Raw genomic sequence first — 57,671 nt, 5'->3', positions numbered from 1 at the left:
CGTTACGAGGACTCCATTTTCATAGGTGAGGGAAATGGACAAGCCATCGATCTTCAGCTCACATACATAGCTAACCGAAGGAAATTCCTTACGAACACGCTGATCAAAGGCTTCTAATTCTTCACGCGAAAAAGCATCCTGCAAACTATAAAGGGGATACTGGTGCTGGTATTTGGTAAAGCCTTTTAAAACCACCCCACCTACACGGTGAGTTGGACTCTCTGGTAAGATCTCATCAGGATGAGCGGTTTCTAGTTCCACCAACTCCCGATATAATTGATCATATTCACTATCTGAAACAGATGGAGCGTCTTTTGTGTAATACTCGTAAGCATATCGATTGAGTAATTCCACTAATTCTTTCATTCTGGTTTTCATGTTCTTATTTTATCATAAAATCTTAATTTAGCCTTGAATTTACTGCATTCTTAGCATTAAAAAAAGGAGCCAAAACTCCCTTTTCTTATTTTGTAAAATCGATCCGTTTAGAAAGTTGATTGATCACAATCGCTCCAAAAATCAAGGATGCGAATTCACCCAATCCCATAGTCAACCAGTTATAGAAGAATGGTTGGCCTTGAAGGTAGTATAGTTCCAAGGCAATCGTAAACATGGAGATGGAAAAGAAAATCGCAAACAAGAAATGGTCCAAGCGAATAAGACCGTCAAACAAGAACTTGTTTTTGAATCGACCAAATAGAATGAGTCCAAGTCCTAAGAAGACAAAGGTTGAACCTCCACCGACAAAGACATCGATCCATCCAAAACTAAATAAGTTAGCAATCATACAACCAAGCGTCACCGCAATCAAGTACTTCTTATTGTAAAAAGCTAAGAAATTCATCATTTCCGAAACACGGAATTGATAGCCATAGTAGGCCATAGCGTTGAGAGGTGGGGTAATGGTCAATACGATATAAATCGCAGCAACAATGGCAATTTGTGCCATATCACGAGCAGTTAACTGTTTCATTTATTCTCCTTTAGCGGTTTTCCCGCGTGTAATATGCTTGGCGAAAGGATCTTAAGCACCAAGGGTTGAAGGTTTGATTTCTTCAACCTTTCAAGTATAGCATATTTTGAGCTTTTATGGTAGACTGAATTTATGAAAACACTAATTAAAAAATTTTTTGATAATGAGATTTTATCCTATCTCTTTTTTGGGGTTGCCACAACCATTGTTTCCGTCGGAACCCGCCTCTTCATCTATCAAGTGTCTCGTGATGAACGATTAGCGACCGCGATTGGAAACATTGCTGGGATCCTCTTTGCCTTTGCAACCAATGATACCATTGTCTTTAAACAAGAAAGAAAGGGCTGGTTTCAGCGCTTGATCCGATTTGCAATTGCGCGCTCTGGGACCTTTGTACTGGACATGGCCTTGACCGAGATTTTTGTCAAGCAGTTCCCAGGAATTATCGGTCAATTCGTCCACAATAACAAGAGCCAGATCAATCTGATCGAAACCCTCTTTGCACAAGTGGCCATTGTGGTCCTCAATTACGTCTTTAGTAAACTCTTTGTCTTTAAAAATAAAAACAAGGCTTGAAACGATTGTTTCAAGCCTTATTCTTTTAAACTTCTATACTTGCATGCTCTGCACTTAATTGATAGATGGTGCCTTCAACCCCAAAATAATCCTTAGCTAGATCTTTCAATTCCTGCATGGCTGTTTGTGCCCGTTTGGCCTCCTCCTCGTTGATGGCTTCAATGACCAAAATAGCGTCCTTGGTATCTTCAGTTAGCATGGTTCTTTGAGCCTCACGCCAATTCAAACAACGGCAAACGGCGCCTTCTTGGTCGTAGTAGATGATCTCCCCTTCCAAAGCTGGCGCATCTTCGTCAGCTCCTAATGGAAAGAAAGGTTCGCCTCCTTTCGCTTGACCTAGAGAGAGGCCACCCACCAATTTATCCATATCTTCTCCCCCACAAGGAAGGGCATAAGCCATCGACACGCTATTGTAAAGATCCACCAAAGGATTAATCGGATAGAATTCACGTCCCTGGTGAACCCGTTTTAAGAGTGCCTCGATGGAAGATCGGGCTCCTTTTTTTGTTTTAAACTTGCTAAAAGCTTGGCGCCACTCTTGAACGAACTCACTCTGGGTATAGTTTTCTTCATCAATAAATTCCCATGCTCTCTTAGTACCCTTGTCCAACAATTCTTTAAAATAAGGATCCTTGGCTTCATCTACTGTATTATCAATACCATACAAGGACATCACTGTAATTCTAGCTGTTGGAAATAAATCCCAAAATGCTTGATCGACTGTCACTTTCATTGCTTTACCTCACTATAATTTCTTTTTTGACCTTTTTTGACTCGCTCCCAATCCAAGGTGATATTCTCTCTAACTCGGATGAGATAATCCTCTAACTGTGCGACTTCTTCTTTGGAAAATCCTTTTAAGGCAGTTGTCTCAGAGTAAAGATGTTCCCCTAAAATGAAGGGGTAAATCTGCTTACCTTTTTCAGTTAATTCCCATTCCTTGATTTTATGGTTTTCACCCCTTGGACGCTGCTGAATCAGTCCTCGTTCTTCTAATTTTTTTACAGACCTTGCAACGGTGGATCGATCTACTTTCAAGACTTCAGAGAGTTCTTCCTGAATCATTCCAGGTTGCTCGGCAATTCGCACCAAGTAGAGGTATTGACCACGCGCCAGGTCCAAATCTCGAAATTCAATATTTGCTATAGAATCCAGTGCTCGCGCAATGATGCCAATCTCACGCAAAATACTCATCTCACTCCTCCTTTCCTATTGACAATAGCATAACACATTTTTATTGCAAATGCAATAAAAATAGGTAAGAAAAAAAGAGGCTGGGACAAAAGTCCTAGCCTCTCAATTATTTTTGGATTGTCGAGCAAGACGCAGTGGTTGAGTGGGCTCTACTACGCTGATTTCATCAGCTTTTACAGCCCTACTCAACTGTGCGGAGGTGGGACGACGAAATCGAATTCTAACGAATGACCGATTTCTGTCCCACTCTTCCTTATTCCGTTTTTTCTTTTTTTATCAAGCGTAACCGACGCTTTAATTTTTGTGAAACTTCTCTATGCCGAAAGTCCACTTCTTCTGATTTTAACTTAGAGACAATTTCTCCACTGCGCGTTTGGAACTTGGCTTCTCTGGCAAATTGGATACTGGCGTTTAAAATACAACCAATAATCATGATTTTTGCCACCAAGATGAACCAAAACATGATGACCGCTAGGACGACCGAACCGAAGAAACGAGCATCTAAAAAATGACTCACATAACGATCCACATATTTCCAAAAGATATTCAAGATCGCATACAGGACAGCAACAACGAAGGTCGCTCCTGGAAGAACATATCTAAATTTTGGAATTTTGACATTTGGAAGGGTGTAATAGAGCAAGACCAGACTAACAAAAAGCAAGAGATAGATGGTCGGCTCTGTCAAATTCAGTAAGCGCACATAAATCGTCCGATCAAATGAAAAGGTCTGATAGAGATAACGAACGATCATTTTCCCAAACATGGAAAGGATCAGCGAGAGTCCAAACAAACCCTGCAAGGCAAAACTGATCAGAAAGCTAAAGAGTCGCCCCCAGATAATACCACGCTCCTTTTCCACCCCATAACTCTTGTTATAGGCTTTTTGGAGGTAGGCAATGCTCTGAGAGAAGATCCACAAAGCAGAAATAATCGAGAAACTCAGTAAGCCTGTCGAAGGTTTGGTCAAGACACTCGAAATCATCTGTGCCACTATTCGATATAAGGAGGCTGGCAAGACTTTTTGTAAGCTCAAAAGAATCTGGGTAGGACGAATATGAAAGTAAGGCAGAATATTGGCTGCAATCAGCATCAAAGGGAAAATGGAGATCAGCAAATAATAGGCAACCGCAATGCTAGTGATATCAGACTCTGCACTCTGATAAAATCGCACGAAGCCTTTTATAAATGGCTGTCCCAGTATTTTTTGTAGGACCTTTTTCATTCGTCACCTCCCCATTTTACTAAAAAAGAGCAAAGAGCGAAACCAGACACTTGCCTTCAGCTCCATTCTTTCCTCTCTATTTTTTAGTATGTTCCTTCTTCACCTTGACTAGTCAAGATCACTGGACCATCTTTTGTAATCACAAATTGATGCTCGTATTGACAAGAAAGGCCACCGTCAAGGGTCTTATGGGCCCAACCAGTTTCCATATCTGTATCAATCTCCCAAGTACCGGTATTAATCATTGGCTCAATCGTCAAGACCATCCCTTCACGTAAGCGAAGACCGCGTCCAGCACGACCATAATGTGGGACCATTGGTTCTTCATGCATGGTAGGCCCGACACCGTGTCCGACCAAATCACGCACCACGCCATAGCCTTTGCTTTCTGCATACTCTTGAATCGCTGCACCAATATCTCCCAAGCGATTGCCAACGACCGCTTTCTCAATTCCCTTATAGAGACATTCTTTGGTCACGTCCATCAAATCTTGGACTTCTTGCGAAACATTTCCAACCGCATAAGCCCAGCAAGAGTCCGCCAAGCCACCACTATAAGACTCCGTGTATTTCTTGACTTGCGCTACATTATCAAAATCTAATTTCGATACATCCAAAACAGACTTATCAAGCGGTTCTGACAAGACCATGTCTACCTTGAGGAGATCACCATCTTTGAGAATGACATGACGTGGAAAAGCATGGGCTACCTCGTCATTCAAACCACAGCAAGTCGCATAAGGATAATCCATGAGACTGCCTTCTACACCGATCTGAAGCGGCAAGACATTGGCTTCTTTACAGCGACGACGGACATATTCTTCTACTTCCCATAGGTCAAGCCCTGGCTTGATCAAGTCACGTAATCCAATATGGATGCTGGCAAGGAAATCACCTGCACGATCCATGGCTTCAATTTCACGTTGTGATTTTAATGTAATCATTGTCTCCTCATTTCTTTTTGTTTAATTAATCTTAATTGTAATGGTTGCTTTCGCAACTAGCTGCAGATCTAAATACAAGCTAAAATCAACCAAGGCCGAACGTCTGGTTCGTCGAACTAGTTGTGGTTCAATGCGGATCACATCATCCACCTGCACAGCCTGTAAAAAATTGATGATCAACTGTTCGACAATCAAGCTACGCCCACTGTGTTGCATCATCTTGCGAATAACCTTCATCAGCACTTCGATCATGACCCCATTGGCCAAAACACCGCTTTTCTCCAGCATACTTGGCTCCACTGTGAATTGGTAATGGTCGTTCTCTGTTTGAATCTTTTGACCAATTTGCTCACTAAAGGTTGGTAAGCTCGAAAACTGCACCTTGCTAATCCGATCCATGACATCCCGACGCGTAATAACACCCAGCAAGGTCTGGTTATTACGAACAACAGGAATCATTTCATAATCTTCAGCGATCATCCGTTGGCTAATCGTCGCAATGCTGGTGGACAAATTAGTGGTAAAAATGGTCCGTGACATCACCTTATCAAGGGTCGTCTGAGGCGCCTTATCTCCAGCATCTCTCATGGTTACGACGCCCACTACCATCTGGTGCTGATTGACAACCGGAAAACGACTAAAGCGATTCTTTCGAACCAAATCTAAATAATCCCGGACCGTATCCGTCTCAGAAAGATAGCCGTACTCATGGAAGGGCCGATAGACCTGCTCGACTGTCAAGATATCCGTCTTGATCTGCATATTAGACAAGGCCTTATTGATCATAGTCGCGACGGTATAGGTATCGTGTGAAGTTCGGATGACTGGGATTTGTACCTGATTGGCCAGATCAATCACATCCTCACTCACTTCAAAGCCACCTGTCACTAAGACCGCATTGTCATGTTTAAGAGCCAATCGTTGGATGCTAGTACGGTCACCCACGATCAAAAGCCCACCTTCAGACACATAGTCTAGGACGTGCTTTTCCGTCATAGCACCGATGTAAAATTTATTAAATTCTTTTTCGAGACCTTCTTCACCAGCTAATATTTCTGAACCGGTGATTTCTAAAATTTCCCGATAGGTCAAATGCTCTAGTACAGCTTTTTGCGATTTGACACGGATGGTTCCGCTTCTAGGACGCGTTTCCACAATTCCTTGATTTTCAGCTTCTTTAATGGCACGATAGGCCGTCCCATCACTGACATTCAAAAAATTGGAGATACTGCGGACACTGACCCGTTTTCCAATCGGTAATTTTTCGAGATAGTCTAAAATCTCTTGGTGTTTACTCATAGAAGTCCCCTCTACCTAGGCGGAAATCATAATAATCGCGCATTTTACGCGTATAGCGGTCACTCCCTTTGAATTGACGAAAGAGACGAAAACCAGCCTTCAAAGCGACCTTTTGACTCCCTGCATTTTCAACATGGGTGACAATCTTAAGCTCCTTCAGTTGAAATTTCTCAAATGATAGATAGACCAACTCTTTGACCGCTTCTGTCATCAGACCCTTTCCCCAAAAATCTTTGCGCAAAAAGTAGCCTAACTCAGCCTCACCCTTGATTTCATCCAACTTTTCAAACTTGATCGAACCGATCATCTGATTGGTTTCCTGATCACAGATCGCCCAAACCCCCAAAGGATTTTTCATGAAATAGTTGGCTAGTACATATTGAGTTTCAGAAAGATCGGCTTGTGCAGGAAAGATAAATTGTAGGTTATCAGGATTCGAAGCAATCTTATAAAAATCTTCCGCATCCTCAAAGAGAAAAGGTCGTAAATACAACCTTTGTGTTTCAATTAGTGAATAGGCAGCTAAGTGCGTCCAAATATTCATTTCAAACTCCATTGTTCGTGTATCCAGCCGCCACTATCAGATCCCTAGTTCTGTCACTATTCCTCTACCAACTGGATGTCTGCTCCAAGTTGGGTCAATTTATGAATAATATCTGAATACCCGCGAAGGATGTATTCCACATTTGTAATTTCTGTTGTTCCAGAAGCCATGAGACCGGCGATCACTAAAGCCGCACCAGCTCGAAGATCCGTCGCTTTCACACTGGATCCTGTCAATTGATTTGGCCCTTCATAGATAATGTGGTCGTTTAAGGTCGAAATGGTGGCTCCCATTTTAGCCAATTCTGGCACATGGTTGACCCGTTTTTCATAAATCGTATCAACAATGCGCCCACGTCCTGCAGCCGTTAAGAGCAAAGGTGTGATCGGTTGTTGCAAATCAGTCGCAAAACCAGGATAAGGAGAGGTTTTGATCTGGATGGCCTTCAAGCCCGTCTGCTTTTCTACAAAGATACTATCTTCAGAAATGGTCATGCGCACACCCATTTCCTCTAACTTGGCAATATAGCTCTCCAAATGCTCATACAGGACATTATTGATCTGGATACCTTCTCCAATAGCAGCTGCAAGGGCAATATAGGTTCCAGCTTCGATGCGATCTGGAATCACCTGATGTCTAGTTCCATGCAATTGTGGAACACCATCAATGATTATGATATCCGTACCTGCTCCCCGAATATGGGCTCCCATGTTGTTTAGCAAGGTTACCACATCGATAATCTCAGGTTCCCGCGCAGCATTTTCGATCACTGTCCGACCTTCAGCCTTGACCGCTGCCAAAATCGTATTGATCGTTGCACCGACACTAACAGTATCCATGTAGATGTTTGCTCCTTGAAGAGGCTTGCCATCAGTCGCAAGTTTCATACTAGAGCCATCCATGGTCATAGCGGCTCCCATTGCTTCAAAGGCCTTCAAATGCAAATCGATCGGACGTGGTCCAAGGTCACACCCTCCAGGTAGTCCAACCGTTGCTTGACCATAGCGTCCTAATAAGCTGCCATAGAAATAATAGGAAGCTCGCAGACTGTTGATTTTTCCAAATGGCATGGGCATATTCTTCACCCCACGTGGATCAATGATCAAACTGTCTTCTTTGCGTTCAATCTTAGCCCCCATGATGGTCATGATTTCAATCAGACTCGCCACGTCGGAGATATCCGGTACCCCATCAAGGGTCACGATATCATCCGCCAGAATGGTCGCCGGAATCAAGGCTACTACACTATTTTTTGCACCACTAATGGTCACCTCTCCTTTTAGAGGGCGACCACCATTTATTACAATTTTTTTCATCTTAATAATTTATTAGCTCTTTCAAGTCTTTTTCCTTTTACTATCGTTTTTTGTAACGGAAATAAAAGGGACAACGTATTCAAAATACTGCATCTATTATACCACAGATCGACCTATTTTTCCATCTGTAGGAATTTTCAAAACGAAAAAAAGCTAGGATCAACTTGACCCTAACTTTTCCATTTCAACGAATTATTTTACAGCTTCTTTCAAGGCTTCTACCTTGTCCAAACGTTCCCATGGAAGGTCAATATCTGTCCGTCCCATATGGCCGTATGCTGCTGTTTGACGGTAGATTGGACGTTTAAGGTCCAACATTTGGATAATCCCTGCTGGACGAAGATCAAAGATCTCACGCGCTGCTTTTTCAAGCTTACTTTCAGCAACTGTTCCCGTACCAAAGGTATCAATACGAACAGAGACAGGTTGAGCAACCCCAATGGCATAAGCCAATTGCACTTCTGCTTTCTTAGCAAGCCCTGCTGCCACGATGTTTTTTGCAATATAGCGAGCTGCATAGGAAGCGGAACGGTCCACCTTCGTCGCATCCTTACCAGAGAAGGCACCACCACCGTGACGTGAATAACCACCATAAGTATCCACGATGATCTTACGACCTGTCAAACCGGAATCCCCTTGAGGCCCACCGATAACAAAGCGACCTGTTGGGTTGATGAAGAATTTGGTTTCCTCATCTAGATAAGAAGCTGGAATCACCTCTTTGATGACCTTGTTAATTACATCTTCATGGATTTGTTCATTGCTGACATCTGGATCGTGTTGAGTTGAAATAACCACCGTATCCACGCGCACTGGCTGGTCATTTTCATCGTACTCGACAGTGACCTGTGATTTGGCATCTGGACGAAGATAGCTGATTTCCCCAGACTTACGAAGTTCAGCCAAACGACGAACCAACTTGTGGCTGAGTGAAATCGGTAATGGCATGAGTTCTTCTGTTTCATCCACTGCAAAACCAAACATGAGACCTTGGTCTCCTGCTCCGATCAAATCAAGTGGATCTTGATCTGCGTTTCCACGAACTTCCAAGGCTTCATTAACCCCTTGGGCAATATCAGGAGATTGTTCCACCAAAGATGGGTGTACTCCTACAGTTTCAGCTGAGAATCCATATTCCGTATTAGTATAACCAATCTCTGCAATGGTATCACGAACCACACGGTTAATATCCACATAAGCAGTCGTTGAAATCTCACCAAAGACATGCACGGAACCAGTATAAACAGCTGTTTCGGCAGCTACGTGAGCTTCTGGATCTTGCTCTAAAATAGCATCTAAAATAGCATCTGAAATTTGGTCTGCAATCTTATCTGGATGCCCCTCAGATACTGATTCAGACGTGAAAAGTTTACGTTCTGACATAAAAATGTCCCCCCTTAAAAAATATTGTTATAGAGTTACAAAGTACTGATAGAAGATTTCTACCACCTTATCGGGACCATATAACACTTCATTATAACACATTACATATGATATGGAAAATGATTTTTCAAAAAGCCCATTAAATCAGCTTTTTCGGTCTATGCACTACCTAGTTAAACTGACTTAAACAGTCCTCAAAGTTCCTAAAAAGTTCACAAAAAATACCCCGTAGGGTATCTATCAATTGACGAGTTCAGCAGGCAAGATCTAGCACCCTCACACGGTGCTTTTTTTATCTTCAAAAATGATAGGCGTCCGCGTACCAATGGGTACTCGAAAACCTACCACCTACTTAAATGATAACAGTTCTTTAAAAATTTTCAACCCTATCTACTTTAATCAGTCTCCATTTTTAAATAATATACCTCCAATAAATACCAGGACTCCTAAAACCAAGGATAAAATATTTGGACCTGTCCAATAAGGATCTAGCGTACCTATGATGGAAACAATAAATAAGACGGCTGATGTATTTAAGAGACCCACATTTCCATTCCTCATAGCTATGAAAAGGATGAAAGTCGCAATCATAAAACAAATATAATGGATGGCACCAATATATAAGATCAGTAGATACATGGGGTTTCCTAAAAATAAAGGAAAAATCATAATACCAAGGTGGCAGACTGCTATTATAAGGGCGCTCCATAACCAAGACGAATGAAGAATAATCCTCTTTGGCGAATTTTCTTTATCATTGTTTGATTGTATATCAGCATTCAACTGATCGTTTACATCTATGTCTCCTTCTACTTGAGAGTCCGCCATCTCTGGTTTAGTGTCAATAGATGATAGATCTTGTACTTTCACCTTGGACTCCCAGCTAACTGCAACTTTCTCAAGTAAACTAAAAACACGACAAGCAATATAAATCGATAAGAGAAGATAAAAGAGACCGTAAAAGCTTATACGAGAGATGAAAGAGTATACTGCACCTATCACAACAAGAGAAGATAAAATGAGCAAGAGAGAAAATACTTTCTGAAGTTTCTCACTTGTACTTGTGATCATAACATTAATCAGAAGTAAAAACATTAACTCCATTACACTGTATCGAAGTGTAAAAGCGTAAATATCACTCGTTCTATCCATACCAATCAATATAAATAGTGGAGAAATATTTGTAGAGGCAACAAATAGTACTAAATAAGCTATCGATGATTTCCAACCATCTTTACTTTTCCAATTGTTTAAAAGCTCCCTCATTTCTACATTCTTTATAAGCAAGCAAATCCATATTAAACAAATGATATTTAGCACAAAGGAAATGTTCATCAGATTTGTTGGGGAGAAAGGTGGTAAAAAAAACATCAGTAGTTGGGTAATTGAGAGGAGAAGAGCAGCTATCAATCCTTCAACATTTAAACGCTGCTTCATGATTCTCCAAATTACCCAGCAAATAATCATTCCATTCCATATAGAAAAAATACTAGAGGTAGTGATCAGTGGTGTATTTCCATTTAAATTTTGGACATTATAGCTCTCTACTAGACTACTACCATAAGAAACAAGATAAAGAATTGCTTCAAGAATTAGCAGTATACCATACCATTTTTTTCTAGACATAGATTCTCCTCCGCTTTCTAAGAAAAGTATTTAACGATCCATTTATTTAAATTATAACACAATTTGTAACCGTTTTCTCAGTGCGTTATCAGTACTAAATAAATAAAAAAGATAGGATTGAACATCCTACCTGCTATCATCACTCTTCATTTTTTAACAATACAGTTCCAATCAATACCAGCACTCCTACCACAAACTGTGGTATATGATTAATCACCCAATCCGGATCACCCGCAGCAATAAATGAAAAAACATAAATAGCTGCTGCTATATAAAGAGTTGCTTTATTGCCATTCCAAAGCAGGATAGTTGCAATAACAAAACTAATCATATGGATTCACAAGAAGTCCAAAAAGCCACCAGCCCACGCTCCCATTGCAAAGAGACCTAATAAAAGTTAAACTGTATAAGCAATGGCGATTAACAGGGCAAAATAAAGTATTGCAGAAGTCCCAACTCTCTTTTCTGGCTTCATTTCATTGTTAGGAAGAAGACTTTCATCTGAAACGAATGCCTCTTTTTCTGTATCTACTTCCAGATTTTTCTGTTGATCTGTCATAACTTTCTCCTAACCTTTTTAGTTATTCTTTCAAATAATAGCGCTTAAAAATAGAGCGGATGAACTGATTTAACTATCTCTTTGATCGACCCGAATACTTTTTATTGAGTAGAGTTGACCATACCCATTTTTTGATTAAGAGCTTTTCTCTTCTTTAACCAGGAGTGTTCCGATTAAATCCAAAATACCTAAACATAAGGGAGCAATTCGAAATATTTCCCAGTCCGGATCAAAAGCCAAGATGATAGACAGCAGATAGAGTCCAACACTCGCATAGAGAAGGCTTTTATACCCCTTCTTCATCCCTAGTCGAATTAGAAAGGCCCCAATCGCAAGACTTAATAAGTTTGGACCAAGGAAAATCAAAACGACAAATCCCCAACCATCACCCCAAGGTGCAAAGTAAAAGAAAAACAATACAAGATAGATAATGGATAAGTAAAATGTCACTGAAAGAAGAATAGAATGTAAGCTATTTTCTTTTGGAGGATTCTGAACAGATACAGAATTGGGATAATCTTCACTTATCTTACGATGTTCTTTATTTTCCTCAAAATGTTTCTCTTGGTTTGTCATCACTTTCTCCTTCCTTTCTTATATTTTTATGTTTTTCCGTTAACACCATTATACTTGATTCCATTATTCTTTTCATGATAGCCATCTATTCAATGCTATCTCTTAAACATTAATTTGGACAGGTTTCCAATTAGATTGCTAACATATCGTGAAATGGACTAAAAGCCTTCCCTAAATAAAATCAGCCTCTGCAATAGCTCGTTTCACTTCTTCAATTGGTAAATTGACCAGTTCTACTTCTTTTTCACGGTAGAGGTATTCGGCATATTCATCAATTCGATACTGATGAATGTATACCACCCGCTTGCAACCAACTTGAAGCAATTGCTTGGTACAATTGAGACAAGGAAAATGTGTCACATAAGCTGTAAATCCTTTGGGAATCCCCCGTTCAGCTCCTTGCAAAATAGCATTGACTTCCGCATGAATCGTCCGGACACAGTGTCCCTCGACCATAAGACAGCCATCTTCTAGACAATGATCTGTCCCAGAAACGGATCCATTATAACCTGTTGCAATGACCTTATTATCCTTAACTAGTACAGCCCCAACCTTAGCTCGATTACAGGTCGCTCGATTCGAAATCAGTAAGGCCTGTGCTGCAAAATATTCATCCCATGCTAGTCGATTGTGTGTCACCTTTATATCCTCCATCTCTCCTCATATCGGTTACGATTATTTTCATTATAGCATGAAATCAGCAAGAAAAAAAGGGAGTGGGAAAGAACTCTGACTAGTAAAAAAGAGTTCGTTTTCCACCCCCGCACAGTTGATTAGGTCATCTTTAGAGCTTAAAAAGCGAATAAAGATACCAATCAACCACTGCGTCATACAGTTATTTCTATCATACATCAAAGGCTGGACAACTTTTGCCCAGCCTATTATAAACATTATTTACCAAGTTTTGCTTTAGCTGCATCTGCAAGAGCTGTGAAAGCTGCTGCATCGTTAACAGCCAAGTCAGCAAGCATTTTACGGTTAACTTCGATCTCAGCCAATTTCAAACCATGCATCAATTGTGAGTATGAAAGTCCGTTCAAACGAGCTGCCGCATTGATACGTGTGATCCACAATTTACGGAAGTCACGTTTCTTTTGACGACGGTCACGGTATGCATAGTAGTAAGAGTTCATTACTTGTTCTTTTGCAGTACGGAACAAGATATGTTTAGCTCCATAGTAACCTTTAGCTAATTTAAGAATACGTTTACGACGTTTGCGTGATACAACGCCACCTTTAACACGTGCCATTTATATTTCCTCCAATATTTCCTAGAATTCTTTACTTACGAATACGCGATTATTTCAAGCGAGTAAGCATTGCTTTGATACGTTTGAAATCTCCAGCATGCACCATAGATGCTTTACGAAGATGACGACGTTGTTTCTTAGTTTTTCCGTGGAAACGGTGAGAAGTGTAAGCACGGAAACGTTTAAGTCCACCAGAACCTGTACGTTTGAAACGTTTAGCTGATGCGCGGTGTGTTTTTTGTTTTGGCATGATATTTTCTCCTTTTTTTAACTTTCTGACAGATTATTTCTTGTCAGTTGCTGGCGCCAATTGCATGAACATTTGACGTCCATCCATCTTAGCTCGTTGTTCGATGATCGCCACATCTTGTGTCGCTTCAGCGAAGTCGGCTAAAACTTTAGCACCAATCTCTTTGTGGGTAATCATACGACCCTTAAAGCGAATGGATACCTTCACTTTATTTCCTTTTTCAAGGAATTTGCGAGCATTGCGAAGTTTTGTATCGAAATCACCCTTATCAATCACTGGGCTCAAACGAACTTCTTTCACGGTCACAACGCTTTGTTTTTTGCGTTGTTCTTTTTGCTTCTTCTGGTACTCAAATTTGAACTTACCGTAGTCCATAATTTTCGCAACAGGAGGTTTAGCTTGAGGTTGAATGAGAACCAAGTCAACATTAGCGTCGTCCGCAAGTGCTTGCGCTTCGCTAAGTGGTTTGATACCCAATTGCTCACCTTCAAGACCGATTAAGCGAACTTCACGTACACGAATTTCATCATTGATGAATAAGTCTTGCTTTGCTATGGTTTTCACCTCTTTTTTATTATTCGAGAAAAACAAAGAACGGACCTGCAAAACAGGCCCGAACTACATGATGTATTTCATTACTGAAACTTGATCCGTAGGGGCCAGGCAACTTGCGTCACAAGGCGAGAAGTTCTCACTTCTGCTTTTCTCAACTTTTATATGATATCAAGTTTTTTATTCTTTGTCAAGAAGTTTTTTTGCTTTTTCTTCAATAAATGCAACAACGTCTGCAATTCCAACACCCGTTGTGTCAAAATGAATCGCATCAGCTGCAGGTTTCAAAGGAGAAACGGCACGGTGGCTGTCCTTATAGTCCCGCTCAGCGATTTCTTTTTTCAACAATTCAAGATCCGCTGTGATGCCCTTTTCAACATTTTCCTTATAACGACGTTCTGCCCGCTCCTCAACAGAAGCGACCAAAAAGATCTTCAACTCTGCATGTGGAAGGACGACTGTCCCAATATCGCGTCCATCCATAACGATGCCCCCCTCTGCTGCAATTTCTTGCTGTAGAGTGACAAGTTTTTCACGGACTGGAGCAAGCGCTGCAACCCATGAAACATTGTTGGTCACTTGGTTATCGCGAATTGGGTGGGTAATATCCACGTCTGCTACAAAGACAAGCTGCTCTCCTTCTTCTGAACGACCGAAACTAATTGGATACTGATCTAAAAGGGCTAAGAGGTCATCAACCTGTTCAGCTGTCAGATTATTTTGCAAAGCTAGATATGTCGCTGCACGATACATAGCCCCCGTATCTAGATACGTATAGCCTAGATCCTTGGCAATGATCTTTGCAACTGTGGACTTTCCACTAGAAGCCGGTCCATCAATGGCAATTTGAATTTGTTTCATGCTGTCTTCAACTCCTACTGAATCTTAACGACATCACCAGGATTCGCATACCATGATCCTGTAGACATGTGAGATGGATTTAACTGTTCCAATTGGGCAATGGAAATACCAGCACGTGCAGCGATCGCTGCTTCCCCTTCACCTGCTTGAACAGTGATTGTGCCTTCTTCAGAGTTCTCATCTTTTGAACTATCGTCTTTAGCCGCTTGGTCAGTTTGTGCTGCAGGGGCTGATGATTTCTGTTCAACCTTAGTCTCTCCATTGTAGAAACCAGACATTTGTTTTGATTTATTGCTACCGCCTGTTGAAAGGAAAATCAACAAGCAGACCATCGCCACTACTACTACAAAGAAAATAATGGCTAAAATCGTCAATAGACGATCTGCCTTGATTCCGTTTAACTTACTTGTTCTTTTCAATGTTTCTTCTCCATCATCGTAAATATCTTCTTCCCATGGTTCTTTTGCCATGACTTCCTCCTTGTTTTTTCTCGTAAAAATCATTACAATAGAAGTATGAAAGTTACGTTAATTCCAGATCGTTGCATCGCTTGCGGTCTCTGTCAGACCTATTCTGAATTATTTGATTACCATGACAATGGCATCGTTAAATTTGCTGCTGAAGAGGACGACCTCCTTGAAAAGGAAGTCCCTGTCACAAACGATGTTCTCGAGGCTATTAAAGAATGCCCCACTCGTGCTCTCTTAAAAGATTAAGAGGGCTTTTTATTTGTTTGCATAATACATCTCGTAGTAATCCACATGGATGAAATTGTCCGTCAGGATTACTTCTCCCTTAAAATAAGGATTTAAGGCAAGTGCATTGATAAAGTATTTTTTCGGCCATTTACGCATACAGAATGTTCGACTGCGCGATCCATCATTAAATATGAGCTTGATCGATTTCTTATTTACTTCGACCTTTTCGATCGAGTCAATCTTCACCTTGATTGGAGTAAAAGGATTGGCTGTAATAATCCGCAAGATCCCATCCTCATAGATCGTGAAGTAACGATGGACCCCAATCGCGAGCAAGACCATAAATAAAAAGAACGAAAACAAAACTAGCGTTGGCACACTAGAGCTCTCATACATCAAGGCCAGTCCAATAAAGACCGGAATCACTGCAATGGACCAATAAGTCACAAGAATAGATAAGTCCGGTTGCCAATGATAATGGACCTTTCCAAATATCTTAATCATGAGCGTACCCCCATCTAATAGTTTAGCATAAAAAACAAAAAAAAGGGAGCCAGACAGCCAAAATCACAAAGATTTTTACCTGCTAGCACTCCTTTTAATTGGATTTGTTGGTTGGGACTTTAAAGAAGTCTTTAGAAAGGTAACCTTTCCCACTAATCAAGTCGTATTCAACCATTTTCAAATCCTCTGCAATTTCTTGTGCTTCTCCTTCCAAGGCCTTTTTATCGACACTTGCTTTTTTCAGTACTTCTGTCAACAAAGCATAGTAAGGCGAAACTTTTGAATTGGTCTGTTCAAAGACCATAGCAGAGAAATCACTTGAATTGACCAAAGGATAGTTCAATTTCGGTGCATCAAAATTACTCCAAATGAAGTAATCTGTCTGATACTGACTCTCCGGATTATTCTTAAAGGCCGACTCAGGATAGAGACCTGGTAAGTGATCCCCATAAAATACCACTGTAATCTTCTTATCTATTTTAGAAAGACTTTCCAGGAAGGATTGGGTGGCGGTGTCAGTTTGTGAAAGCAAGCGACTATAGAAAGTCAGTTTTGAATTTTCTTCATCACTAAAACCTTTACCTTTGGCATCCAAGGTTTCTGGGTTTGCTTCTAACCATGGGGTATGATTTTGCATGGTCATCACAGAAAAGAATTGTCCGGTTTTGTCGTTTAAATTGTCTAGCACAATATTATAGGTGGATTCATCACTCGGACTAATTCCTTCTTTTCTAACAGTTATCCCCTTAGTATTAATCGTGATAAAGTCGCTAAAATTCAGCCTTGAATATACAATGTCCCTAGAATAATTTGCTCCACCAGCTAAATGAATAGCTATTTTATTTTTGCTAGAATAAGTATTACTTATAGAAGGAACATCATGAATTTTAGGGAATACCTCTGTATACAATACCGAAACAGTTGGTGATATATTATAGAATGGCAAACTTGTTAAAGTTTGAAACTCCATATTTGCTGTTCCACCACCATAGCCATCTGAATGCATTTGACCACTCGTGTGGGTTTTCATAATGTTTTCAATATTTGGAATCGGGTTTTCCGTGAGCTCAACACCTTCAACCTTTCTAGGATCAGAAAAACTTTCGCTCAGAATATAGATAACCGTTTGATCGTTTAAGTAGTTACTTCTCTCCTTATTGATCTCATTCGACAAGTTGGTATATTTTTGAGCTATTTTCTCAAGACGTTCTTTGGAATAACCATCCGGTTTTGGAACAACCTCCGTCGTCAATTGATTCATCCAAACATAAGACAATCCTTTATAACGAGCATTGGTCGTATTCCCTAGCCAATTAATATCCTGGTAATTGTTCAGGGTACTTATAATTGGTACATTAGCCTTGATCTTCCCGTTTTCTTTATCACTGAATATCCCATTGACACTCTTAAAACATAAGAGCATCACTGCAATAGCTCCGATTTGTATTTTCCATGAAGAAATAATTCTTCCTTTAAAGAGGTACTTTTTCCCGACAATCAGTAGACAAACCAGAAAGACCACCAATAAAAAGATGTAAAATATTTGCCCTTTGTCCATAAAGCTCAAAAGCGTCATTGGTTTGGTCAACCAAGTTAAATCACTTGGTAAAACTGGCTCATTCCTCATGCCAAACTTGATGGAATTTGCAATGACAAAAGCTATAGATACAACGGAAATGAGACAGGTAGCAATCCAATATTGATTGATACAAAGGTAAACAAAGATAAGGATCGCTGTCAGAATGAGAATTTGAAATAAGATGGCATCTGGAATCGTGTAATGAACGCCTAAGAAGGGTTCTGTTCGACCTAAACTGAATTGGATAAAATAATTCAATACAATTGCAATAGTGGTACTAGAGAAGAACACTAAAGAGAAACTCGGTTTGTTCTTGACGAAATCTCGCTGCCCTTTTGTATACAAGAATCCAAGTAAGGAAATCAATGGAAATAGAATGTATAAGAATTCATTTGTTAACCAAAATTGCTGAGCTGAGTATTTGCCAATTTCAAAGGCTTTATACAAAAAATTATCTGTCCTATAAATAAGGGTCGAAAAATTTTTGTCTGTTACGATAAAGGTGATCAAGAGTTGCGACAAGACCAGATACTGATAGTTCTCGCCAATCTCTTCTCCTCCTTTTTTCCGACTCGGTAGCTTATCATAATGCTGTCTTAATAGAACCAAACCACCTGTCAGAGCAAACAGAAGGAAAATGACTAGGAAGGAGTCCGTTCTAAAGAATGGATTCTGATCAAAATTCCAAACCTTGTATTTCGGATTATTCAAATAAATTGTGATTTCCGTCAAATAAGAAAGGGTATTGTAGACCAAATAACTGACAATCAACTTTAATGGAAACCATTTTTTAAAATTAAATTGGGATAATATTGGAATTAACAATAGGAAACTAATTCCAAATAGAATTCCTAAAAAATTGACATATTGTAGGACAGTCCCCGTTGCTTTGTTATGTACTGCAAGATTGTTCTGAGCTAGGTAAAAATTAAAAAAAGAAAATAGAACGAAAGTAACCCCATAATACCACTGAGTTCTTGAGACTTTCGATAATGCTGAGAGGATAAATTCTTTAACATTAAACTCTTTTTTCCGTTTCATTATTTCACTTTCTTTATCATTCTTTTTAGTATATATTTCACAGCTCTTGCTGGTCCAATCACAATATACTTCAAGGCCCCTTTAATCCCTCCTATTTGATTAAAGTCCACAAAGGTATGCGGTTGGAGATCCTCACGATTGTTCAATTGCTTATTATCGATAAACGGTGTCAGAACATGTGGGTTTTGAGAGATCCTAAAGTCATATTTTTGATCCCAAGCAATATAGATCAACAAGCGTTCAATCGCATGAAGGATTGAATTCTGTGGTAGAGGTTCTGCTGGAACATCTGCTGCTGTCAAATTCAAGTCAAAGAGTGGTTTCAAAGCATCGTATTTAAACCAAACAAAAGTCCCATAACTCATAACGAAGGTATTGAGATTTTTGAAGTCAATCGTCTTGGTCGCTCCCATCCGTTCCCAGAGCTTGTTCATCTCTGGTGAAATGAGGGCTTCATTCCAGGCAACCACTATTCGATTGTAACGGAAGAAGGTTGGAATATCTGCGATAGTGATTCCGACTTTTGGATTAGCCTCCATATTGGCCAGGATTTGATCAGCCGGCTTGACCAACATCTCGATCAATTCTTTTCGCCAAGATTCACCCGCCCAGAAATCTGCTTCTTTGGATTTCTTGGTATGGAAATGGCCAACATAATCGTATTTTGAGAGTTGCTCTTTTAGGAGCAGCATTGGTAATACATCCCGTCCAATGTTTCCAGTCACCACAACCGTGGCATCTTGTGCTCGATGAGAAAGAATTTTCTCAATGGCCTGCTTCTTCTCTTCTACATCTGTCGTAATCCATAAGTCATAGGCAAAATGAAAAGCTTGGAAAGCATCTAGAAATTCTTCCAGGAGGTCCACATAAAAGACATGAAGATGAGCCGCAACTTTTTTACCGAACTCTCCAGCTAATTCCTGGTTTTTCAAGTACTTACGAGACAAGAGATAAGGATAGTCCGGACGATCGATCATAGACATGTGGTTGAGAATCAAGTCTAATGGGTAGTTCGATACACGCTCCAACTCATCAAAAATATAAGGCATAATTCCTTCATTGTTTGCAATGGTTTTTACTTTGATGAAAGGAACCTTATGATTGAGAATCGCTGTAGGATTATAGTAAGAAAAGTCTGGATAAAGCATCCCTGTGGTGTCTTCATGAATGGTATCAAAGACCGTCTTATAGTGAAAACCTGCATCCAAGAAGTTCGTTGTGACCTTGGTTTCGTAGTTATCGATCACATCCTGAACATTGGTAAAGTCTTGAACTCCCTGCCAAAATTCATGGAAAGTACTTGATTCAATAACCTGTTTTTTAAAGCTAAGATAATAACTCTGAATATGCTCGTTAAAATCCTTGTCTTTCCGGTAATTGGTCATTCCCCAGAAATCCACTTCATTATCCTGTTCGAACTGCTGATAAATTGGTTCTAGATCCCAAAGAGGTCCAAAGCAGGTATCATTCATGAGGGTAACCGAATCAAAATGAGCCAGTTGATCAAAGCCGACTGTCTTCATTCCATCCCGCCAAGCCGCAAAGTCAAAGCCACTATTTTGGCGCTCTAGAATATCGTCTACCAGATGCTGTGCTACTAAATTAGACTTCACATCTTCTGGTAGCTGACTATTGGAGATAAAGACCACCCGTGAATACAAGGGACGAATGTTTTCTAATTGGTAAAGTACATGCCCACTAATAAAATTAAACTTATTGTAGTGAACATATAAAAGTAAACGTTGCATATTATTTCCTTATTCTAAAGAATTTCAAGATCTTTGTTGGAATGGTCCAACGGCGAGAATGGATGATGGAATTGTATTCATGAGATAACTTTTTATAATTCTCATGTAAGTTGAATAGGTGTCTGCTAAATTCTTCGTCACTTTCTTTTTCATAGGAGAATTGAAATTGATTACCCGAACTATTCGAAAGATCAAACAGAATATGTGGATGGGTATTAAAGAAAACCAAAACATCCTCGAAATCAATTCCGTTTGAAGTTACAAGAGGAATTTCTCTTTGATCCTCCAATGCAATCAATGACAATTTTTTATAGGATCCCGGAAATTCCGAAAGTAATATTTTTAGACTCTTTTCCTTTTCAAGCTGGAAGATAATAGAGCCCCTATTTTCCATTCTCTCTTTTGTTATTTCATGGTAGGCTGAGTGGAGTCCATCGTGTGAAGCTGAAATCACTACTTGAGATTTACCAATCACTTCGAGATCACGATTATTGAATTTCATCCCCAAAAATCGAGCATACTTGGAAGATAGCTTTTGGTTACCAATTGGCGTTTCTACTTCAATGTTATCTTTAAAAACAGCACAAATGGTCTCGAGATTGTATTTCTTTCGAGCGAGTTCTTGATCCAGTAATTGTTTTTCTTTATAGCTATCAAAATTCTCAATCACTGTAGCCATTTGTTGACTTAGCAGATCGCTATCTCCTAGTGGATATAAATTCCCAGATTCTAAAAATTTACTTGAAGACAAATGACCTAAATTATCGGAAATGATTGCCGGAACTCCATTGAGGACTGATTCCACAAATACTAAAGAAAATGTTTCTAATTTAGCAGGCAAGACGAGGATATCTTTATCTGTCACCAAGGACCATGGATCCGAGTGAAAACCAACAAAAGTCACACGATCTAGATGATGCGTTTGAATATAGTCATCCATCAACTTTTTGTACTGCTCATCCCATCCTCCGATGAAGACCAGTTCGATCTCCTTCCGATTTAAGTGATTATAGGCTGCAAGTAACTCAAGCTGATTTTTTCGTTCGTTAATACCACTGATGGATACAAAACGAGAAATAGTAGAATTCTTAAGAGGACGCTCTTGAACTTCTGTATAGGGAATAAAGGGAATCAATTTGTCAGTCGTAAAATAATTCGTTAGAGTGTGGTACAATTCCCCTTCTACTACAAAAATTTTATCAGACAAATCATCAATTAAAGGAATCAGGTCCTTATAATAACCGAACTCGCCAAAAGGAAATTCATGAATAATATAAAAATGTCTGATCTTTTCACATGCAGCTGCAATGGCCCCCTGAAACACATTGACTGTATTCGAAATGACCAATTCGATCTGTTCATTCCGGATAATTTCTCTTACTTCCTCAATATTCTTTTGTTGAGAAGTTTGGATTTCTAACTCTGAAATGTTCAGCGTCTTAGATTCAGGCCACCACCACTGATTGGTTTTTAACTGAAATAATTTAATTCCAGTTGTATCCATATGACGGAGATAGTCTTTATCAATGTGTGGGGCATTATCCGGTATCACATTATAAACTTCGTGACCTTGCTGAACCAACAATTTCATTAGGTTCACAATTGATACTTCTGCTCCACTAAACATGGCTCCAACAGGAGATACAAATAAAATTTTCATAGCCTACACCAAAGAAATTATTCCCACTTACCTTGACGGATCAACAAACCAGTCGAAGAATCCAACTCCGAACGATTTGTTCGATCGACTACCCGATCTATTGAAAAGACTGGAGGGTTCGTTGTTGACAATATTGCTAAGTTTTCTTGATTTTCATCTCTTAAAAATGCTACTAGTCTTAACTTCACATGATTAAAGTACGGCAACTTACATTTATAAGTAATTTTTTTAGCACCGATACCGGATAATGGAATATCCATGGAATTATCGTTGTACAGTCCATTTCCAGTAGAAATATCAACAAATGAAAAGGCTATGTGAGGATTAACAGACTCATCTAATAGATTAAATGAAAACTCAATCACCACCTCATCATCAGGAGTTACTTTCTTAGGAGAAAGCAATCTAGCTGTAAAATCTTCAACTTCTGTTGTGACCAAGCCCTCATCTTCATCTCCATGATAATGTGAATTCGATTCCAAGTTGTCAAAACTATATTGATCAGAAACGTCAAAAGGATCACCAATGGCCTTCACCAAACCATTCTCAATCAAAACAGCCTTGTTACAATATTTCTTGACGGCTCCCATATCATGGGTAACGAGAATCGTGGTTTTCCCTGATTTCTTTCGTTCTTGGAAGTAATCGTTACACTTGCGTTGGAAGGCTTCATCTCCTACTGCGAGGACCTCGTCCAAAATCAAGATATCCCCTTGGGCCTTAATGGCAACCGAAAAGGCTAGACGAACCTGCATCCCTGATGAGTAGTTCTTGAGCTTTTGGTTCATGAATTCATGCAACTCAGCAAAGTCTACGATATCATCATACATGGCATCAATTTCAGCTGTCGAGAAGCCCAGCATAGCCCCGTTCATATAGACATTTTCTCGACCAGTCAGCTCTGGGTTAAAGCCCACTCCAAGCTCAATAAAGGACACCAGTTTCCCATCTATAGTGACGGTTCCTTTTTCTGGCACATAGATTTCAGAAATGATTTTTAAAAGAGTCGATTTTCCAGAACCATTTCTTCCGAGGATCCCGAAAAAGTCTCCTTTTTCTACTTCAAAAGAAATATCCTTAAGAACATGTTGTTCTTTGTATCCTTTGATTCCTTTGAAGCGATTGACCAGGGCAGTTCGAAGGCTATTGGTTGCCTCTGTTGGCAACTTAAAGTACTTGCTGACATGGTCTACTTTTACTGCAATTTGTTTATCTGTCATTAGAGAATCTCCGCAAATTTCTTAGCATGTTTGTTAAAGTAAGCAAAGCCAGCAACAAAAATAAGAATTGGCAAGACATAAGGAATCAGAACCAAGAACTTATTTTCCACCAAAAGCCAGACAGGGGTGTTGGCCTTATCAATCAAGAAATAACGCATGTCTTGAATAATTTGAGCCAAAGGATTCATCATGACCAACTTAGCAGCCCATGGATTGCGGTCTGCAATAAAGGTAATCGGATAGATAATTGGCGTCGCATATAGGCCTGCTTGCAGGAGTACTTCCCATACTTGACCTAAGTCACGGAAACGAACAAAAAATGTCGCTAAGATCAGTGCGCATCCTGTCGCCATCAAGAATAACTCAAAGAACAACGGAATGACCATCAAAGCTGTCCAAGAGAATGTCACCCCATTGAAGAATGAAAAAATCAAGACCACTACAAGGTTAATAACAAAGTTGATGGCTGCTCCTGAAATCGCAGACAAGACAATGATGTGTTTGGAGAAGTTCAATTTTCGCAACAAGTCGCCTCGACTAACAATCGACACCATCCCCATAGATGTTGCTTCTGAGAAGAAGCCCCAGATTACATTGGCCAACAAGAGGGCAACTGGGAAATGGGGCACATCTCCACCCAAGCGTAAGAATCGGATGAAGACAATATACATGATCGTAAAAGTCATCAGGGGCTTTAAAATCGACCAAAGATAACCGATTGCTGATCCCTGGTAGCGTAATTTAAAGTCTGTTTTGATTAACTCTCGTAATAAAATTCGATTTTTCTGACTAAAAACGTCAAACATTATTTTTTACCTCGATATGCAAACTTTGTCAGAATCAAGCTGGTAAACACAAAGGTGTGAAAGGCTCGGTTCTTCCGGTAACCATACTGACGAATCCGTCTCAGACGTTCTTTTAGTGGAACATCCATAATGGTGACAAAGTTTTCAATAATTTCTTTAGTTTGGGAACTGACAGGCAGATCCAATAGATTTTTTGCTTGTTCTTGACTAGACTCTATGAGATTCCAATACTTGGCAAACAGCACATGGGGTCGGATCCAATTTTTAACCCGTTTTCTGAGGGTTCGAGCACCCAGAACATTGCTACTGTGCTGACGGTACAATTCTGTTGGTTGATCGATATAGATGAGCTTCCCAAAGGCAGTTGCCAACAAGGCCAAATACCAATCATGCATAAGGAGCGCATGTTTTTCTTGACCTGTCCATAACTCCGCCAGAGCGTGGTTAATCATGGCAACTCCGCCAGTTACCGTATTTTCCGTCAACTCTTGAATCAGTTCGGTATTGGCATGATCAGACTGGGTGCGAATCATACTCTCATGCTGCACATTCAAGTTTTCATCGACCACTTTTAAATCTGTGTAGACCAGCAAAGGCACTTCTTGAGGATGCTTCTCGGCTTCTGCTACTTGAAGAGCAATCTTTTCAGGAAGCCAGACATCATCTTGGTCACTGAAGCAATAAAGATCAGCTTTTTCATATTTCAGAAGCGCATGGAAGCTCTTGATAACACCGAGATTTTCGATAGTTCCTTGGTTGATAAAGCGAATGCGCTCATCCTGGGCCACCAACTCTTGAATGATCTCCACCGTACCATCTGTCGATCCATCATCTCGGATCAAGAGTTGCCAGTCTTGATAGGTCTGGTCTTGGATACTTTTGACCTGCTCTTTTAGATACTGTTCACCATTATAGGTGGACAACAAGATATTTACTTTCATAATAAGAATAATTCCTCGTACTCACCTACAATTTTTTCCCAGGTAAAGTTTTGCTTCATATTAGCCTTGGCACGTTGCCCCCATTCAGATACATCTTCTAAGGGATCGACCTGGTTAATTAAATGTGCCAAATTCCCAGTTTCTTTAGTCCAATAGTGAGCCGTATCCTTTGCAACCGTTTGGTTAAAGGAGACTCCTAAAACTAAATTCAGATCCGTATGAGCGAGAGCCTCTAGGAGCCCAGGATTAGTTCCGCCCACTTCATGACCATGGATATAGGCAAAGGCTTCTTTACGGATATACTTCAACAGGTCTTGATCATAGACCGTTCCTACAAACTTAACACGAGGATCCTGATCAAATCCAGTTCGAGCTCGGAGCTCCTCAAAATAAGGATTGCCTTCCTGGTTACAAATGATCACCAAATCCCGTTTGGTGGAAGAGGCCATAAATTCACGAATGGCGGTCTCATAATTATTTTCTGGAACAAAGCGGCCCAAAATTAGGTAATAGTTTTTCTCCTGAGTCTGCCACTTGTGATAGAATTCTCGGACCTTATTATCCTGACTGCTTAGGCTGGTCGGAGATAGGTCCGTTCCGTAGGCAATATAGGTCGTCTTAGACCACGGGTAAGCTTTCTTAATATAGGACTCAATACCTGGGTTGTCTGAAATTACCAGGTCAGCATGGCGCGTCATGATCTTTTCAGAATACTTGAGATAGGCTTGGATCGGCTTGGCCCACTTGGCCCGCTTCCACTCCAGTCCATCTGGGTTGATATAGAATCGGCCACCCATTTTATGGATCTTACGCGCAAAGGGTGCCACAAAGGCTCCGATTGTATTGCCCAAGACGTAAAAAATTGGCTGTTCAATTCCTTGTTTCTTAATAAGCTTCAAGGCATAGTTGATGGCCATCATATCGTAGGCGATGACACGCGCAGGCCCAAGCTTAGGGGCTTTAATCGTAAAACAATCCACACCCTTGTAGTCAAAATGTTGATAAGCTTGATCATTAGAAAGGCAAGCAACATGGTACTGGATATCTGAAGACACTTGATGCGAAACCAATTGGTCCACAAAAGTCTCAAAACCGCCATATTGAGCCGGAAGCCCACGACTTCCGATAATAAAAACATGTTGCATAGAGTTCCCTTTCAAATCATTCACAGTCTATTCAATTATACCATTTTCTAGGCTTTTTGCCTAATCCAAACAGAAAAGCGACCCTTGAGGGCCGCTTCTATTTGTTCTTATTTCACTTCTTGTTTATAAAATTCTTTCAAAGCATCTTTCCAAGTTGGAATAACGAATCCTGTAGCCTTAGCCTTAGCCAAGCTCATCGTTGAGTTCAGTGGGCGTTTTGCCTTAGCTGGGAATTGGCTAGAATCCACTGGTTTCACTTCAACATCCGTATCTTTGAGGATTTCAACTGCAAAGTCATACCAAGTTGTATCTTCTTTCGCATCGTTAGACAAGTGGTAATAACCATACTCCTTACGGTTTTCAGCCAAATAAGTCATGAACTCTGCAAGAGTACGTGTCCAGGTTGGACGACCATGTTGGTCATTAACGACTGTAAGTGTTTTGTGAGTCTTCGCAAGGTTTTGCATGGTGAAGACAAAGTTCTTACCGTAGTTCCCAAATACCCAAGCTGTACGGATGATATAGAAGTTGGATACATGCTTCTCAACCAATTCTTCCCCCATACGTTTGGTACGACCGTACTCTGTTTGAGGATCTGGTTGATCGTCTACTTCCCATTCTTGTCCCACTGGTTTTTTCCCATCAAAAACGTAGTCGGTTGAGATATAAACTAAGGTTGCACCATGTTTTTCAGACGCTTTTGCTACATTTCCCGTACCAGTCACGTTGATCGCATAGTCCAACTCTTTACCTTCATCTTCAGCAGCATCAACAGCTGTGTAGGCAGCACAGTGGTAGACTAGGGTTGGTTTCACTTCTGCGAATACCTCGTCTACTTTTTCTGCATTTGTGATATCCATTTCAGCCACATCAACAGCTACATATTCTTCATTTCGTTCATCCAACAAATGGCGAAGTTCTGTTCCAAGTTGCCCATTTGCTCCTGTAATTAAAATCATGTTAAATTCCTTTCAAATGCTTTTTCCCTATCATTATAGCAAAAAAAGCAGAAGTTTTCTGCTTTTTAAGATGGGAATTGCTCCTTATTTTTTGAATACTTCTGCTTAAAAATAAAGAATACCAGTATCCAAGAGATCCACTCTATCATGAAACCAAGATACTGTATAAATGTCTTGTGATAAGAAATTTTGACATGTCCAGAATTTCGAATAGATAAATAAATTTTACCATCATTTAAAACTTTTTCTGAGACAGTTGGTTTCCGATCTTTTTTATTTTCTTTTAATTCTGATTCGGTAAAAGCACGATGTTTCAACACAGGTTGAGAACCTTCTGCTCCCTTAGAATATTCTGCGCGATATCCTTTGTACCATATCATTGGTATAGAAATAGTTGTTTCTTTTTTATCATCAGGAACCTCTATATCGAATTCTAAAAGATTGTATCTCTTTTTAATAGTTGATATTTTTACATCCTTAGCTGTTTGAAATTCTGTAAATTGTGGTAAGCGTATATCTTGGTTATTGATATCAAGATTATAATATTCATCACCTACAGGATCAATATATTTTGATTTGTCCCCTCTATATACTGATTTCAGTAATTTTTCATTCTTTTTATTATCATCCCGCATCTGTTTATAGTTTTTTGAGGATGTATCAAATTGAGGGACAACATGATTGAAATAGAAAGTTAAACTCAAGATGCATAAGACAATAGAGAAAAATCCATTTCTATTTGTAACAGCAAGAAAGAATAGGAACAAGAGGGGAATGAAAAACAATAGGCGCCCTGAATACTGCATACTCCCTAAAAAAGTGTATTTCAATACGGAATTCCAAGGCAGCAGACTCGTTGCAGAAAAATATAAGATCCAACAAGTCCAAAATATGGTTTTACTTAAACTCCCTAGACGGCGATAGAATAAGATTACCATCATACTCGCATAGAATAGACCATCTCGTACAAATTGATGGATCGGCCACTCTAATGGTGTGAAAGGTTTATAAAAACCATATCGATCTGCTTGAAATGGAAAAGGAACCAAAAAAGTATCTTTCACATTGACAGGAAAATTTCTCGCTGTCCATGTGAAGAAAAATTTTTGTGATGAAACCTGTTCCAGATATTGAAAAATGTACCCTGCTGATAAACATAAGGCAAACAAGATAGAAAATACAAAAGAGATAATCTTTTCAAGTGTGATCCTTTTATAATTTAAACATAAAAATACCGCAGAAAAAATTGCTAATATGATCGTTGATAAAATATGGGTTTGAATTAAAAGCGCTACTACAATCCCTAAATAGAGAGGGTTCTTTTTGTTTAAGTAGAGCACTCGATAAATAGAATAAATAAGAATTGGGACAAGTGGTACTACCATGGTCATTCCAAAACCAAATAAGGTGTAATAACAAGGAATGGTCAAGGCCACTACTATACCAGTCGCCTTATTTTTTACTATTTTTGAAACAACAATATAACTTGTTAGGCTTGTACCAAGAGTGATCAAAAATGCAAATATAGAATAAGCAAGATTTCCATCGTTGGTCATCATATAAATAATGGCTGACGGATAAAACTGCCAATTTCCATAAAACATAGGGGAAGCATATCCCGTACCGAATGCAAATAAAAAATTCAGATTGGGGAGTAAATCCCAATGCTCAATGGACTCTGCTAAGCCGACAATGCGGGATAAATGGAAGACATAGTCATATGAGCGACTTTGAAAATTGATCAGATTGAAGGATACAATTGTAAAAATGAGCGCATAGGAAGTTAGTAATAGGTAGACCAACTTATTGCTGATTTGGTTGAAAACATCTATAAGCCGGTCAATATAACTGCGGATCCCTTTTACCATATCCAACTGATTGATCTTATCGAGGAGCCGATCCACTCCCTCGTAAAATCTGTCTATCTTTTGCTTAGCAGCAAGACTCATACTTAGGATATTCTTCATTCTTCACTTTTCTCTTTGATAACATAGATTGGACGTTTCTTGGTTTCCATGAAGATCTTACCAATATATTTCCCTAAAATCCCGATGGTCAATAATTGGAACCCTCCCAGGAAAAGAATCACTGTCATAAGAGATGGCCAACCTGAAGTAGGATCCCCAAAGACCAAGGTGCGGATTACAATCAAAATCATCATGATAAAGGCCAAAATCCAAGATAACAGTCCACCAATAAAGGCAATGTTTAATGGGGCATCCGAGAAATTGACAATCCCTTCAATCGAGTACTTAAAGAGAGACCAAAAATTCCAAGACGTCTCTCCTGCCACACGCTCTACATTTTTATATTCGAGGTATTCTGTCTCAAATCCTACCCAAGCAAAAATTCCTTTTGAGAAACGATTGTACTCCGATAATTCCATGATAGCATCAACCATAGGACGGCGCATCAAACGGAAATCACGCGCCCCGTCCACCATTTCCACTTGGCTAATATGATTGATCAATTTATAAAACATCCGCGCAAAGAAAGAGCGGATCGGCGGTTCCCCATCACGGGTTACACGTCTCGTTCCGACACAGTCTAAATCCGGCTGTTCCTCCAACTTCTGCTTCATTTCGATCAATAACTCTGGTGGGTCCTGCAAATCTACATCCATGACCGTCACATATTGACCACTAGCACGCTCAAGTCCAGCATATAGTGCGGCCTCTTTTCCGAAATTTCGAGAAAAAGAAAGGTAGTGCACATTTGAATCTGTAACATGTAGCTTTCGAAGAATGGATAGCGTACCATCTGAAGAGCCATCATTTATAAAAATATATTCAAACTTTTCTCCCATTTTCATCCGAACACGTTCCATCTCTCGATAAAACAATGGAATTGATTCTTCTTCGTTAAAACATGGGACTACAACTGATATGGTCATCTCTTACTCCTTGAATTTTTCACTTTCTATTGTAACAAAAAACTAGGGTTTCCCCTAGTAATAACTTATTTTAGCCTTTAAATTAAACTGCAGCATATAAAACAGAGATGGTTTGTAGTAATGTTAGAGATAAAATAATGAGACTGCTTTGTACTACAAAATGATCAGAGAACTTTTGTTCATCTGGAACTCTTTGCTTAAATAAACTACAAATAACTGGTAGACAAAGAGCAACAACACCCAAATAATATCGGCCTTGAACTCCTAAAACTTCAAAATTTCCAACTGGTGTCCAGGTCAGATACAAGGTCAAAGAAATTAAACCAACAATTGCAAGAGAAACCAAACTTGCTCCTACTACTGATACTTTAGGAAGTTTGATTTTCCCAATATTTGAAAAAGTAATCAAAGTATAAAGAGCATAAATTGGAATAAGGACTTCTGACATCGATAAATCTAACCAACCAAAGGTGTAGAGTTGATTCAAATGACTGACTGATAATAGCATCTCCTTCAAAATCACTGGAAGATACCAATGAGGTTTCGAAATGATACTAATCACCTGAGACTTCACATCCGCTCCATCTAGTTTAAAGTTCTCAATTCGAACTTGCTGGGTAAGAACATACCAAAAAATCGTAAATAGAAAGACTGCAGCAATCAAAGCAAGAGAAATGAGATAGTAGTTTTTACATTGCGTTTTCTTTTTCGGTATAAATAGCAATAATCCCACAAGCAAGACATAAGGAAGCTTCATTGTTACAAGGATCACGCAAAGGAAAGCATAAAGCAATAAATCCTTAATTTTAACTACTTTTTCATCATCCGTTACATCCTTCAAAAACAATCCAATAATAATGTAGGTTAAACCTAAGGCTACACTATCTTGATTATAAGAAGCAGCTAGAACCAGATTCATTGGAAACATCGCTACCATTGTCATCAACTGCTTCGCTTTCCCACTATATTTAATAGCAATGAGAGCTAAAATACAGTAAGCAATGACATTGAAAATTCGACCAAGATAATAGGAGACTCCTACACTCAAGTTCAAAAATTTTCCAATCCCAAATCCAAGAGCCTGAGGGATATAACCAATAAACCAATATGAGTTGGTTGCCCTGTAATCTGTTTCTTTCCCAAACTTCACTTGTTTGCTCGTCTGCCCTTCTTCAAACAAAGAAGATTTGGTAAATGGTTTTTTAAAATTTTTATAAACATCAAAGTAATCTTCCGTAATATGGATGTTTTTATTGCCCATATTGACGTTGCCTTCCACAATATGAATCGTTCTTGAAAGGTGAACTTGTTCATCTGGCGTATTCAAAACGGGTGTAATAAAAGCAAAGGACAGACCACCAATGAGCATCGCAAGGAAGGTCCCAACATTCTTCTTCGGTAAAAGAAAAATGAAAAAAGCCAATACAACAAATAACGCTACACCGATTTTAGGAAAATCTACTAAGCGCTTTGTATAAATCACTGTAATACAAAAGGCCAAAACTGCGAAAGCTACTAAATACTTTTTATTTCGCTCATAACTATCAACAAAATATCTCATCAGTTTCTCCTACTTATTCGAATTTTGACTCTTCACATATTGTCTCATCAACAACTTGGCCATCCATTTAGGCCAAAAGAGTTCATACATGTATAGATCTTCTTTGCTACGCGTATTGTCTGCAATCGTTTTTGATGTTTCAGACTCTCCATGAATACGGTGGCACATGAGCTTGTCAGATACATAAGCAAAACGACCTTTATACTCGCTGATCTTATACCATGCATACCAATCCAAACTCACTCTCATTCCTTCATCAAAATAGAAATTCTTCAAATTTTCACGATTATAGGTGACAGCTGGACAACAAATCGGATTTCCAAAAGCCATCACACGGTTTCGCCAAAAGTGACTAGCAGGAAAAAGATTCATAGTTTTTAACATCAAGGTTTTGATCTTCAGATTTGTATTCGCAGGAATTTTATGGCCATCTTTTTCTTCAAAATAATCAGAATACCCAATCAACACATCTGGATGTTTCTCCATCTTATCCAAAACTTTCTCAGCATAGTCTGGCTCATAATAATCATCCTGATGGGCGATGGTAGCATACTTCGTCTCTACAAAAGACATAGCATTGTTCCAATCCTTACCAATCCCACCACCTTGCTTGGTGTAAAACGGAATAGCATAACGCTGACAAAGTTCTTTGATCGAATCCAGTGGTGTTGAACTGTAACAGATAATCTGTGATTGGAGAGTTTGATTCTTCAAGGATTGAATACAAGCTTCCAAGTATTCGCTCTCACCATAAGCACAAATCACCCACGTATGTTGTTGATTAATGAGCATAGTCCTTCCTTTCTATTTTTCTTGCAATAAAATAAGCAAGTAAACTTCCACTAAAATAAACAGACATCACGATGAAAAAGCTTAAAGACGCACCTAGAAGTCCCATTTTTTGTACCAAATCATTATTTGTCAATTTGGAAGCTATAAACATGAATAAATACACAGGCAATAGATACGTTTGTTTTCGAATAACCGTCATGATATCCCCAAAAACAATCCCAATAGAATACAGAATTCCAGAAAAAACAAGGATGGCTAGGGTAGTACTATGCTGGTTTAAAGGTAAACCAAAAACAAGACTTAATATCGGCGTCCCGATCAAATAAGCTAGCACAGTTAATACCAAGCCGACACCCAAAACAATGACAAACATCTTCGCAATGATGGCATCAAATTTTTTCAATTCTTTATTCTTCCATAAGATCGCTAATTGCGTTGTTAAGGGTCTAAGAATTAAAATAAAGAGACTCATAAAAAACACAGGCATAAACAAAATATTAAAGTCCCGTTGTGTCCCTGCAATAAAGTGTCCCAGTCTAATTTCAGAGTCAATCGCGATTCTAGGCTCATTGAAAATATAAGCTAGTAAAAATCCACTAATGAAGAGAGGAATACAATTCTTTAAAATAGTGATCGCATCAAATAGGTCTCTTTTGAGATTTTTTACTGAGAAATCAATTGTTTCAAATTCTTTTGATTTTACATAATCATAACAAAATACAAAGATAAAGTTTAAAACAACTAAGTAAAGCAATGATTGTGTTAATGACTTTGTAATAAGCAAAAATGCCAACAAAAGAATCGTGCTGAAAGAATACCGAATGGTCATTGATTTGCCAGCGATATCTAATCGTTCGTGACGTTGAAACAATCCTTGGAAAAGATCTGAAATTGCCTCACACATACGAAATAGAACGTATAAGCCAATAATCGCAATTTTTGAACTCTCATGTAGATCAATTCCTGAAACAAAAAGGTAAGGAAAAAAGATCGCCATCATGAGTAGGAGAGAGAGACATCTGGCAATACTGTAACTGGTAAAGGAGTGTCTAAAGAGAACATCTGTCCCTTGGTAGCTTCGAACTTGAAACATGCCTACTACTACTAGAATCGCAGCAATCCCATAGGCAAGACTAAAGGAATCTGCTTCCATTGGCGAGGTCATGCGTGTAACGATCAATGTAAATAGTACAGATGATCCAGCAAATGCCAAGTTCCCTAACAGATTCCAAAAATACACCTTCTCCGTTGAAACAGGTTGATTATTCTTCATGCTCTTTTACCTGTAATGCAATTTTCTGAGACAATTGTCGAATTTGAACGGATTGTTTTGAGGTAATCCGAGTCAAAGAGAAGTTTAAATAGACAAGTAAACAGAAGCCTAAGAAAAAGATTAGATTGCTTGGAACTTGAATTCCTAACATTTTTGACAACTGTCCAATCAAATTAGGAAACCAAATGACTGGCAACGAGAGTAAACAAAGAATAAGCCAAGAAATGACATTTCTCATTTCAACGACTTTCTTTGCAACTAGGCGTAGAATATAAACGATAAAAATAATTACAATAAGGGTTAACCAAATATTTAACATGTTATTTCTTATATCCTCCACCAATTCTAGCCAATAGCATTGCCATTGTCACTTTGATCATATAGTAAACAGACTTGCTTAATGTGATGGACGATTCTCCGTGTTCTCGTTCATTCATTAATACAGGCACTTCTGCAACGGAATAGCCTGAGGTTAAGAGGGACACAATCGTCTCTGGTTCTGGATAATCACTTGGATATTGTTTAGCAAATTCTTCAATCACCTTTCGATCAGCCACTCGCAATCCTGAGGTTGGATCTGTTACCTTTTGACCGGTTAAAATCTTAATTAATTTTTCAAAAAATGAAATTCCAATCCGTCGCGCGAAGGAGGATTGGAAACCTTGATTTTCAATGAAACGAGAGCCAATCACCATGTTCACATTCTTCTCTTGAAGGACTTGAAGCATCTTTCTGATAAATTCAGGATTATGCTGACCATCTCCATCCACTTGAACAGCATATTGATAGCCATTTTTAACTGCATATTGATAACCAGTCTGGACAGCACCACCAATTCCTAAATTAATCGGTAAATCGATAACGTTAAAGTTGTTATTGCGACAAATTTCAAGTGTATGATCTGTAGAACAATCATTGATAATGACATAATCAAATTCAGGTGTATGTTCTTCAATCATCTTGATTGTTTTTTCAATATTTCCACTCTCATTATAAGCAGGAATAATGATCAGTAATTCTGAATTTCTCAATCCTATTGTTTTCCCTTCTAAGCATATCACTTCATTATACAATAATCAGTGCATATTTTCTACTTTATACTGTCCCCTCCCCCTTTTCATGGTATAATAGAGTGAATCGATTACGGAAGGACACCTTATGTTAAAGCTGGGAATTATTGGTACGAGTTGGATTTCACATGAATTTATTACAGCTGCTCATCAGACAGGCCACTATCACTTGCATGCTGTGTATTCGAGAAAGATGAAGACAGCTCAAGAGTTTTGTGAGCCTTATGGGGCGGTCTCTTGCTACACGGATTTCATCGACTTCTTAGACAGTGAGCTGGATGTGATTTACATTGCTAGCCCCAATTCTCTTCATTTCGCTCAGGCCAAGCTTGCTATTCTGGCCAAGAAGCATGTCATCATTGAAAAACCGGCTGTGACCAAGCCTTCTGAATGGAAGGAACTGGTCAAGCTCGCTAAGGAGCACCAGGTCTATCTCTTTGAAGCTGCCAGAAATTACCAAGAAGCAGCCTTTCAAGTAGTTAAAGACTTCCTCTCTAATCAGGAAATACTGGGCGCCAACTTCACCTTTGCCAAATATTCTTCCAAATTGCCAGCCCTTCTTGCAGGTGAGATGCCCAATATTTTCTCAGATGTCTATGCAGGTGGAGCTTTGATGGATCTGGGTGTCTACTGCCTCTACTTGGCGATTGGCTTCTTTGGAGAACCGATCTCCAGTCACTACACCGCTCAGCAATTACCCAATTCGGTTGATCTCTATGGTCAAGGTGTCTTGATTTATCCAGAGTTTCAGGTTGCCATTCAGGCAGGGAAAAATATCACCAGCCATCTACCTGCTGAAATCTACACTAAGACCGGAACACTAACTCTCAATGCTGTAGCAGCCATCAACCAGGCCCGCTTCGTCAGCCATTCTGGGGAAGTCATCGACCTTCCGATCCAGCCCTACCCACACCAAATGCAAGAAGAGGCGGAAGCCTTTGCCCTTGCCATCGCTCATCAAAAGCCAGCTGCTTATCTTGAATGGTTACAAACAGCTGAGCAGGTCCATGAAACCCTCTACCAGATGCGTCAAAGCGCTGGAATACAATTTAAGGATGAAAAAGAATGAAAGAACAATTTCCACAAAGCTGGAAAGACCAGTTAGAAACACTCGGATTTGATACATTCACTAAAATTCAGGAACAGATCTTCTCCCCTATCTATGAAGGAGAAAATGTCCTCGGGATCAGTCCTACCGGTACTGGTAAGACACTCGCCTACCTCTTTCCGAGCTTGCTCAAACTCAAACCGAAGAAGGCCCAACAACTCTTGATTTTGGCTCCTAACACAGAGTTAGCAGGACAGATTTTTGATGTTACCAAACAATGGGCAGAGCCTCTCGGTCTCCAGACACAACTCTTCCTTTCAGGATCTAGTCAAAAACGGCAAATCGAACGCCTCAAAAAAGGACCCGAAATCCTGGTTGGGACGCCTGGTCGGATCTTTGAACTGATCAAGCTGAAAAAGATCAAAATGAAGAATGTGGAAACCATCATTTTAGATGAATTCGATCAATTACTGAGCGATTCTCAGTACCACTTCGTCGACAAGATCAGCCACTATGCTCCCCGCGACCACCAACATATCTACATGAGCGCCACAGCTAAGGTCGATCCAGACCAATTAGAGGAAAATACTCTTCGCATTACGGTTGATGGAGTTTCTTTGGACAATATCCAACATTTTTATATGCAAGTGGATAAGCGGGACAAGGTCGAATTGCTCCGCAAACTCGCCTACGTCGAAGATTTTCGTGGTCTGGCTTTTTTCAATAGCCTGTCTGATCTGGGTAGTGCTGAAGAAAAACTACAATACCGTGGTGTTGGGGCCGTATCGCTCGCAAGCGATGTCAATGTCAAATACCGCAAGGTCATCCTGGAACGCTTTAAAGACCATCAACTAACTCTCTTACTGGCCACCGATTTGGTCGCTCGTGGAATCGATATTGAACATCTTGAATGTGTGATTAACTACGATATCCCCCGTGACATAGAGACCTATACCCACCGTGTCGGTCGAACAGGTCGAATGGGGCGTGATGGCTATGTGATCACCTTTATCACCCACCCAGAAGAACTCAAATCCTTGAAAAAATACGCTTCTGTCCGTGAACTTGTTTTAAAAAATTCCGAACTATTTTTAAATGAATAAGAAAATCCTCTGCTAGTGAAAGAACTGCAGAGGATTTTTACGTTAATTTCCATTGTAATAGATGCGATGACTTTCAAGTTGGTAATCCAACAACTCATCCACCGTTACAAAGGTATAGCCTTGTGATTTGAGGTAGTCAAGGACGGTCGGTAGAGCGTCAATCGTGGTTTGATGGATATCATGCATGAGGATAATCGAACCCGGTTTGACTTCTTTTTTCACTTCATTGAGAATGGCCGTCGTATTATGTGTCTTCCAATCTAGACTATCCACATCCCACATGATGAAGGATTGGTCGACACCGTATTGGATGGCGTTATTGATGGCTCCATATGGAGGACGGGTAATCTTGGTTTGGACGCCTGTCGCTTTTTGAATTGCTTCTTGGGTATCCAAAATCTCTTTTTTAGCATTATCCAAGCTCAATTTTGGTAATTGAGGGTGATCCCAGGTATGGTTCCCGATTTGATGACCTTCTTTGCGGACTTGTTTAGCAATATCCGGATTCGCACTGACATTTTTTCCGACCATAAAGAAGGTAGCTTTGGCATTGTATTTCTTTAAGATAGCCAGCGCCTGAGGAGTCGTGGTTGGATCTGGTCCATCATCAAAGGTCAGAGCAATCATCTTACGGTGGCGTTCTTCTATATAGGATTCGTAAGAAGCTAGATCATCAGGAAGCAAGCGCTCTGTATCAATCACGTCATAGAATTTAGACAAAGGAACAGTGAAGGTATCATCTCCCTTAACCTTAGTTGGAAATGGAATGGTGAAATTTCCTTTTTCATATTGGAATTCCCATTGGCTCAAATCCAACTCTGAGAAGTGGGCAACCATTTGATCAATGCTTTCCTCGTCTAGCTGACGAAAGGCTAGATTTCCCCGTAATTCCTCCAAAAAGATCTGCTTGGCTCCATCTGGATCCGCAAAAACTTGGCTCAGGGTTAGAGGATTGTTCTCATCATCCAAGTAAAAGAGGGGCAACTTCACCGTCTCATCTTTGATGAATTTCCCTTTTTTGTACTGGTATTCAGCCCGTTTGATTTGGATAGGGTGATAACCAACAAAAGGCGCTTCTGCTTCTTCACTATGGTAGAAGGTCAAATGCTTTGGTTCTTTGGTTTTTTCATCGGATCCTAGACGCTGAAGGTCTTCTTGGATCTTCTCTTTAATAATCTCAACAGGCTGTCCATCCTTAGTAGGATAATAAGCCGTCACATAAGAAGTTCCTAAAATCCCTTCCTGAACTTGAACATCTTTCCCTTTTTCAGAGCTTTTCTCAAGTTGGGTAACCTTAGCAAACTGATCCTGATAGGCTTTTTGTTCACGAACCCTTTGAATCTTTTGATAGCCGATATACAAAAGACTCAATAAAAGGAGATTTGTAATGATTAATAAAATAGTTTTCGTGTGTTTGAATCTCATAACTTTATTATAGCAAATTTCTCTCGAAAAAACATTCCTTTTTTGTAAATGGTTTCATAAAAAAGAGGGCGACTGTCGTAGCCGACAGCGGCCCTTATTGTTAATCCCTCTTATTTTTCGCGAATGACTTCTACTTTATACCCATCCGGATCTACAACGAAATAGTAATTCGGTTGCGTCCCTGGAAGACCTTTTGGTTCTGTCACTTCATAGCCTTTAGCCTTGTGTTCCGCATTCAAACCTTCTAGATCAGGAGTACTCAAGGCAACGTGAGCATAGCCATCTCCGATGACATATGGACCATGATCATAATTGTAAGTCAATTCCAGCTCATAGTCATCTCCAGGCAAGGCCAAATAAACAATCGTGAACTTGTAGTCTGGAAAATCTTTCCGACGTTTTTCTTCAAAACCAAAAGCATCTTGGTAAAAAGCGATTGACTTTTCTAAGTTTTCCACACGAAGGCAAGTGTGCAACATTTTTGAACTCATAGGTTTTCCTCTTTTCTATTTTTAAAAGATTATGAACGATTTTTTTTACGACTTTCCGTCTTAATGGATAATTTCACTTCAAAGATGGTCCCTTTTGGTTTATTATCTTTGACTTGAATGGTCCCTTTAAAGGCTTCTACGATTTGCTTAGCGAGGGATAACCCCAAGCCAAATCCACCTTTTTGACGGGTTCTGGCCTTGTCGACCCGGTAAAAACGATCAAAGATCCGTTTCTTATCCTCATCTCGAATCCCTGGACCATTATCCAGCACTCTCAAAAGAAGATTTTTATCCTTCAATTGAACTTCAAACTGGATCTCACCATCTTCATCGGTATACTTCAAGGCATTGTCATAGAGAATGGTCATCAATTGCTTGAGGAGCGTTCTATCAGAACAAATGACTTTGTCCACCTGATTGTCTCCTCGGAAGATTTTGCCATTTTCTTCTGCAATGATCTCAAAATTCGAGAAGGTCTGATCGAAAAAGCTTGGTTCGATATCTTCCATCTCCGGCTTCAAGCCGTCATCTCTTCGAGCGATATTAAGAAGGTTGGTGGTCAAGAGCTTCATATTTCGAACTTCATCCAAACTGGATGCAATATTCTCACTCGATTCCATAATGGTCGCTTCAGGCTTTCTAAAAAGCGTTTCGAGGCGATTTTGCAGAACTGCTAAAGGCGTCCTCAACTCATGGGAAGCATTTTCCACGAAAGCCTTTTGCTTTTGCATACTCTCAAGAAGGGGCTTGACGCTGAGACGTGCTAAGAAGAGACTAGCGAATAAAGAGATTCCCCAGAAGCAGATCATGACAAGGGCAATTTGACTTTCGTGCTCTTCACTGGTCTGCTCTAGCTGACTGATATTGGTCATGACAACCGCATACTTGATATCACTATCACTTTCATCATCAGATAAACTCAACTCTGCCATATAGGCCCGGTAACTTTCTTTTTTCCCATAGCTATTTGTAATTTGAAGTTGGGAAACCTTGTTGAGGAGCTTTCGACCAAACGTCACGGTTTTGAAGTTTAAAAACCCATTACCGGTTGTCAAGTTTTCATATTTTTTATTGAGCAAAACAACAGTGGTATTGGATGTGACATCCCCTTTAGGTTCTGATTTATCATGATCTGGGATCATCATCTCATGATCATTATCATCTCCTTTGGTATTTGACTGTCGCTGGTCTCGATAAGCAATCGCTACAAGCGAGTAGGGATCCTGACTGAGAGTCTTGAGGTTTTCATCGACCGTTGTATAGAGACTCGAGCGCATGACCTGGATGATAATCAGGGTCATGGCTGAGAATATCAAAGTAAAGAGCCCAAAATATCGGATGAAGTAGGAAAAATCATCTTCCCCGACGGTTTTCTTAATTCTGGTTAGCATCTTTTAAGATATACCCCACACTGCGCAATGTTTGCAAGTTCTCAACGAAATCAGTACCTTTTAATTTCTTACGGATTTTTGAAACATAGACTTCAACCACTGAGATGGTTGTGTCACTATCAAAGCCCCAGAGACGATCGAAGATCTGGGTCTTTGGAAGGATGACATTTTGGTTTTGAAGGAAATAGACCAAAAGATCAAATTCCTTCCCAAGAAGTTCCACTTCTTTCCCATCCACATAAGTCGAATTGGTAGATAAATTGACCTTCAAATTGCCATAATTGAGGGTATTTTCATTGACCTTTCCTGAGCGCTTCAAGAGAGCTTGAATCCGCATCTTAAGCTCTTCTAGGTAGAAAGGCTTGGTGAGGTAATCGTCTGCCCCTAGCTCAAATCCGTGCCCTTTGTCATCCAGACTTTCTTTGGCTGTCATGATCAAAACAGGGGTTGTCACGCCTTTTTCACGCAATTCTTTCAATACATGGAAACCGTCTTTTTCAGGAAGCATGAGGTCCAGCAAAATCAAATCATAGATCCCACTTTCTGCTTCGTAGAGACCTTCTTCTCCGTCAAAGACCTGCATGACATCCGCAAAATCATCTAAAAAATCAAATACTGAATTTGACAAACCAAGGTCATCTTCGACCAATAGAATTTTAATCATCGTCGTATCCTCTTCTCTTTCGTGAGTGAGTCTTTCTAATCTATTCTTAACCATTATAACACGACTTGCCTTCATTTCCTATAGTTTAGAACCCGGTTTTATGATCAAATTCAGCCTGCCTGAGGGAGGCTAATTCTATGAGTTTGTCGTGTTTTCTTTGTTACTTTGACTATCACTCGTCTTGTTTTTATTTTTTGAATTCTTCTTATTGGACTTTTTAGAGGAACCCTGGTTCCCTTCTTGTCCGCCAGATTGGTTCATGTCATTATCTGGACCATTCCCTTGTGGGCCACCATTGCCTTCTTGTGGCATCTGACCAGGTCCGCTGCCTTGTGGGCCGCCTTGTCCTTGGCCACCACCTTGTGGACCACCGCCTTGAGGGCCGCCATCCTGTGGGCCACCATTTTGCTGGTTTCCTTGTGAAGCATGGCCATTTTGACTATTTTGTTGCTGATTAGATCCTTGGTTCTGACCCGTTTGGACCGGTTGAGAAAATTGTTGATTATTGGAAGATTGTGAGGCGATGACACCGACACCAAAGCCACTTCCAGCACCAACCAACAATCCACCAACGGCTGCCATGCCAATCCACCACTTAGGACTTCGTTTGAGGACAACCATTTTTTCTTTGGATTCTTGCGTTTCGACTACTTGTTTTGTTTCTTTTTGATTCATCTTTTTACCTTTTATCTTTTTGTACAAGTACTTTTCTTTTAAAATTTAAAGGGAGCTCGATCCTTTAGTAAGGCGATTATACTTTAGGAGTCTTAAGCCTGCCTAAATTTTTACTTAAAAAATCCTAAAACAAGCGTGGGCTATTGACAGGTTGAGCTCCTTATTGTAGAATAGTTACCATAGAATAAATACGAGGTTAACTGTTATGAAGAAAATCTTTCCCTTAGTTCTCATCTCCATTGGAGTGGCCATGATCTCCGTCCTATCTCAATTCACCATTCCATTTGGTCCGATTCCTTTGACCCTACAGACACTCATGATCGGGATCATCGGGACCATCTATAAACCCAGCCATGCCTTTGTCACAGTCTGCCTCTACCTGCTTTTAGGCTTCTTAGGTTTTCCAGTATTTGCCGGAGGTGCTGGTGGTGCTTCGCATTTCCTTGGTCCTACTGCTGGTTTCCTCCTCTTCTTCCCATTCCGAGCATGGATCACGTCTCTATTTACCAATGCTAAATCCAGCATTTTCACTATCTTTTTTGCCAATCTCCTCAGTAGTGCTCTCCTCTTTGTATCCGGAGCTATCGGCTTTATGCTGGTCACGCATACTGATCTCCAAAAAGCATTTGCTTTGGTCGTTGCTCCCTTTATCCTTGCCGACCTCATTAAACTAGTCATCATCACTATCACCAGCAAGGCGATTTTTGCCAGCCTCAAACACCACTGGTATTTCAAATAAGATACAAAGGGCTTAGAGGATATATTAAAAAAATCAACATCTGAACGCAGATGTTGATTTTTGTTGTAGGGATACATTTATAAATCTCTTCAATTAAACTACTTTTAAATGGATTACTGTTTCGAAGAAGAACCTTCTATCTCCCCTCCTTCCTTTATTTTTCCTTATAAAGAACTCTCAAGATCAGTAACTGTGTTAGCAAAATCCAGATGATCAGAATAGTGAAGTCAAAAAATGAGACGTGACCATGACTATAGACACAAGCTCGTAGGAGGTTGACAGAAGGGACAAATGGAAGAACATGATAGAGATGGTTTACCCAATCTGGAAGACGACTCGCTGGGTACATGATTGGAGAAAACATCAAACCAATCATGAGAATCAACTGAGACATCAGCGTGACAATATTGGGAGAAAAAGTATAAGCAATGGCAAATCCAAGACTGATCATCGTAAGACAGATCAGAAATAGGATGAAAACAGCCAGAACAGATACATTTAGGCGGACAGAAAAACGAAAATAGCCCAGTATAACAGAAATGAACACTCCAGGCAAAATAGCAATCATCCACATCCAAAGATCTGCTAAGGAAATCAGAATTCGAGGTATTGGAAGGGCTCGTACGTAGTCTACATGTCCTTCTGACTTCGCATTTGCTATAACAGGGGATGAGATAGTACAGCCAATAGAAATGATTCCTATCAGAACTGAACCAGAAGAGAGATAGTAGGCAGCTGTCGTATCAATCTCACCGATCACTAGTGGATAACCAAAAAGAAGTGAAATGGACAACAGAACCTGAGCTAGCGTAAAGAGTAGAAATAGATCTTTTTGACGAAGATAGTTCCAACGAAGTAAGTAAAAAAATTGAGTCATATCAGTTTGTCAACTCCTCTCTATAAAGATCTGAAATGGATACGTTTTTCTGAGCAAGTGACAGATTAAAAATATTCTTTCTATCCAATTCCTGTGTTATTTTTGGTAGCAGTCTCGTTAACTCCTTCTCTTCTATTTCAATCTGGCAAATCGAACCATTGATAATGGTATAATCTTGAAATAGAGCTAAGCTATCTGCATTCCTAAATTCAAAAGAGATTTGATACTGTTTTTGATAGGTTATTTGCTGAACTGGTCCTGATTTGATTAACTTCCCATGGTTAAATAATGCATAGTTGTCTGCATATTTTTCAACTTCCAACAAGTTATGTGTCACAATAATAATGGTATGCCCTTTATGCGCCAACTTCTGTAATAATTGCCACTGTTTTTCACGACGTATTGGATCGACATCGTTCGTCGGCTCATCAAGAAGAATGATGGTCGGAGATCCGATTAAAGCCATTGCAAAAGAGGTCAGACGCTTTAAACCACCTGAGAGATCCTTTCCTTGTTTTGCCCGATAGTCCTCAATTTCCAACTCGGTTAAGAGCTGATTCATTTCTTTTTGTAAATCTATGGTGTTTAACCCTCTCATTCTTCCAAGCATTTCTAAGTTTTGTTCCACCGTTAATTTTTCAAGTGGTGCATACTGTTGAGACATATAGCTCATCATTGAGCGAGCTTGTTTACGATTCTGTACAAAAGAAATGTCTCCATAGCTAACGTCTCCTTTATCAGGTTTGGTAAAACCAATCATTTGATTTAAGAGGGTGGACTTACCAGCACCATTGTGTCCTAAAAAAGCTGTAATTTTAGCGGCTTCTATTTCTAAGGAAATATGGTTATTAGCAAAATGTTGCTTATCAAATGATTTTGTCAAATCTCTAATAGTCAGTGTTGCAAATGTCTTCATCTCATCACTCAAGACTGAGAAGATTTTCCCAGCTTCCTTCATTTTTGATAAGATTATTGTATAATAAACATATGACTTTCCTTGGTTTACGTCATGATTTACCATTTTAGTGTCATAATTAGCCAACTCAATTTGATAAGGGGGACTTATGTTAAACGTCGTTATTTGTGATGACTCAACTAGAGATGCTAGTCAGTTAGAACAGTATTTACTTTCTTACGACAAGGTTCCTGTAGAAACAAAACTATATACAAATCCACAAAAAATGCTAGAACAGTTAACAAGGGATACACATTGTGTTTTTTTGGATATTGATATGCCACAAATTTCTGGAATTGACCTTGCACGTGAAATTCGTCAGTTCAATCCTTTTATCCCCATTATTTTTGTGACCAGCTATCGTGATTATATGGAACAAGTATTTGAAGTACAGACTTTTGATTACTTAGTAAAACCAATTGAACCTCAAAGGCTAAATAAGGTAGTAGACAGAATTTTACGTTATTTAGATTTAGGACAAACCATCTTTAACTTCTCATTTGGAAAACAAAGTTACTCTATTCCTTTAAGTGACATTACCTATTTTGAGAAAGATAAGCGTTCCGTTTTTATTTACACACTAGCAGATACCTATAAGTCCTTACTGAAAACTCAAGAAATTTTAGATAAACTACCTGATTATTTTATTCAAATTCATGCTTCTTATATTGTAAATCCCAAATATATCAAAGATTTTGATGCGAAAACAGTAACTATTTTGCTAAATGGAACCGAGGAACATTCACTTCCAATTAGTCGTAAGTTCCAGTCTTCTTTTAAAGAAAAATACTATAACTATCTCAGTGAAAGGAATTTCTAATGCTAATAGGATTGCGGATCATTAGTATCTTGTTTGACTTATTTCTAGCAAGTGTTTTATTTTATGGGCCAATATCCAAAAGTAAACATTCAAAAGAGACACTTTTAGTCCTTTGTTGTTGCTTTCTTTTTCATGTGGCTCTAGTGTTTCTATTTTTAGAAAGTCGCGTTTTTTTAGTCAGCAATCTCCTTCTTAGTATTTTAGAATCCTCTCTTGTAGGACTCTATTTTGGCTACTCCTTTCGTGATTCTTCCTTTTGGATATTCTTACAAACAAGCCTGACATTATTAGCCGGAGCTGTCCTCAATCAAGCTATCCAACTATTTCTTCCACTATCAAAAGTATCGAAAAATTTAGGAATGATTAGTGGTTACCTTGCCATCAGTTTTCTTTTTTCAACTGTGATCACTCTTGTTCTTCGACAGCTATTTCGAACACATCAAAAGTTAAGCATGGCAACATCTAGAAGAAATTGGCTTTATCAATTTATCGTGCCGATTTTATCGATTATTTTTGCCTTTACTGTATCTGCTATTCAAGGGCAAGTATTTGGACCAGATTATCTTTCTGTCATTTCACTCTTGTCTCTTATTGTATTGTCGTTTTCCTCGCTGTATTTTACCTTACATCTTTCTCAACAACAGCACGCTTATTATCAAAATAAATTAGATAAAGAACAACTTCAATTCCAATTAAGAGAAACACAGCAGTCTCAAGAAGAATACCAACGATTGCAAAGTCTTCGGCATGACTTAAAAAATAAACATTTAACCCTCTTGGCACTTCTAGAAGAAAATCCTGATGAGGCTAGAGAGTACCTTCAATCGTTAACCGATAGTATTTCAGGAAAACAAACCTTTTACTCCAAAAATCCAACGGTTAATTATTTACTGAATCAAAAACTGCACGATGTGGAAGATGAAATTGAATTGAATATTAACTGCTTTATCCCACAAGAACTATCTATTCAGCCAGATGTTCTAGCTGTTATTTTAGGAAATTGTTTGGATAATAGTATTTCAGCCTGTCTTCGATTGACTGATAAATCAGAGAGAACATTGTCTCTGAATATACGTTATTTTCAACAAAATCTATTTATTTCGATCAACAATACCTTTAATGAACAGGAACAAGAGACTCGTAAAACACGTCAAAGAGATGGTTGGGGCTTGCGAAACGTTGATGCCCTAGTACAAGAATACCAAGGAACTATCAAACGATTCAAAGAAAATGGCCATTATCGAACGGAGATCCTCTTACCAAGTCCAGTAAACTAATGATCCTTCTCCTTTGAGGTCTTATTCAGGTCATTTATAAAAAAGAGGCTGGGCAAAATCTGTCCAGCCTTTGATGTTAGATAGAAATAACAGTTTGACACATTGGTTGATTGCTCATAGCACTGCTTTGAGGTGACGCAAACAGTATTTCCTTTATCTGCAACCTCCAACACTCTTCCAGACTGTTGTATCTATGCGAGGGTGGAAAAATTGAAAAGAGAGGACTTCTTTCCCACTCCATTAGGATGTAGTTAAACTATCATTAACCAACCTAAATGATGCCCCAAAAATTAAAATAATATATTTTTTAAGTCTCAATCAAATATACACTGAAACTTTCCGCCGTTAGAAAAGTGCCTGAAACACAATTGTTTCAGGCACTCGGGAGTTTTGAGACCTTAGGCTCAAAACTAAGTCATGGAACTTCAAAGAAGTTCGCTGATGTCCGTCCTCACCTAAGGAAAGTTTCAAAGATGACGTTGTCTACATTCTAAGATGCTACAGAATGAATTCTGTAGCATCTTTTTTCAATCTATTTTGTCGCAAGGATAGCGGCTTCTACTGCTGCTTTCTCCCGCTCGATAAGATCAATACGAGCTGCAATTTCTTTAATTCCCATCTTGATATTACGGCTGATCGCCATATCATCCAATTGAGGCTCAAAGAAGGCCTTGTATTCATTCAACCGTTCACGGGTCTTGAAACAGTTAGCTGGGTAGATGACAAACTTATCAAAGCTCATATCACCACCGAGGGCTTTCTTGATCCAATCCCAGTTTTCACGCGCCCAAGTCCAGGTTCTACCTTGGGTAAAGTCATCATGCAAGAAGTTGTAATACCAGCTCATAGCCAAGTCCTGAGGTTTCACCACATCCTTGTTCTTCCACTCCTTCAATAGAGCTTCCAAAGTTTCCTTATCCTTGGTATAAGAAAGTGCAGCCGCCAACTGGCGTTTAAAGTTTCCATCAACTGTCTTAACATAAGTATCCAGGTATTGTTGGCTAAGCTCCTTGGTTTCCTGGTGCTTGATTTGGTTGACCAAGATTTGCAAACGGATGGCCGCTGGAAGTTTTTCCAAATCATCTGCATGCGCTTCAAAGATAGCGCTCGCTTGAGCTTTTGCAGCTTCATCATTGGCCTTGATCATATTAGCAATCATTAGTTGACGAACTTTTTCGTCTTCTTCTGTTTCACCAGGCTTAGCTTCTAGACCCAAGCGTTCAAAGTTGTAACGGTTCAGGCGTTTCAACAACTCATGGAAGGCCGCTTCTGTTTCAGTTCCTTCATCCACAAAGAGACTGATTCCAGCTAAGACGCTCGAAACAGCTGAAACAACCAAGTAGGAACTTTCTTCTGTCAAGTGTTCAATCACTGGCAAGAGGCTTGCATAAGAAATTTGACCACTTTCCGCTAAGAGACGGCGTTCTTGAACCACTTGTAGTTTCGAAGTGCTATCCAAGCTAGCAAGTTCAGCAAGGATGTCTTCCAACAATTCCCCACGGTAGTCACTGATATAATGAGCTGTATTTTCTGTATTGAAGCGAAGAGCTCCGCTGTTAGCTGCTTTCAAGGCACTGTAGTTTGGAATTTCTAAGACTTCAGTTTCCAAAGTATCTGGAATACCTGTCCAGTTGCTATTTAAAGGAACAACCCACTTGCGACCTTTTTCTTCTCTTTCTCCGATGAAGAACTGCTCTTGACGGATGATCAAGGTATCGTTCTCCACAGAAGCTGAGACAACAGGGTATCCTGGTTGCTCCAACCATGAATCCATAAAGGCTGCGACATCACGACCTGAAGCCTGCCCAAGAGCATCCCAAAGGTCACGACCGATGGTATTGCTGTATTGGTGTTTTTCAAAGTAGATCTTCAAGCCTTTACGGAAGGCGTCATCGCCTAACCAACGGCGAAGCATGTGCATGAGACGGCTACCCTTGGCGTAAACAATTGCTGGGTCAAAGAGGGTGTTGATCTCATCAGGGTGTTTGACTTCCACATGGACGGATTGAACGCCATCTGTAGCATCGCGTTTCAAGGCAGCAGGCACACCGGTTGTTTGGAAGTCTTCGAAGATATTCCAGCTTGGTTCGATAGCATCCAAGCTGACATATTCCATCATATTGGCGAAGCTTTCATTCAACCAGAGGTCATCCCACCATTTCATGGTCACCAGGTTTCCGAACCATTGGTGAGCCAACTCGTGAGCCACCACTAAGGCTACTGTTTGACGGCTTTGGGCAGTCGAATTCTCATCAACAAGAAGGTAGACTTCACGGTAGGTTACCAAGCCCCAGTTTTCCATCGCACCTGAAGAGAAGTCTGGAAGGGCGATATGAAGAGATTGAGGGATTGGATACTTCACGCCATAGTAGTCTTCGTAGAATTCAATAGCACGAACGGCAATATCTAAAGAGAAATCTAAGTTTTCTAATGGGTGAGCTTTTGTTGAATAGACTCCGACAAGGGTTCCATTCTTAGTCTTAGCTGTCACTCCTTGAAGATCTCCAGCTGCAAAGGCAAGGAGGTAAGAAGACATCCGTGGAGTCGTAGCAAATTTCCAAATTCCTGTTTCTTTGCGGTTTTCTACATCGATTTCAGGCATATTTGAAAGGGCAATTTCACCTTCTTCTTGGTCAAATTTCAAAGAAAGATCGAAAGTTGCTTTGGCTTCAGGCTCGTCCACACTTGGAAAAGCTTCACGAGCAAAATGGCTCTCAAACTGAGTAGAGAGGACTTCCTTCTTCACGCCATCAATGCTGTAGTAAGATGGGTAAATCCCAGTCATATTGTCTGTGATCTTACCAGAATAGGTCAGGGTAACTGTCACTTGACCTGTGCCTTCCAATTCAACATAAACTGCTTCATTGGCATCATCAACCGTAAATGGACGAGCTTGACCTGCTACTTCTACTGTTTCGATGGTCAAATCCTTTTGGTGAAGCGAGATACGAGTCTCTTTTGCTTCTCCGTTAATGGTCACTTTCCCTGAGAAAGTTTTACTAGAGCGGTTCAAATCCAAGAATAGATCGTAGTGCTCAGGTACAAATGTATCAATAAAATGTGCAACTGCTTGCATAATTTCCTCCTTTTTATTTTCCATGCTTTCCAATCAAAAGCCCTAATAAAACTATTTTATCACAAAGTCAAAATAAAAGAAAAGACAAGCATGAGAATGCCTGTCTGAGATCGGAAAGACGTCCTGATCTTACATTTCGATAATTTTACCTGTTTCAAAGTAAACTACCCATTCACAGATATTTTTTGCATAATCTCCGATGCGTTCCAAGAAGTTGATCACTTGGAAATAATCACGACCAGTCACGATGGACTCTGGATTTTTCCGAATTTCTTCTGTTGCTAATTCTTGGATGCTATCGAAGTAATGGTTGATGACTTCATCTCGTGAAGCAACTTCATAGGCCAAATCCACATCGCCTTTGAGGTAAACATCTAGTGTCGCTTCGACAAAATCTTTGACCTCACGGCCCATCTTGCTGATTTCTTCCTCAACAGATTGGATACGGACTTCCCCTTTCATGCGAATCGTTGCCTTGGCAATCGATACTGCGTGGTCCCCCATCCGCTCCAAGTCAGAGACTGCTTTTAAGACGGTCATCACGACACGAAGGTCTTGTGAAACGGGCTGTTGAAGGGCGATAATCTCAAAAGACTTACGCTCTAGCTTCACTTCGTATTCGTTGATCTCCGCATCATCTTCGATGACCTGACGGGCCAATTCACGGTCATGGGTCACGAAAGCACGAACCGTACGGTTGATCTGACTCAACACTTCATTTCCCATTGCATAAAACTGGTTATGCAACTTTTCTAAATCTTCTTCAAATTGAACTCGTAACATTTTATTTTCTTCCTATCCAAATTTACCAGAGACATAGTCTTCTGTTTCTTTCTTAGTTGGGTTCAAGAACATTTCATTGGTATCATTGTACTCAATCAAATCGCCATCCAAGAAAAAGGCAGTTTTATCGGAAATCCGACTCGCTTGTTGCATGGAGCGCGTCACCAAGAGCATGGTGTAACGGTCTTTTAGTCCATACAAGGTTTCTTCAATCTTCCCAGCTGAAATCGGGTCTAGCGCTGAAGTAGGCTCATCCAAAAGAATAATCTTTGGACTGGTCGCAAGAACCCGCGCCACACAGACCCGCTGCTGCTGACCACCGGAAAGCCCGATAGCTGAATCATGCAAGCGATCCTTGACTTCATCCCAGATGGACGCGCGTTTCAAAGAGGTTTCAACTGCTTCATCCAAGACAGCCTTGTCCTTGACACCATTAATCATCAATCCATAGGTCACATTATCATAAATGGACATTGGGAAAGGATTGGGCTGTTGGAAGACCATTCCGATTTCCTTACGCAATTCGACCGTATCGGTCCGTGGTCCGTAGATATTATGTCCATTGTAGAGGATGGTTCCTGTTGTGGTGACCTCATGGTTGAGGTCGCCCATGCGGTTAATGGCTTTTAAAAGGGTAGATTTCCCTGATCCTGAAGGACCAATCAAGGCTGTAATCTCCTTTGGAGCAAAGTCCAAGGAGACGCTATTTAGAGCCTTCTTTTTATTGTAATAAACCGACAAGTCCTTGACTTGCAAAATTGGTTCTGTCATTCTATTTTCCTTTTTGTTGTCATTTTACTTTATCCAAAGTGACCCGATACATAATCGTTAGTCGATTGCAATTTCGCATTTTGGAAAATATTCGAAGTCTTATCGTACTCGATGAGGTTTCCAAGGTAGAAGAAACCAGTATAATCACTAGCACGGGCTGCTTGTTGCATGCTGTGGGTCACGATGACAATGGTATAATCCTTCTTCAACTCAAGCATGGTTTCTTCTAATTGCGCTGTCGCGATCGGATCAAGCGCTGAAGCTGGCTCATCCATGAGTAAGATATCTGGCTTCACAGAGATGGCCCGTGCGATACAAAGTCGTTGCTGTTGGCCACCTGAAAGTGTCAGGGCTGATTTATGAAGATCATCCTTGACCTGATCCCATAGGGCTGCCTGCTTCAAAGAAGTTTCGACCAATTCGTCCAAAATCTTCTTGTCTTTCACCCCAGCGCGTTCATGCGGGAAGGTAATGTTTTTATAAATCGATTTGGCAAAAGGATTGGGCCGTTGGAAAACCATCCCAATGTGCTTGCGCATTTCATAAACATTGATATCTGGACGATTAACATCGATTCCTTCATACCAAATTTCACCCGTTACACGCGCAATATCAATGGTATCATTCATCCGGTTCAAACTACGGAGGTAGGTTGATTTCCCAGATCCTGAGGGACCGATCAAGGCTGTAATCTTATTCTTTTCAAACTGCATGTCAACGCCTTTAATGGACTCGTTCGTTCCATAATAGACATGCAAATCTTTGGTCGATAGGACCACCTTTTCTTCAGGAAAAGTAATGATGTGTCTCTCATCCCAATTGTATTTTGACATTTCTTCTCCTTTAAGCAGATGTTAGTTTTTTATGGAGGTAACTTCCGAGTTTGCGCGCTCCAAAGTTAAAGATCAAGATAAAGATCAAAAGAACTGCGGCAGAACCGGCTGAGACTTCGATCGAGTCTGGAATAGTTCCTTCACTGTTGACCTTCCAGATATGGACAGCCAAGGTTTCAGCCTGACGGAAGATCGAAATCGGACTGGTCACACTAAAGATATTCCAGTTTGACCAATCAAGGGCTGGAGCCGATTGACCTGCAGTATAGATCAAGGCAGCAGCTTCCCCAAAGATCCGTCCTGAGGCTAAGACGACCCCAGTGATAATACTTGGAAGAGCTTCTGGTACCACGACATGAATCACAGTTTCCCAGCGAGACAAGCCCAGTGCTAGACCTGCTTCGCGCTGTGTATGGTGAACGTGCTGCAAGCTATCTTCGATATTGCGGGTCATCTGTGGCAGGTTAAAGACGGTCAAGGCCAAGGCCCCTGAAATGATCGAAAATCCGTATTTGAACTGGACAACGAAGACCAGGTAACCAAAGAGACCTACAACGACAGATGGCAAAGAAGACAAGATCTCAATACAGGTACGAACCAAATTGGTCAAACGACCTTTTTTAGCGTACTCAGAGAGGTAAATCCCAGCTCCAAGAGAAAGTGGGAAGGAAATCACCAAGGTAATGACCAAGAGGAAGAAGGAATTATACAATTGAATTCCGATCCCTCCTCCTGCTTGGTAAGAAGAAGATTTCCCAGTCAAGAAGTGCCAAGATACATGGGGCAAGCCACGGACCAAGATATAAAGGATCAATGAGGCAAGAATCGCAACGATGATCCCTGAAATAGCATACAGCACTCCTGTGGCAATTTTATCCATTCGTTTAGCGTGCATAGTTCTTCTTACCTCTTTCTTTCGTAATCAGTTTAATCACACTGTTAAAGGCAAGACTCATGAGGAGCAATACCAAGGCAAGTGACCAAAGAACATTGTTATTGACCGTACCCATGACGGTATTTCCGATTCCCATGGTCAAAATAGAGGTGAGGGTGGAAGCTGGTGTTGTGAGCGAGGTTGGTACCACTGCTGAGTTTCCGACCACCATCTGGATCGCCAAGGCTTCCCCGAAGGCACGCGCCATACCAAAGACAACCGCTGTAAAGATTCCAGAGCGAGCTGCCTTGAGCGTGACATGCCAAATGGTTTGCCAGCGTGTCGCACCCATAGCCATACTAGCTTCCCGATAATGACGGGGCACAGCTCGGAGGCTATCGGTCGTCATAAAGGTAACAGTTGGCAGGATCATAACAAAGAGGACAAAGACCCCTGAGAGGATCCCAAAACCAGTCCCACCAAAGAGACTACGCGTAAATGGGACGACCACTTGAAGGCCAATAAATCCGTAAACAACTGAAGGAATCCCCACTAGGAGCTCAATCGCTGGTTGCAAGAAACGAGCTCCTTTAGGAGAGACTTCTGTCATGAAAACTGCTGCACCAATGGCAAACGGCGTTGCCAAGAGGGCAGAAAGCAAGGTTACAATAAAGGAACCTAGAATCATTGGCAGGGCTCCGAATTCCTTTGCAGCAGGATTCCAAGAGCTCCCAAATAGAAAACTAAAGATATTGACTTTATTGACAAAGAAAGTCGATAAACCTTTTTGGGCCACGAAAATCAAAATCATGGCAACGACGACAACAATCAAACTCATACATAGAAAGGTAATGGTTTTCCCAAATTTTTCTAGGCGGGAGTTTTTTGATTTCGTCAGCATTTTTTTTGCTACTTCGTTCATTTTTTACCTAATTCTTTTATTTTTTTGTCACATTCCCTTTTAAATCACGGGTGACTTTCATATCATTGATTGGGATATAGCCCATCTTACCAACAACCTTTTGCTGGATCTCTTCGGTCATCATGTAGTCAATGAATTTTTTAGACAACTCATTGGGTTTTCCTTTGGTATACATGTGTTCATAAGACCAGATTGGCCAGTTATTGTTGACAACATTGGCTTTGGTTGGTTGATAGCCATTAAGCTTCATGGTTTTGACACTGCTATCCAAGTAGGTAAAGGCCAGATAAGAGATGGCTCCTGGCGTTTGAGAAACGATGTTTTTCACCATTCCATTAGAGTCTTGCTCTTGGGCCTGCTTGGGTTGTTTGCCATCCATGATGATGGCATCAAAGACAGCACGGCTACCAGAACCAACCGCTCGGTTCACAATCGTGATTTCAAGATCTGGACCTCCCAATTGCTTCCAGTTAGTATATTCACCCGTAAAGATCTTTCGCAATTGCTCTGTTGTCAAATTGTCGATTGAGATATTTTTATTGGCAATGATGGCTGTCCCTGCTACGGCTACCTGATGGTCGACCAGACTAGAGGGATCGATCCCAGATTTTTCCTCCGCAAACAAGTCACTATTTCCGATATCTACAGCGCCTGATTGAACTTGTGAAAGTCCTGTACCAGAACCTCCTCCTTGTACATTTACAATCTTACCAGGATGTTCTTCAATGTAGCGATCTACTACTCCTTCAACCAAGGGTTGTAAGGCAGTCGATCCGACAGCAGTGATGGATTCTCCGCGATCGATCCAAGAAGCACAAGCAGATAAACTTCCTGCTAATGCGATCGTCGCTAGTCCTAGGATCAGCTTTTTAGACTTTTTCAAATCATGTCTCCTTGATATTTCACTATTTCACTTATGATTTTGACAAGTTTTTTTCAAAAAAACCTGTACTTCCACTATATCATAGAACGGGTTCTTTGCCCAGCATTTTACCTAAAACGAAGCCCCTTTGGATAGAAATTTTTTAGGGTCTGTCCGGTCACTTTGGCAAAGCCTAAACCATTGCCTTCAACCAGGACCTGGTACCATCCATTTGGATGCGTTTTCTTCAATTGAACCGTCTCTCCCGCAACATAATGAACAAAGTCCTCAGGCGTGATCGAAACGGTCTCTTTTACCTCACTCGGTTTCAGAGCAAGGCCCAAGGCAAAACTAGGTTCAAATCGATTTTTCTTGAAGGTCCCTAGGTGCAAGCCATTGCGGGCAATTTTTACTTTGCGCAAATCTGGTAAACCAAGTGGTACCAAATAGAGTTCGTCCCCAAAGGTTTCGAGGACTCCTTCCAGAGTAATCTTCAAGTGTTTCTTAGCAAACTCCTGCCACCATTTCTTTTGTTCCGCAGATAATTGGTCCTTTTTGGAAGGGATTTTGGCAGGTCGATTCTCTCCTAGATAACGGAACTTAGCAACAAATTGTCCCTCCCCTTTAAAGAGATGAGGATACATGCGCGCCGTTTCTGGATAGTCAATGCCTTCTGCCATACCATTGATCTTCTCGATCGTTTCCAATTCTAGATCAAAATTATCTAAGAGCCAGGATACGATCTCTTCATTTTCCTCAGGAGCCCAGGTACAGGTTGAATACACCAAGGAACCTCCTGGAACCAACATCTTGAGGGCATCCTCTAGAATCTCTCTTTGAAGGAGACTGCACTCTCGAGGGTAATCGACAGACCAATAGTCCATGGCATCTGGTTGCTTGCGGAACATCCCCTCACCTGAACACGGGGCGTCTAGTACAATCAGATCAAAAAAGCCTGAGAAAACTTTGGCCAGACGATCGGCAGACTCATTGGTTACCAGCACATTTCGCGCACCAAAGCGTTCGACATTCTCTACAAGAATTTTCGAGCGGCCCTTGTGGATCTCATTGGAGACCAAGAGTCCCTGATTGTCCAAATAAGACAAGAGTTGGGTGGTTTTTCCGCCAGGAGCTGCGGCCAAGTCTAAGACCTTCATCCCTGGCTTCGGCTGAGCGACTTGTGCCACCATCTGGGCTGCTGGTTCTTGCGAATAGACCAAACCCGTTGCGTGCTCAATGGATTTTCCTGAGACTTTTCCATAATGGCCCCAAGGGGTATTGGGAATCGGATCATCAAATGCTTTTTGAGCTTCTTTCAAGGGATTTGTCCGAAAGGCCGATACTGCTTCTTGCTCAAAGGTCGCAAAAAAAGCAGCAGCATCCTCACCTAGAAGATGCTGGTATTTTTCTTTAAAACCATTGGGAAAATTCATTTAACTTCTCCCTTTCTTAAGATAGGTTTGAATTTCTGTTAACTTCACTTTTGGAACCATCATAATGGGTTCCACTGTTTGGTAATTGGGTTTATCCCCATTTAGATTTAAAACGGTATAGCCCAACTGGTCCCCCATGATCGCAGCTGCAGCATAATCCCAGGGCCAGATGTAGCTAAAATAAGCTAGAATCCCACCTGAGAGAATTTTTGAAAAACTAATACCGGCACTACCGTAAACCCGAATGCCAAGAGAATCCATGCCAAGATCGGCCATGCCCCAGTCATTTTTCTCAAGCATGCCGACATTTGAAGCAATCAGAAAGTTTTCCAGAGGTTGGTCCACAAAGGGGGTCAGTTCAACCTCATTGCGATACACAGGGAATTCTCCACCCCCGTAAAAAAGGTGATCCCGCATCACATCGTAGATCAGGCCAAACTGACCAATTCCGTCTTCAAAATAGGCCACCATCACCGCAAAATCTTCCTTTTGGGTCACAAAATTATTGGTCCCATCAATAGGATCAATCACCCAAACGGATCCTTCTGAAATCGGTGAACGAAGGCCATCTTCCTCCGCAAAAATCCGATCATCTGGGTAGCGATGTGTGATTTTTTCAACCAAATCCTTTTGAACCTGTTGGTCCATCTGGGTGACTAAATCTGTCGGCCCAGTCTTTTTTGAGATCTTCAAGTCATCATGGAGATGAAGACGCAAGTAGTCTCCAGCCTCTAAAACGATTTGTTTGGCAAACTCTAATTTATTCTTCAAGAGAAAACCATCCTTCCTCTTTTTGCTTTGCAGCCTGGGTAGCACGATAGAGAGAATAACCGCTCACTTCTTCGAACTCCCGTCCAAGACGCTTTTCTTCTCCGATACTAGGTACGACCTTCTTAAAAGCGCGGTAGGCTTCCATGTATTCTTTGGCCTCTACCTTACTTTCATAGGCTTCTTCAACTTTATTGAAAAAAGAAAGCACTGAAGCAAGCTCTTCAGTGCTCCACGATAAGTCCAGTGGGTAACTATAATTTTTTTGCATTCGACATACTTCTTAGTTTATTTCTGCTCTTAGAGTGGCAGAGCGTAACTCTTGTTTGCGATAACTCCGTGGCAAGAAGGCCCGAATTTCATCTTCGTTAAAGCCAATCTGCATGCGTTTGTTATCTAAAATAATCGGTCTCCGCAAGAGACTTGGATTTTCCTCAATCAGACGGATCAAGGCTGAGATAGATAAATCTTCAACATCAACATCCAATTTTTGAAAAATTTTTGAACGAGTTGAAATAATGTCGTCTGTTCCGTTTTCGGTCAAGGCCAATATACTTGTCAACTCCTGTTTGCTCAAAGGACTTGTCATAATATTGTGTTCTTTAAATGGAACATCGTGCTTTTTTAACCAAGCCCGAGCTTTTCGACATGATGTACAACTCGGTGATAAAAATAATGTAATCATGTGGTTCACTTCTTTTTTTATATATAACTATCTGACTCTATTATACAAAAAAAATAGGTGCTTGAAAAGCGCTTTTTTGATTTCTAGACGATTTTTCTGAATTTCAGTGGAAAAAAGAAATCCCTTTCATTTTTCCCAAGAAGAGGCCCGAAAAAAGAGAGTGGGATAGAAATCGGTAATT

General features: G+C 40.2%; 61 protein-coding genes, 1 riboswitch and 1 other annotated feature (1 of these 63 running past the window's edge). Of the genes, 7 read left to right on the top strand and 54 right to left on the bottom strand.

What is annotated here, in order from left to right; genetic code table 11:
• Together ligA and HMPREF2918_RS08545 are read right to left on the bottom strand one after the other, a co-directional pair.
• Nucleotides 1–378 carry the beginning of an NAD-dependent DNA ligase LigA gene (gene ligA / locus HMPREF2918_RS08550; RefSeq protein WP_070595216.1) on the bottom strand. 1,581 nt of this gene lie to the left of the window's left edge, so 378 of the gene's 1,959 nt are visible here — the first part of the coding sequence; its start codon is at nt 376–378; the stop codon falls past the left edge of the window.
• A gap of 85 nt (nt 379–463) precedes the next feature.
• Complete coding sequence (locus HMPREF2918_RS08545; RefSeq protein WP_003006740.1) at nt 464–973, bottom strand: QueT transporter family protein; 510 nt, start codon at nt 971–973, stop codon at nt 464–466.
• Nucleotides 971–1,077: riboswitch (PreQ1 riboswitch) on the bottom strand. (Overlaps the previous gene by 3 nt.)
• Before the next feature lie 28 nt (nt 1,078–1,105).
• Between HMPREF2918_RS08545 and HMPREF2918_RS08540 the strand changes: the two genes are divergently transcribed.
• Nucleotides 1,106–1,549 (top strand): GtrA family protein, encoded by a 444-nt coding sequence (locus HMPREF2918_RS08540; protein WP_049513904.1) that lies wholly within the window; start codon nt 1,106–1,108, stop codon nt 1,547–1,549.
• 25 nt (nt 1,550–1,574) lie between these two features.
• On the opposite strand, the gene HMPREF2918_RS08535 is transcribed toward HMPREF2918_RS08540, so the two are convergent.
• The 18 genes from HMPREF2918_RS08535 to HMPREF2918_RS08450 form a co-directional block, all read right to left on the bottom strand.
• On the bottom strand, nt 1,575–2,282 hold the full coding sequence (locus tag HMPREF2918_RS08535) for a B3/B4 domain-containing protein (RefSeq protein WP_070595214.1): 708 nt from the start codon (nt 2,280–2,282) through the stop codon (nt 1,575–1,577).
• Entirely contained in the window at nt 2,279–2,743 is a 465-nt protein-coding gene (locus HMPREF2918_RS08530) for a MarR family winged helix-turn-helix transcriptional regulator (RefSeq protein ID WP_070595212.1), read from the bottom strand. The genes HMPREF2918_RS08535 and HMPREF2918_RS08530 overlap by 4 nt, the downstream gene beginning before the upstream one ends.
• 253 nt (nt 2,744–2,996) lie before the next feature.
• Nucleotides 2,997–3,968, bottom strand: coding sequence for a YihY/virulence factor BrkB family protein (locus HMPREF2918_RS08525; RefSeq protein WP_003006728.1), 972 nt, complete (start codon nt 3,966–3,968; stop codon nt 2,997–2,999).
• An 83-nt stretch (nt 3,969–4,051) separates the two neighbouring features.
• Entirely contained in the window at nt 4,052–4,912 is an 861-nt protein-coding gene (locus tag HMPREF2918_RS08520) for a methionyl aminopeptidase (RefSeq protein ID WP_070595210.1), read from the bottom strand.
• A 21-nt stretch (nt 4,913–4,933) separates the two neighbouring features.
• Nucleotides 4,934–6,211 carry a CBS-HotDog domain-containing transcription factor SpxR gene (gene spxR / locus HMPREF2918_RS08515; RefSeq protein ID WP_049515543.1) on the bottom strand — a complete coding sequence of 426 codons (1,278 nt, stop codon included), beginning with the start codon at nt 6,209–6,211 and terminating at the stop codon, nt 4,934–4,936.
• On the bottom strand, nt 6,204–6,755 hold the full coding sequence (locus tag HMPREF2918_RS08510) for a GNAT family N-acetyltransferase (protein ID WP_024055817.1): 552 nt from the start codon (nt 6,753–6,755) through the stop codon (nt 6,204–6,206). Before HMPREF2918_RS08510 ends, spxR begins: the two co-directional genes overlap by 8 nt.
• Nucleotides 6,756–6,811: 56 nt before the next feature.
• On the bottom strand, nt 6,812–8,071 hold the full coding sequence (locus tag HMPREF2918_RS08505) for a UDP-N-acetylglucosamine 1-carboxyvinyltransferase (RefSeq protein ID WP_049471988.1): 1,260 nt from the start codon (nt 8,069–8,071) through the stop codon (nt 6,812–6,814).
• Nucleotides 8,072–8,263: 192 nt separating this feature from the next.
• A complete protein-coding gene (gene metK, locus HMPREF2918_RS08500; RefSeq protein ID WP_049515546.1) occupies nt 8,264–9,454 on the bottom strand; it encodes a methionine adenosyltransferase in 1,191 nt (396 codons plus the stop codon).
• 399 nt (nt 9,455–9,853) lie between these two features.
• Nucleotides 9,854–11,080 (bottom strand): hypothetical protein, encoded by a 1,227-nt coding sequence (locus tag HMPREF2918_RS08495; RefSeq protein ID WP_049515548.1) that lies wholly within the window; start codon nt 11,078–11,080, stop codon nt 9,854–9,856.
• Between the two features lie 139 nt (nt 11,081–11,219).
• The gene (locus HMPREF2918_RS11710) at nt 11,220–11,411 is read right to left on the bottom strand and encodes a hypothetical protein (RefSeq protein WP_247913921.1); all 192 of its coding nucleotides are present in this window, start codon (nt 11,409–11,411) and stop codon (nt 11,220–11,222) included.
• A gap of 66 nt (nt 11,412–11,477) precedes the next feature.
• A complete protein-coding gene (locus HMPREF2918_RS11705) occupies nt 11,478–11,639 on the bottom strand; it encodes a hypothetical protein (RefSeq protein ID WP_239683631.1) in 162 nt (53 codons plus the stop codon).
• Nucleotides 11,640–11,774: 135 nt separating this feature from the next.
• Entirely contained in the window at nt 11,775–12,215 is a 441-nt protein-coding gene (locus tag HMPREF2918_RS08485; protein ID WP_049515551.1) for a hypothetical protein, read from the bottom strand.
• Between the two features lie 171 nt (nt 12,216–12,386).
• Nucleotides 12,387–12,854 carry a deoxycytidylate deaminase gene (locus HMPREF2918_RS08480; RefSeq protein ID WP_049490930.1) on the bottom strand — a complete coding sequence of 156 codons (468 nt, stop codon included), beginning with the start codon at nt 12,852–12,854 and terminating at the stop codon, nt 12,387–12,389.
• Nucleotides 12,855–13,105: 251 nt separating this feature from the next.
• Nucleotides 13,106–13,465 carry a 50S ribosomal protein L20 gene (gene rplT, locus HMPREF2918_RS08470; protein WP_000124830.1) on the bottom strand — a complete coding sequence of 120 codons (360 nt, stop codon included), beginning with the start codon at nt 13,463–13,465 and terminating at the stop codon, nt 13,106–13,108.
• A gap of 49 nt (nt 13,466–13,514) precedes the next feature.
• The gene (gene rpmI / locus HMPREF2918_RS08465) at nt 13,515–13,715 is read right to left on the bottom strand and encodes a 50S ribosomal protein L35 (RefSeq protein WP_003003453.1); all 201 of its coding nucleotides are present in this window, start codon (nt 13,713–13,715) and stop codon (nt 13,515–13,517) included.
• A gap of 33 nt (nt 13,716–13,748) precedes the next feature.
• A complete protein-coding gene (gene infC / locus HMPREF2918_RS08460; RefSeq protein WP_003003721.1) occupies nt 13,749–14,279 on the bottom strand; it encodes a translation initiation factor IF-3 in 531 nt (176 codons plus the stop codon).
• Nucleotides 14,280–14,295: 16 nt separating this feature from the next.
• Nucleotides 14,296–14,424: a sequence feature (ribosomal protein L20 leader region), on the bottom strand.
• 23 nt (nt 14,425–14,447) lie between these two features.
• Nucleotides 14,448–15,128: a (d)CMP kinase gene (gene cmk, locus HMPREF2918_RS08455; RefSeq protein WP_049482459.1), complete on the bottom strand. Its 681-nt coding sequence runs from the start codon at nt 15,126–15,128 to the stop codon at nt 14,448–14,450.
• A gap of 14 nt (nt 15,129–15,142) precedes the next feature.
• Nucleotides 15,143–15,598, bottom strand: a complete 456-nt coding sequence (locus tag HMPREF2918_RS08450; protein WP_003006692.1) for an SAG1386/EF1546 family surface-associated protein — start codon at nt 15,596–15,598, stop codon at nt 15,143–15,145.
• Between the two features lie 45 nt (nt 15,599–15,643).
• On the opposite strand from HMPREF2918_RS08450, the gene HMPREF2918_RS08445 reads away from it, so the two are divergent.
• Nucleotides 15,644–15,844 (top strand): ferredoxin, encoded by a 201-nt coding sequence (locus HMPREF2918_RS08445; protein ID WP_003003472.1) that lies wholly within the window; start codon nt 15,644–15,646, stop codon nt 15,842–15,844.
• A gap of 9 nt (nt 15,845–15,853) precedes the next feature.
• Here the strand turns inward: HMPREF2918_RS08445 and HMPREF2918_RS08440 are convergent, their stop codons facing one another.
• The 16 genes from HMPREF2918_RS08440 to HMPREF2918_RS08365 form a co-directional block, all read right to left on the bottom strand.
• Nucleotides 15,854–16,330, bottom strand: coding sequence for an EbsA family protein (locus HMPREF2918_RS08440; protein WP_023917814.1), 477 nt, complete (start codon nt 16,328–16,330; stop codon nt 15,854–15,856).
• 94 nt (nt 16,331–16,424) lie between these two features.
• Nucleotides 16,425–18,950: an LTA synthase family protein gene (locus tag HMPREF2918_RS08435; protein WP_070595208.1), complete on the bottom strand. Its 2,526-nt coding sequence runs from the start codon at nt 18,948–18,950 to the stop codon at nt 16,425–16,427.
• Complete coding sequence (locus HMPREF2918_RS08430) at nt 18,950–20,698, bottom strand: rhamnan synthesis F family protein (RefSeq protein ID WP_070595206.1); 1,749 nt, start codon at nt 20,696–20,698, stop codon at nt 18,950–18,952. Before HMPREF2918_RS08430 ends, HMPREF2918_RS08435 begins: the two co-directional genes overlap by 1 nt.
• 1 nt (nt 20,699) lies before the next feature.
• On the bottom strand, nt 20,700–22,358 hold the full coding sequence (locus HMPREF2918_RS08425) for a glycosyltransferase family 4 protein (protein WP_049490927.1): 1,659 nt from the start codon (nt 22,356–22,358) through the stop codon (nt 20,700–20,702).
• Nucleotides 22,359–22,375: 17 nt separating this feature from the next.
• A complete protein-coding gene (locus HMPREF2918_RS08420) occupies nt 22,376–23,578 on the bottom strand; it encodes an ABC transporter ATP-binding protein (RefSeq protein WP_049490926.1) in 1,203 nt (400 codons plus the stop codon).
• Entirely contained in the window at nt 23,578–24,384 is an 807-nt protein-coding gene (locus HMPREF2918_RS08415; RefSeq protein ID WP_003003247.1) for an ABC transporter permease, read from the bottom strand. Before HMPREF2918_RS08415 ends, HMPREF2918_RS08420 begins: the two co-directional genes overlap by 1 nt.
• Complete coding sequence (locus HMPREF2918_RS08410) at nt 24,384–25,325, bottom strand: glycosyltransferase family 2 protein (RefSeq protein ID WP_049490925.1); 942 nt, start codon at nt 25,323–25,325, stop codon at nt 24,384–24,386. Before HMPREF2918_RS08410 ends, HMPREF2918_RS08415 begins: the two co-directional genes overlap by 1 nt.
• Nucleotides 25,322–26,470 (bottom strand): beta 1-4 rhamnosyltransferase Cps2T, encoded by a 1,149-nt coding sequence (gene cps2T, locus HMPREF2918_RS08405; protein WP_049490924.1) that lies wholly within the window; start codon nt 26,468–26,470, stop codon nt 25,322–25,324. The genes HMPREF2918_RS08410 and cps2T overlap by 4 nt, the downstream gene beginning before the upstream one ends.
• Before the next feature lie 107 nt (nt 26,471–26,577).
• Nucleotides 26,578–27,429, bottom strand: a complete 852-nt coding sequence (gene rfbD, locus HMPREF2918_RS08400; protein WP_049490923.1) for a dTDP-4-dehydrorhamnose reductase — start codon at nt 27,427–27,429, stop codon at nt 26,578–26,580.
• 65 nt (nt 27,430–27,494) lie between these two features.
• Nucleotides 27,495–29,378 (bottom strand): hypothetical protein, encoded by a 1,884-nt coding sequence (locus HMPREF2918_RS08395; RefSeq protein ID WP_141751596.1) that lies wholly within the window; start codon nt 29,376–29,378, stop codon nt 27,495–27,497.
• 14 nt (nt 29,379–29,392) lie between these two features.
• Nucleotides 29,393–30,322: a glycosyltransferase family 2 protein gene (locus tag HMPREF2918_RS08390; protein WP_049490921.1), complete on the bottom strand. Its 930-nt coding sequence runs from the start codon at nt 30,320–30,322 to the stop codon at nt 29,393–29,395.
• An 82-nt stretch (nt 30,323–30,404) separates the two neighbouring features.
• Nucleotides 30,405–31,883 carry a DUF2142 domain-containing protein gene (locus HMPREF2918_RS08385; RefSeq protein WP_049490920.1) on the bottom strand — a complete coding sequence of 493 codons (1,479 nt, stop codon included), beginning with the start codon at nt 31,881–31,883 and terminating at the stop codon, nt 30,405–30,407.
• 9 nt (nt 31,884–31,892) lie between these two features.
• Nucleotides 31,893–32,669: a glycosyltransferase family 2 protein gene (locus HMPREF2918_RS08380; RefSeq protein ID WP_141751597.1), complete on the bottom strand. Its 777-nt coding sequence runs from the start codon at nt 32,667–32,669 to the stop codon at nt 31,893–31,895.
• A complete protein-coding gene (locus HMPREF2918_RS08375) occupies nt 32,665–33,948 on the bottom strand; it encodes a lipopolysaccharide biosynthesis protein (RefSeq protein WP_049490918.1) in 1,284 nt (427 codons plus the stop codon). The genes HMPREF2918_RS08380 and HMPREF2918_RS08375 overlap by 5 nt, the downstream gene beginning before the upstream one ends.
• Nucleotides 33,938–34,267 (bottom strand): DUF2304 domain-containing protein, encoded by a 330-nt coding sequence (locus HMPREF2918_RS08370; RefSeq protein ID WP_049490917.1) that lies wholly within the window; start codon nt 34,265–34,267, stop codon nt 33,938–33,940. The genes HMPREF2918_RS08375 and HMPREF2918_RS08370 overlap by 11 nt, the downstream gene beginning before the upstream one ends.
• Nucleotide 34,268: 1 nt before the next feature.
• Nucleotides 34,269–34,979, bottom strand: a complete 711-nt coding sequence (locus HMPREF2918_RS08365; protein WP_049490916.1) for a glycosyltransferase family 2 protein — start codon at nt 34,977–34,979, stop codon at nt 34,269–34,271.
• A 127-nt stretch (nt 34,980–35,106) separates the two neighbouring features.
• Between HMPREF2918_RS08365 and HMPREF2918_RS08360 the strand changes: the two genes are divergently transcribed.
• Together HMPREF2918_RS08360 and HMPREF2918_RS08355 are read left to right on the top strand one after the other, a co-directional pair.
• Entirely contained in the window at nt 35,107–36,087 is a 981-nt protein-coding gene (locus HMPREF2918_RS08360) for a Gfo/Idh/MocA family protein (RefSeq protein ID WP_049490915.1), read from the top strand.
• Complete coding sequence (locus tag HMPREF2918_RS08355; RefSeq protein ID WP_049490914.1) at nt 36,084–37,169, top strand: DEAD/DEAH box helicase; 1,086 nt, start codon at nt 36,084–36,086, stop codon at nt 37,167–37,169. Before HMPREF2918_RS08360 ends, HMPREF2918_RS08355 begins: the two co-directional genes overlap by 4 nt.
• Nucleotides 37,170–37,211: 42 nt before the next feature.
• Here the strand turns inward: HMPREF2918_RS08355 and HMPREF2918_RS08350 are convergent, their stop codons facing one another.
• From HMPREF2918_RS08350 to HMPREF2918_RS08330, 5 genes are all read right to left on the bottom strand, one after another.
• Nucleotides 37,212–38,594, bottom strand: a complete 1,383-nt coding sequence (locus HMPREF2918_RS08350; RefSeq protein WP_049490913.1) for a polysaccharide deacetylase family protein — start codon at nt 38,592–38,594, stop codon at nt 37,212–37,214.
• A gap of 110 nt (nt 38,595–38,704) precedes the next feature.
• A complete protein-coding gene (locus HMPREF2918_RS08345; protein WP_003006623.1) occupies nt 38,705–39,085 on the bottom strand; it encodes a lactoylglutathione lyase in 381 nt (126 codons plus the stop codon).
• 29 nt (nt 39,086–39,114) lie between these two features.
• Nucleotides 39,115–40,476: a sensor histidine kinase gene (locus HMPREF2918_RS08340; protein ID WP_070595204.1), complete on the bottom strand. Its 1,362-nt coding sequence runs from the start codon at nt 40,474–40,476 to the stop codon at nt 39,115–39,117.
• Nucleotides 40,460–41,140, bottom strand: coding sequence for a response regulator transcription factor (locus HMPREF2918_RS08335; protein WP_021152983.1), 681 nt, complete (start codon nt 41,138–41,140; stop codon nt 40,460–40,462). Before HMPREF2918_RS08335 ends, HMPREF2918_RS08340 begins: the two co-directional genes overlap by 17 nt.
• 135 nt (nt 41,141–41,275) lie before the next feature.
• A complete protein-coding gene (locus tag HMPREF2918_RS08330; protein ID WP_070595202.1) occupies nt 41,276–41,815 on the bottom strand; it encodes a hypothetical protein in 540 nt (179 codons plus the stop codon).
• Between the two features lie 205 nt (nt 41,816–42,020).
• Here HMPREF2918_RS08330 and HMPREF2918_RS08325 point away from each other — a divergent pair, with 205 nt between their 5' ends.
• Complete coding sequence (locus HMPREF2918_RS08325) at nt 42,021–42,554, top strand: biotin transporter BioY (RefSeq protein WP_014713140.1); 534 nt, start codon at nt 42,021–42,023, stop codon at nt 42,552–42,554.
• Nucleotides 42,555–42,708: 154 nt separating this feature from the next.
• Here HMPREF2918_RS08325 and HMPREF2918_RS08320 read toward each other — a convergent pair whose 3' ends face one another.
• Together HMPREF2918_RS08320 and HMPREF2918_RS08315 are read right to left on the bottom strand one after the other, a co-directional pair.
• Nucleotides 42,709–43,431: an ABC transporter permease gene (locus HMPREF2918_RS08320; protein WP_070595201.1), complete on the bottom strand. Its 723-nt coding sequence runs from the start codon at nt 43,429–43,431 to the stop codon at nt 42,709–42,711.
• 1 nt (nt 43,432) lies between these two features.
• Nucleotides 43,433–44,389 carry an ABC transporter ATP-binding protein gene (locus tag HMPREF2918_RS08315; protein WP_070595199.1) on the bottom strand — a complete coding sequence of 319 codons (957 nt, stop codon included), beginning with the start codon at nt 44,387–44,389 and terminating at the stop codon, nt 43,433–43,435.
• 106 nt (nt 44,390–44,495) lie between these two features.
• Between HMPREF2918_RS08315 and HMPREF2918_RS08310 the strand changes: the two genes are divergently transcribed.
• Both HMPREF2918_RS08310 and HMPREF2918_RS08305 read left to right on the top strand, forming a co-directional pair.
• Nucleotides 44,496–45,206, top strand: a complete 711-nt coding sequence (locus tag HMPREF2918_RS08310; protein WP_070586064.1) for a LytR/AlgR family response regulator transcription factor — start codon at nt 44,496–44,498, stop codon at nt 45,204–45,206.
• Nucleotides 45,206–46,483: a sensor histidine kinase gene (locus HMPREF2918_RS08305; RefSeq protein WP_070595197.1), complete on the top strand. Its 1,278-nt coding sequence runs from the start codon at nt 45,206–45,208 to the stop codon at nt 46,481–46,483. Before HMPREF2918_RS08310 ends, HMPREF2918_RS08305 begins: the two co-directional genes overlap by 1 nt.
• 532 nt (nt 46,484–47,015) lie before the next feature.
• On the opposite strand, the gene HMPREF2918_RS08300 is transcribed toward HMPREF2918_RS08305, so the two are convergent.
• From HMPREF2918_RS08300 to HMPREF2918_RS08250, 11 genes are all read right to left on the bottom strand, one after another.
• Nucleotides 47,016–49,559 carry a M1 family metallopeptidase gene (locus HMPREF2918_RS08300; protein ID WP_070595195.1) on the bottom strand — a complete coding sequence of 848 codons (2,544 nt, stop codon included), beginning with the start codon at nt 49,557–49,559 and terminating at the stop codon, nt 47,016–47,018.
• A 129-nt stretch (nt 49,560–49,688) separates the two neighbouring features.
• Nucleotides 49,689–50,342, bottom strand: coding sequence for a phosphate signaling complex protein PhoU (gene phoU, locus HMPREF2918_RS08295; RefSeq protein ID WP_003006603.1), 654 nt, complete (start codon nt 50,340–50,342; stop codon nt 49,689–49,691).
• 12 nt (nt 50,343–50,354) lie between these two features.
• The gene (gene pstB / locus HMPREF2918_RS08290; protein ID WP_070595193.1) at nt 50,355–51,113 is read right to left on the bottom strand and encodes a phosphate ABC transporter ATP-binding protein PstB; all 759 of its coding nucleotides are present in this window, start codon (nt 51,111–51,113) and stop codon (nt 50,355–50,357) included.
• A 29-nt stretch (nt 51,114–51,142) separates the two neighbouring features.
• Nucleotides 51,143–51,946 carry a phosphate ABC transporter ATP-binding protein PstB gene (gene pstB / locus HMPREF2918_RS08285; protein WP_003006600.1) on the bottom strand — a complete coding sequence of 268 codons (804 nt, stop codon included), beginning with the start codon at nt 51,944–51,946 and terminating at the stop codon, nt 51,143–51,145.
• A gap of 10 nt (nt 51,947–51,956) precedes the next feature.
• Nucleotides 51,957–52,841 (bottom strand): phosphate ABC transporter permease PstA, encoded by an 885-nt coding sequence (gene pstA / locus HMPREF2918_RS08280; RefSeq protein WP_003006597.1) that lies wholly within the window; start codon nt 52,839–52,841, stop codon nt 51,957–51,959.
• Complete coding sequence (gene pstC / locus HMPREF2918_RS08275) at nt 52,831–53,742, bottom strand: phosphate ABC transporter permease subunit PstC (protein WP_014713132.1); 912 nt, start codon at nt 53,740–53,742, stop codon at nt 52,831–52,833. The genes pstA and pstC overlap by 11 nt, the downstream gene beginning before the upstream one ends.
• A 16-nt stretch (nt 53,743–53,758) precedes the next feature.
• On the bottom strand, nt 53,759–54,625 hold the full coding sequence (locus HMPREF2918_RS08270) for a phosphate ABC transporter substrate-binding protein PstS family protein (protein WP_070595191.1): 867 nt from the start codon (nt 54,623–54,625) through the stop codon (nt 53,759–53,761).
• Between the two features lie 107 nt (nt 54,626–54,732).
• Nucleotides 54,733–56,037: an RsmF rRNA methyltransferase first C-terminal domain-containing protein gene (locus tag HMPREF2918_RS08265; protein ID WP_070595189.1), complete on the bottom strand. Its 1,305-nt coding sequence runs from the start codon at nt 56,035–56,037 to the stop codon at nt 54,733–54,735.
• Entirely contained in the window at nt 56,038–56,808 is a 771-nt protein-coding gene (locus HMPREF2918_RS08260; RefSeq protein ID WP_070595187.1) for an inositol monophosphatase family protein, read from the bottom strand.
• Entirely contained in the window at nt 56,798–57,076 is a 279-nt protein-coding gene (locus tag HMPREF2918_RS08255; protein WP_003003480.1) for a UPF0223 family protein, read from the bottom strand. The genes HMPREF2918_RS08260 and HMPREF2918_RS08255 overlap by 11 nt, the downstream gene beginning before the upstream one ends.
• A 12-nt stretch (nt 57,077–57,088) precedes the next feature.
• Complete coding sequence (locus HMPREF2918_RS08250) at nt 57,089–57,490, bottom strand: Spx/MgsR family RNA polymerase-binding regulatory protein (protein ID WP_021152971.1); 402 nt, start codon at nt 57,488–57,490, stop codon at nt 57,089–57,091.
• Between the last annotated feature and the right edge of the window lie 181 nt (nt 57,491–57,671).

It is taken from the genome of Streptococcus sp. HMSC065C01, assembly GCF_001813525.1.
GTDB lineage: Bacteria > Bacillota > Bacilli > Lactobacillales > Streptococcaceae > Streptococcus > Streptococcus parasanguinis_V.
The sequence above is the reverse complement of the archived record's forward strand: the minus strand, read 5'-3'. Positions and strand labels throughout refer to the sequence as shown.

Coding starts and splice junctions, on each gene's coding strand:
- HMPREF2918_RS08545 (WP_003006740.1), bottom strand. CDS start 973: ATGAAACAGTTAACTGCTCGTGATATGGCACAAATTGCCATTGTTGCT.
- HMPREF2918_RS08540 (WP_049513904.1), top strand. CDS start 1,106: ATGAAAACACTAATTAAAAAATTTTTTGATAATGAGATTTTATCCTAT.
- HMPREF2918_RS08535 (WP_070595214.1), bottom strand. CDS start 2,282: ATGAAAGTGACAGTCGATCAAGCATTTTGGGATTTATTTCCAACAGCT.
- HMPREF2918_RS08530 (WP_070595212.1), bottom strand. CDS start 2,743: ATGAGTATTTTGCGTGAGATTGGCATCATTGCGCGAGCACTGGATTCT.
- HMPREF2918_RS08525 (WP_003006728.1), bottom strand. CDS start 3,968: ATGAAAAAGGTCCTACAAAAAATACTGGGACAGCCATTTATAAAAGGC.
- HMPREF2918_RS08520 (WP_070595210.1), bottom strand. CDS start 4,912: ATGATTACATTAAAATCACAACGTGAAATTGAAGCCATGGATCGTGCA.
- spxR (WP_049515543.1), bottom strand. CDS start 6,211: ATGAGTAAACACCAAGAGATTTTAGACTATCTCGAAAAATTACCGATT.
- HMPREF2918_RS08510 (WP_024055817.1), bottom strand. CDS start 6,755: ATGAATATTTGGACGCACTTAGCTGCCTATTCACTAATTGAAACACAA.
- HMPREF2918_RS08505 (WP_049471988.1), bottom strand. CDS start 8,071: ATGAAAAAAATTGTAATAAATGGTGGTCGCCCTCTAAAAGGAGAGGTG.
- metK (WP_049515546.1), bottom strand. CDS start 9,454: ATGTCAGAACGTAAACTTTTCACGTCTGAATCAGTATCTGAGGGGCAT.
- HMPREF2918_RS08495 (WP_049515548.1), bottom strand. CDS start 11,080: ATGTCTAGAAAAAAATGGTATGGTATACTGCTAATTCTTGAAGCAATT.
- HMPREF2918_RS11710 (WP_247913921.1), bottom strand. CDS start 11,411: ATGATTAGTTTTGTTATTGCAACTATCCTGCTTTGGAATGGCAATAAA.
- HMPREF2918_RS11705 (WP_239683631.1), bottom strand. CDS start 11,639: ATGACAGATCAACAGAAAAATCTGGAAGTAGATACAGAAAAAGAGGCA.
- HMPREF2918_RS08485 (WP_049515551.1), bottom strand. CDS start 12,215: ATGACAAACCAAGAGAAACATTTTGAGGAAAATAAAGAACATCGTAAG.
- rplT (WP_000124830.1), bottom strand. CDS start 13,465: ATGGCACGTGTTAAAGGTGGCGTTGTATCACGCAAACGTCGTAAACGT.
- rpmI (WP_003003453.1), bottom strand. CDS start 13,715: ATGCCAAAACAAAAAACACACCGCGCATCAGCTAAACGTTTCAAACGT.
- cmk (WP_049482459.1), bottom strand. CDS start 15,128: ATGAAACAAATTCAAATTGCCATTGATGGACCGGCTTCTAGTGGAAAG.
- HMPREF2918_RS08450 (WP_003006692.1), bottom strand. CDS start 15,598: ATGGCAAAAGAACCATGGGAAGAAGATATTTACGATGATGGAGAAGAA.
- HMPREF2918_RS08445 (WP_003003472.1), top strand. CDS start 15,644: ATGAAAGTTACGTTAATTCCAGATCGTTGCATCGCTTGCGGTCTCTGT.
- HMPREF2918_RS08440 (WP_023917814.1), bottom strand. CDS start 16,330: ATGATTAAGATATTTGGAAAGGTCCATTATCATTGGCAACCGGACTTA.
- HMPREF2918_RS08435 (WP_070595208.1), bottom strand. CDS start 18,950: ATGAAACGGAAAAAAGAGTTTAATGTTAAAGAATTTATCCTCTCAGCA.
- HMPREF2918_RS08430 (WP_070595206.1), bottom strand. CDS start 20,698: ATGCAACGTTTACTTTTATATGTTCACTACAATAAGTTTAATTTTATT.
- HMPREF2918_RS08425 (WP_049490927.1), bottom strand. CDS start 22,358: ATGAAAATTTTATTTGTATCTCCTGTTGGAGCCATGTTTAGTGGAGCA.
- HMPREF2918_RS08420 (WP_049490926.1), bottom strand. CDS start 23,578: ATGACAGATAAACAAATTGCAGTAAAAGTAGACCATGTCAGCAAGTAC.
- HMPREF2918_RS08415 (WP_003003247.1), bottom strand. CDS start 24,384: ATGTTTGACGTTTTTAGTCAGAAAAATCGAATTTTATTACGAGAGTTA.
- HMPREF2918_RS08410 (WP_049490925.1), bottom strand. CDS start 25,325: ATGAAAGTAAATATCTTGTTGTCCACCTATAATGGTGAACAGTATCTA.
- cps2T (WP_049490924.1), bottom strand. CDS start 26,470: ATGCAACATGTTTTTATTATCGGAAGTCGTGGGCTTCCGGCTCAATAT.
- rfbD (WP_049490923.1), bottom strand. CDS start 27,429: ATGATTTTAATTACAGGAGCAAATGGGCAACTTGGAACAGAACTTCGC.
- HMPREF2918_RS08395 (WP_141751596.1), bottom strand. CDS start 29,378: ATGAGTCTTGCTGCTAAGCAAAAGATAGACAGATTTTACGAGGGAGTG.
- HMPREF2918_RS08390 (WP_049490921.1), bottom strand. CDS start 30,322: ATGACCATATCAGTTGTAGTCCCATGTTTTAACGAAGAAGAATCAATT.
- HMPREF2918_RS08385 (WP_049490920.1), bottom strand. CDS start 31,883: ATGAGATATTTTGTTGATAGTTATGAGCGAAATAAAAAGTATTTAGTA.
- HMPREF2918_RS08375 (WP_049490918.1), bottom strand. CDS start 33,948: ATGAAGAATAATCAACCTGTTTCAACGGAGAAGGTGTATTTTTGGAAT.
- HMPREF2918_RS08370 (WP_049490917.1), bottom strand. CDS start 34,267: ATGTTAAATATTTGGTTAACCCTTATTGTAATTATTTTTATCGTTTAT.
- HMPREF2918_RS08360 (WP_049490915.1), top strand. CDS start 35,107: ATGTTAAAGCTGGGAATTATTGGTACGAGTTGGATTTCACATGAATTT.
- HMPREF2918_RS08355 (WP_049490914.1), top strand. CDS start 36,084: ATGAAAGAACAATTTCCACAAAGCTGGAAAGACCAGTTAGAAACACTC.
- HMPREF2918_RS08350 (WP_049490913.1), bottom strand. CDS start 38,594: ATGAGATTCAAACACACGAAAACTATTTTATTAATCATTACAAATCTC.
- HMPREF2918_RS08345 (WP_003006623.1), bottom strand. CDS start 39,085: ATGAGTTCAAAAATGTTGCACACTTGCCTTCGTGTGGAAAACTTAGAA.
- HMPREF2918_RS08340 (WP_070595204.1), bottom strand. CDS start 40,476: ATGCTAACCAGAATTAAGAAAACCGTCGGGGAAGATGATTTTTCCTAC.
- HMPREF2918_RS08335 (WP_021152983.1), bottom strand. CDS start 41,140: ATGATTAAAATTCTATTGGTCGAAGATGACCTTGGTTTGTCAAATTCA.
- HMPREF2918_RS08330 (WP_070595202.1), bottom strand. CDS start 41,815: ATGAATCAAAAAGAAACAAAACAAGTAGTCGAAACGCAAGAATCCAAA.
- HMPREF2918_RS08325 (WP_014713140.1), top strand. CDS start 42,021: ATGAAGAAAATCTTTCCCTTAGTTCTCATCTCCATTGGAGTGGCCATG.
- HMPREF2918_RS08320 (WP_070595201.1), bottom strand. CDS start 43,431: ATGACTCAATTTTTTTACTTACTTCGTTGGAACTATCTTCGTCAAAAA.
- HMPREF2918_RS08315 (WP_070595199.1), bottom strand. CDS start 44,389: ATGAAGGAAGCTGGGAAAATCTTCTCAGTCTTGAGTGATGAGATGAAG.
- HMPREF2918_RS08310 (WP_070586064.1), top strand. CDS start 44,496: ATGTTAAACGTCGTTATTTGTGATGACTCAACTAGAGATGCTAGTCAG.
- HMPREF2918_RS08305 (WP_070595197.1), top strand. CDS start 45,206: ATGCTAATAGGATTGCGGATCATTAGTATCTTGTTTGACTTATTTCTA.
- HMPREF2918_RS08300 (WP_070595195.1), bottom strand. CDS start 49,559: ATGCAAGCAGTTGCACATTTTATTGATACATTTGTACCTGAGCACTAC.
- phoU (WP_003006603.1), bottom strand. CDS start 50,342: ATGTTACGAGTTCAATTTGAAGAAGATTTAGAAAAGTTGCATAACCAG.
- pstB (WP_070595193.1), bottom strand. CDS start 51,113: ATGACAGAACCAATTTTGCAAGTCAAGGACTTGTCGGTTTATTACAAT.
- pstB (WP_003006600.1), bottom strand. CDS start 51,946: ATGTCAAAATACAATTGGGATGAGAGACACATCATTACTTTTCCTGAA.
- pstA (WP_003006597.1), bottom strand. CDS start 52,841: ATGCACGCTAAACGAATGGATAAAATTGCCACAGGAGTGCTGTATGCT.
- pstC (WP_014713132.1), bottom strand. CDS start 53,742: ATGAACGAAGTAGCAAAAAAAATGCTGACGAAATCAAAAAACTCCCGC.
- HMPREF2918_RS08265 (WP_070595189.1), bottom strand. CDS start 56,037: ATGAATTTTCCCAATGGTTTTAAAGAAAAATACCAGCATCTTCTAGGT.
- HMPREF2918_RS08255 (WP_003003480.1), bottom strand. CDS start 57,076: ATGCAAAAAAATTATAGTTACCCACTGGACTTATCGTGGAGCACTGAA.
- HMPREF2918_RS08250 (WP_021152971.1), bottom strand. CDS start 57,490: ATGATTACATTATTTTTATCACCGAGTTGTACATCATGTCGAAAAGCT.